The organism is Xanthomonas sp. NCPPB 1638 (assembly GCF_041475635.2).
GTDB lineage: Bacteria > Pseudomonadota > Gammaproteobacteria > Xanthomonadales > Xanthomonadaceae > Xanthomonas > Xanthomonas cucurbitae.
The window spans coordinates 2516459-2572689 of sequence record NZ_CM192984.1; the positions used below are offsets into that span (position 1 = coordinate 2516459).

Annotated in this window: 53 protein-coding genes and 3 pseudogenes (1 of these 56 cut by a window edge); 34 read left to right on the forward strand and 22 right to left on the reverse strand. The window is 62.9% G+C overall.

The features are described 5' to 3' along the window. The 3 genes in view from ACCQ13_RS10900 to ACCQ13_RS10910 are tightly spaced (each overlapping or abutting the next) and all read right to left on the reverse strand, a layout consistent with a single transcriptional unit that may run on beyond the window. A protein-coding gene (locus ACCQ13_RS10900) for a pseudouridine synthase (protein ID WP_104604510.1) crosses the window boundary here: on the reverse strand, positions 1-113 show its 5' portion. It extends 1528 nt beyond the left edge of the window; the window shows 113 of its 1641 coding nt (coding positions 1-113); it begins with the start codon at positions 111-113; its stop codon lies off the left edge, out of view. Beyond that, positions 106-1230, reverse strand: coding sequence for an SMC-Scp complex subunit ScpB (gene scpB / locus ACCQ13_RS10905; RefSeq protein WP_223214319.1), 1125 nt, complete (start codon positions 1228-1230; stop codon positions 106-108). The genes ACCQ13_RS10900 and scpB overlap by 8 nt, the downstream gene beginning before the upstream one ends. Then, positions 1208-2113, reverse strand: coding sequence for a segregation and condensation protein A (locus ACCQ13_RS10910; RefSeq protein ID WP_104604514.1), 906 nt, complete (start codon positions 2111-2113; stop codon positions 1208-1210). The genes scpB and ACCQ13_RS10910 overlap by 23 nt, the downstream gene beginning before the upstream one ends. A 354-nt stretch (positions 2114-2467) precedes the next feature. Between ACCQ13_RS10910 and ACCQ13_RS10915 the strand changes: the two genes are divergently transcribed. From ACCQ13_RS10915 to ACCQ13_RS10955, 9 genes and pseudogenes are all read left to right on the forward strand, one after another. Further along, complete coding sequence (locus tag ACCQ13_RS10915) at positions 2468-2767, forward strand: YciI family protein (RefSeq protein WP_064510766.1); 300 nt, start codon at positions 2468-2470, stop codon at positions 2765-2767. Beyond that, positions 2764-3033 (forward strand): BolA family protein, encoded by a 270-nt coding sequence (locus ACCQ13_RS10920; RefSeq protein WP_104604516.1) that lies wholly within the window; start codon positions 2764-2766, stop codon positions 3031-3033. Before ACCQ13_RS10915 ends, ACCQ13_RS10920 begins: the two co-directional genes overlap by 4 nt. A 554-nt stretch (positions 3034-3587) precedes the next feature. Next, positions 3588-5207, forward strand: coding sequence for a glucoamylase family protein (locus tag ACCQ13_RS10925; protein ID WP_104604518.1), 1620 nt, complete (start codon positions 3588-3590; stop codon positions 5205-5207). A gap of 3 nt (positions 5208-5210) precedes the next feature. Continuing rightward, on the forward strand, positions 5211-6551 hold the full coding sequence (locus ACCQ13_RS10930) for a sugar ABC transporter substrate-binding protein (RefSeq protein ID WP_104604520.1): 1341 nt from the start codon (positions 5211-5213) through the stop codon (positions 6549-6551). Continuing rightward, the gene (locus ACCQ13_RS10935) at positions 6548-7432 is read left to right on the forward strand and encodes a carbohydrate ABC transporter permease (RefSeq protein ID WP_104604522.1); all 885 of its coding nucleotides are present in this window, start codon (positions 6548-6550) and stop codon (positions 7430-7432) included. Before ACCQ13_RS10930 ends, ACCQ13_RS10935 begins: the two co-directional genes overlap by 4 nt. Then, positions 7429-8265, forward strand: coding sequence for a carbohydrate ABC transporter permease (locus ACCQ13_RS10940; RefSeq protein ID WP_104604524.1), 837 nt, complete (start codon positions 7429-7431; stop codon positions 8263-8265). The genes ACCQ13_RS10935 and ACCQ13_RS10940 overlap by 4 nt, the downstream gene beginning before the upstream one ends. 26 nt (positions 8266-8291) lie before the next feature. Next, positions 8292-11426, forward strand: coding sequence for a discoidin domain-containing protein (locus ACCQ13_RS10945; protein ID WP_170067006.1), 3135 nt, complete (start codon positions 8292-8294; stop codon positions 11424-11426). 273 nt (positions 11427-11699) lie between these two features. After that, positions 11700-11927 (forward strand): annotated as a pseudogene (locus tag ACCQ13_RS10950) (hypothetical protein); the annotation flags it as partial. Between the two features lie 145 nt (positions 11928-12072). After that, positions 12073-12153: pseudogene (locus tag ACCQ13_RS10955) on the forward strand (endonuclease/exonuclease/phosphatase family protein); the annotation flags it as partial. Positions 12154-12263: 110 nt separating this feature from the next. On the opposite strand, the gene ACCQ13_RS10960 reads toward ACCQ13_RS10955, so the two are convergent. The 6 genes and pseudogenes from ACCQ13_RS10960 to ykgO all read right to left on the reverse strand — a co-directional run bounded on the left by ACCQ13_RS10960 (position 12264) and on the right by ykgO (position 16653). Beyond that, the gene (locus ACCQ13_RS10960) at positions 12264-13496 is read right to left on the reverse strand and encodes a TraB/GumN family protein (protein WP_372372047.1); all 1233 of its coding nucleotides are present in this window, start codon (positions 13494-13496) and stop codon (positions 12264-12266) included. Beyond that, a pseudogene (locus ACCQ13_RS10965) lies at positions 13477-13636 on the reverse strand (GNAT family N-acetyltransferase); the annotation flags it as partial. The pseudogene ACCQ13_RS10965 and the gene ACCQ13_RS10960, both read right to left, overlap by 20 nt. Before the next feature lie 91 nt (positions 13637-13727). After that, positions 13728-14612, reverse strand: a complete 885-nt coding sequence (locus ACCQ13_RS10970; protein WP_104604532.1) for a carbon-nitrogen hydrolase — start codon at positions 14610-14612, stop codon at positions 13728-13730. Between the two features lie 111 nt (positions 14613-14723). Beyond that, positions 14724-15758, reverse strand: coding sequence for an agmatine deiminase family protein (locus ACCQ13_RS10975; protein ID WP_167526899.1), 1035 nt, complete (start codon positions 15756-15758; stop codon positions 14724-14726). A 207-nt stretch (positions 15759-15965) separates the two neighbouring features. Next, positions 15966-16307 (reverse strand): hypothetical protein, encoded by a 342-nt coding sequence (locus ACCQ13_RS10980; protein ID WP_104604542.1) that lies wholly within the window; start codon positions 16305-16307, stop codon positions 15966-15968. Positions 16308-16527: 220 nt separating this feature from the next. Then, positions 16528-16653, reverse strand: a complete 126-nt coding sequence (gene ykgO, locus ACCQ13_RS10985; protein WP_005913193.1) for a type B 50S ribosomal protein L36 — start codon at positions 16651-16653, stop codon at positions 16528-16530. A gap of 175 nt (positions 16654-16828) precedes the next feature. On the opposite strand from ykgO, the gene cmk reads away from it, so the two are divergent. From cmk to ACCQ13_RS11030, 9 genes are all read left to right on the forward strand, one after another. After that, positions 16829-17512 carry a (d)CMP kinase gene (cmk, locus tag ACCQ13_RS10990; RefSeq protein ID WP_104604544.1) on the forward strand — a complete coding sequence of 228 codons (684 nt, stop codon included), beginning with the start codon at positions 16829-16831 and terminating at the stop codon, positions 17510-17512. 183 nt (positions 17513-17695) lie between these two features. Continuing rightward, positions 17696-19381: a 30S ribosomal protein S1 gene (gene rpsA, locus ACCQ13_RS10995; protein ID WP_029220061.1), complete on the forward strand. Its 1686-nt coding sequence runs from the start codon at positions 17696-17698 to the stop codon at positions 19379-19381. A gap of 88 nt (positions 19382-19469) precedes the next feature. Then, positions 19470-19781: an integration host factor subunit beta gene (locus tag ACCQ13_RS11000; RefSeq protein ID WP_104604546.1), complete on the forward strand. Its 312-nt coding sequence runs from the start codon at positions 19470-19472 to the stop codon at positions 19779-19781. A gap of 67 nt (positions 19782-19848) precedes the next feature. Continuing rightward, positions 19849-20154, forward strand: a complete 306-nt coding sequence (locus ACCQ13_RS11005) for a lipopolysaccharide assembly protein LapA domain-containing protein (RefSeq protein ID WP_104604548.1) — start codon at positions 19849-19851, stop codon at positions 20152-20154. Positions 20155-20160: 6 nt separating this feature from the next. Beyond that, the gene (gene lapB, locus ACCQ13_RS11010) at positions 20161-21339 is read left to right on the forward strand and encodes a lipopolysaccharide assembly protein LapB (RefSeq protein WP_159407186.1); all 1179 of its coding nucleotides are present in this window, start codon (positions 20161-20163) and stop codon (positions 21337-21339) included. Positions 21340-21566: 227 nt separating this feature from the next. Continuing rightward, a complete protein-coding gene (locus ACCQ13_RS11015) occupies positions 21567-22541 on the forward strand; it encodes an MraY family glycosyltransferase (RefSeq protein WP_104604554.1) in 975 nt (324 codons plus the stop codon). Between the two features lie 13 nt (positions 22542-22554). Continuing rightward, positions 22555-24462 carry a polysaccharide biosynthesis protein gene (locus ACCQ13_RS11020; protein WP_372372051.1) on the forward strand — a complete coding sequence of 636 codons (1908 nt, stop codon included), beginning with the start codon at positions 22555-22557 and terminating at the stop codon, positions 24460-24462. Next, a complete protein-coding gene (gene galU / locus ACCQ13_RS11025; protein ID WP_104604556.1) occupies positions 24462-25355 on the forward strand; it encodes a UTP--glucose-1-phosphate uridylyltransferase GalU in 894 nt (297 codons plus the stop codon). Before ACCQ13_RS11020 ends, galU begins: the two co-directional genes overlap by 1 nt. Before the next feature lie 143 nt (positions 25356-25498). After that, entirely contained in the window at positions 25499-27346 is a 1848-nt protein-coding gene (locus tag ACCQ13_RS11030) for a monovalent cation:proton antiporter-2 (CPA2) family protein (protein ID WP_104604558.1), read from the forward strand. An 89-nt stretch (positions 27347-27435) separates the two neighbouring features. Here the strand turns inward: ACCQ13_RS11030 and ACCQ13_RS11035 are convergent, their stop codons facing one another. After that, positions 27436-27765 carry a DUF1244 domain-containing protein gene (locus tag ACCQ13_RS11035; RefSeq protein ID WP_104604560.1) on the reverse strand — a complete coding sequence of 110 codons (330 nt, stop codon included), beginning with the start codon at positions 27763-27765 and terminating at the stop codon, positions 27436-27438. A gap of 49 nt (positions 27766-27814) precedes the next feature. On the opposite strand from ACCQ13_RS11035, the gene folD reads away from it, so the two are divergent. The 7 genes from folD (at position 27815) to repC (ending at position 35848) form a co-directional block, all read left to right on the forward strand. Further along, positions 27815-28726, forward strand: a complete 912-nt coding sequence (gene folD / locus ACCQ13_RS11040) for a bifunctional methylenetetrahydrofolate dehydrogenase/methenyltetrahydrofolate cyclohydrolase FolD (RefSeq protein ID WP_104604562.1) — start codon at positions 27815-27817, stop codon at positions 28724-28726. A 189-nt stretch (positions 28727-28915) separates the two neighbouring features. Then, positions 28916-30373 carry an IMP dehydrogenase gene (gene guaB / locus ACCQ13_RS11045; protein WP_159407187.1) on the forward strand — a complete coding sequence of 486 codons (1458 nt, stop codon included), beginning with the start codon at positions 28916-28918 and terminating at the stop codon, positions 30371-30373. 121 nt (positions 30374-30494) lie between these two features. Beyond that, complete coding sequence (gene guaA / locus ACCQ13_RS11050; RefSeq protein ID WP_104604566.1) at positions 30495-32060, forward strand: glutamine-hydrolyzing GMP synthase; 1566 nt, start codon at positions 30495-30497, stop codon at positions 32058-32060. 308 nt (positions 32061-32368) lie between these two features. After that, positions 32369-33577, forward strand: coding sequence for a tyrosine-type recombinase/integrase (locus ACCQ13_RS11055; RefSeq protein WP_005913208.1), 1209 nt, complete (start codon positions 32369-32371; stop codon positions 33575-33577). 344 nt (positions 33578-33921) lie between these two features. Then, positions 33922-34092, forward strand: coding sequence for a helix-turn-helix transcriptional regulator (locus ACCQ13_RS11060; RefSeq protein ID WP_425480399.1), 171 nt, complete (start codon positions 33922-33924; stop codon positions 34090-34092). 3 nt (positions 34093-34095) lie between these two features. Next, positions 34096-34962 carry a helicase RepA family protein gene (locus tag ACCQ13_RS11065; RefSeq protein ID WP_372372054.1) on the forward strand — a complete coding sequence of 289 codons (867 nt, stop codon included), beginning with the start codon at positions 34096-34098 and terminating at the stop codon, positions 34960-34962. Continuing rightward, the gene (gene repC, locus ACCQ13_RS11070; protein WP_181575804.1) at positions 34949-35848 is read left to right on the forward strand and encodes a replication protein C, IncQ-type; all 900 of its coding nucleotides are present in this window, start codon (positions 34949-34951) and stop codon (positions 35846-35848) included. The genes ACCQ13_RS11065 and repC overlap by 14 nt, the downstream gene beginning before the upstream one ends. A gap of 393 nt (positions 35849-36241) precedes the next feature. Here the strand turns inward: repC and ACCQ13_RS11075 are convergent, their stop codons facing one another. The 7 genes from ACCQ13_RS11075 to ACCQ13_RS11105 all read right to left on the reverse strand — a co-directional run bounded on the left by ACCQ13_RS11075 (position 36242) and on the right by ACCQ13_RS11105 (position 42200). Continuing rightward, positions 36242-36562, reverse strand: coding sequence for a hypothetical protein (locus ACCQ13_RS11075; RefSeq protein WP_010370221.1), 321 nt, complete (start codon positions 36560-36562; stop codon positions 36242-36244). Between the two features lie 5 nt (positions 36563-36567). Beyond that, the gene (gene trbL / locus ACCQ13_RS11080) at positions 36568-38091 is read right to left on the reverse strand and encodes a P-type conjugative transfer protein TrbL (RefSeq protein WP_483887894.1); all 1524 of its coding nucleotides are present in this window, start codon (positions 38089-38091) and stop codon (positions 36568-36570) included. Positions 38092-38283: 192 nt separating this feature from the next. Then, entirely contained in the window at positions 38284-39864 is a 1581-nt protein-coding gene (gene tnpC, locus ACCQ13_RS11085; protein ID WP_159406550.1) for an IS66 family transposase, read from the reverse strand. Between the two features lie 20 nt (positions 39865-39884). Continuing rightward, on the reverse strand, positions 39885-40226 hold the full coding sequence (tnpB, locus tag ACCQ13_RS11090; protein ID WP_104605767.1) for an IS66 family insertion sequence element accessory protein TnpB: 342 nt from the start codon (positions 40224-40226) through the stop codon (positions 39885-39887). Next, a complete protein-coding gene (tnpA, locus tag ACCQ13_RS11095) occupies positions 40220-40519 on the reverse strand; it encodes an IS66 family insertion sequence element accessory protein TnpA (RefSeq protein ID WP_146090374.1) in 300 nt (99 codons plus the stop codon). Before tnpA ends, tnpB begins: the two co-directional genes overlap by 7 nt. A 179-nt stretch (positions 40520-40698) precedes the next feature. Next, positions 40699-41493 carry a P-type conjugative transfer protein TrbJ gene (gene trbJ, locus ACCQ13_RS11100; RefSeq protein WP_372372057.1) on the reverse strand — a complete coding sequence of 265 codons (795 nt, stop codon included), beginning with the start codon at positions 41491-41493 and terminating at the stop codon, positions 40699-40701. A 491-nt stretch (positions 41494-41984) separates the two neighbouring features. Further along, the gene (locus tag ACCQ13_RS11105) at positions 41985-42200 is read right to left on the reverse strand and encodes a TraC family protein (protein ID WP_010370235.1); all 216 of its coding nucleotides are present in this window, start codon (positions 42198-42200) and stop codon (positions 41985-41987) included. 556 nt (positions 42201-42756) lie between these two features. Here ACCQ13_RS11105 and ACCQ13_RS11110 point away from each other — a divergent pair. The 5 genes from ACCQ13_RS11110 to ACCQ13_RS11130 all read left to right on the forward strand — a co-directional run bounded on the left by ACCQ13_RS11110 (position 42757) and on the right by ACCQ13_RS11130 (position 46172). Further along, the gene (locus tag ACCQ13_RS11110; protein WP_010370237.1) at positions 42757-43119 is read left to right on the forward strand and encodes a plasmid mobilization protein; all 363 of its coding nucleotides are present in this window, start codon (positions 42757-42759) and stop codon (positions 43117-43119) included. A 101-nt stretch (positions 43120-43220) separates the two neighbouring features. Next, positions 43221-44216: a PIN domain-containing protein gene (locus ACCQ13_RS11115; protein WP_087910994.1), complete on the forward strand. Its 996-nt coding sequence runs from the start codon at positions 43221-43223 to the stop codon at positions 44214-44216. 80 nt (positions 44217-44296) lie between these two features. Next, positions 44297-44488, forward strand: coding sequence for a hypothetical protein (locus ACCQ13_RS11120; RefSeq protein WP_116360865.1), 192 nt, complete (start codon positions 44297-44299; stop codon positions 44486-44488). Continuing rightward, positions 44485-45183 (forward strand): competence protein CoiA, encoded by a 699-nt coding sequence (locus tag ACCQ13_RS11125; RefSeq protein WP_116360864.1) that lies wholly within the window; start codon positions 44485-44487, stop codon positions 45181-45183. The genes ACCQ13_RS11120 and ACCQ13_RS11125 overlap by 4 nt, the downstream gene beginning before the upstream one ends. Before the next feature lie 314 nt (positions 45184-45497). Continuing rightward, positions 45498-46172: a putative adhesin gene (locus ACCQ13_RS11130; protein WP_159407188.1), complete on the forward strand. Its 675-nt coding sequence runs from the start codon at positions 45498-45500 to the stop codon at positions 46170-46172. Positions 46173-46291: 119 nt separating this feature from the next. Here ACCQ13_RS11130 and ACCQ13_RS11135 read toward each other — a convergent pair whose 3' ends face one another. From ACCQ13_RS11135 to ACCQ13_RS11145, 3 genes are all read right to left on the reverse strand, one after another. Next, positions 46292-46915, reverse strand: coding sequence for a DUF8082 domain-containing protein (locus tag ACCQ13_RS11135; RefSeq protein WP_104604939.1), 624 nt, complete (start codon positions 46913-46915; stop codon positions 46292-46294). Between the two features lie 44 nt (positions 46916-46959). Beyond that, entirely contained in the window at positions 46960-48087 is a 1128-nt protein-coding gene (locus tag ACCQ13_RS11140; protein ID WP_104604941.1) for a Cache 3/Cache 2 fusion domain-containing protein, read from the reverse strand. Positions 48088-48435: 348 nt separating this feature from the next. Then, positions 48436-49770, reverse strand: coding sequence for an Nramp family divalent metal transporter (locus ACCQ13_RS11145; protein ID WP_159407978.1), 1335 nt, complete (start codon positions 49768-49770; stop codon positions 48436-48438). 144 nt (positions 49771-49914) lie between these two features. Here ACCQ13_RS11145 and mntR point away from each other — a divergent pair, with 144 nt between their 5' ends. From mntR to orn, 3 genes are all read left to right on the forward strand, one after another. Beyond that, complete coding sequence (gene mntR, locus ACCQ13_RS11150) at positions 49915-50382, forward strand: manganese-binding transcriptional regulator MntR (RefSeq protein ID WP_159407979.1); 468 nt, start codon at positions 49915-49917, stop codon at positions 50380-50382. Positions 50383-50441: 59 nt separating this feature from the next. Next, positions 50442-50897 (forward strand): tRNA adenosine(34) deaminase TadA, encoded by a 456-nt coding sequence (tadA, locus tag ACCQ13_RS11155; RefSeq protein ID WP_167527005.1) that lies wholly within the window; start codon positions 50442-50444, stop codon positions 50895-50897. Between the two features lie 72 nt (positions 50898-50969). After that, positions 50970-51554 (forward strand): oligoribonuclease, encoded by a 585-nt coding sequence (gene orn / locus ACCQ13_RS11160; protein ID WP_104604949.1) that lies wholly within the window; start codon positions 50970-50972, stop codon positions 51552-51554. 162 nt (positions 51555-51716) lie between these two features. On the opposite strand, the gene ACCQ13_RS11165 is transcribed toward orn, so the two are convergent. After that, on the reverse strand, positions 51717-52685 hold the full coding sequence (locus ACCQ13_RS11165) for a mechanosensitive ion channel family protein (RefSeq protein ID WP_104604951.1): 969 nt from the start codon (positions 52683-52685) through the stop codon (positions 51717-51719). After that, positions 52685-55078, reverse strand: coding sequence for a phosphoenolpyruvate synthase (ppsA, locus tag ACCQ13_RS11170; protein ID WP_159407189.1), 2394 nt, complete (start codon positions 55076-55078; stop codon positions 52685-52687). The genes ACCQ13_RS11165 and ppsA overlap by 1 nt, the downstream gene beginning before the upstream one ends. Positions 55079-55221: 143 nt before the next feature. Here ppsA and ppsR point away from each other — a divergent pair, with 143 nt between their 5' ends. After that, positions 55222-56043, forward strand: coding sequence for a posphoenolpyruvate synthetase regulatory kinase/phosphorylase PpsR (ppsR, locus tag ACCQ13_RS11175; RefSeq protein ID WP_104604955.1), 822 nt, complete (start codon positions 55222-55224; stop codon positions 56041-56043). Positions 56044-56231: the final 188 nt, after the last annotated feature.

Genomic DNA, 56231 nt, shown 5'->3' on the forward strand with positions numbered 1-56231 from the left:
CCGGCCTGGGCCAGCACCTTGTGCAGGCGCTCTTCCAGCTTGGGCGCTTCGGGCGCGCTGTCGCGCTTGAGGGAAAGCTTGTTCAACGACAGCTTGCGGGGGGTGTCACTCATGTGTCTGGCTCCGGCCGACGTGTTCTGGGTCGGCCTCTGGGTCGGAATCGGCTTCGTCAACAGCCACGGTCGTCGTCGCGACGGCGTTGTCTTCGTCTTCGTTCACTGCATCCGCGCGCGTGCCCGGCGCGGTGTCGGGGTCGCCCTCGCGGGCGGCATCGGGGTGTTGCGTGTTCGGGTCCTGCGCCGAGGCGGGCTCGGGGTGCTGCGGTGGGGCGGGGGGCTGGTCGTCGGCGTCACGGCTGCCGGCGTCGTGCTGGTGTTGCTGGATGTCCGCGGCATCATCGGCTGCATCGCTGTGGCGGTCGCCATCTGCCTCGCTGCCGTTATCGGCGGGCGTGGCATTGTCTTCATCGACCGGAGCGGGATTGTTGCCGGTGGACTCAGCTAGCGGGGCGCCCGTGTCTGCCGTCGACGGGGGGGCGCCTGCATCCGTATCACCGGCGTCAGCGGCAGCATCCATCCCGTCCTGGTCGGCCTGCAGCGATGCCGATGCCGGCACTGCGCCATCCAGTTGACCATCGCGGTCCAGCGGCAGCTGCGGCTCCAGCTCGGCGATGTCCTTCAACTCGGACAACGGCGGTAGCTCGTCCAGCCGCTTGAGCCCGAAGTAATCCAGAAAGCCCTTGGTGGTGCCGAACAGGGCCGGCTTGCCGGGCACGTCGCGGTGGCCCACGACGCGGATCCATTCGCGCTCTTCCAGCGCCTGGATGATGTTGCTGCTGACCGCCACGCCGCGCACCTGCTCGATCTCGCCGCGGGTGATCGGTTGGCGGTAGGCGATCAGCGCCAGGGTTTCCAGCGTGGCGCGGGTGTACTTGGTGCGGCGCTCGGTCCACAGGCGGGCGACCCAGCCATGCACCTCGGCCTTGACCTGGAAGCGGAAGCCGGAGGCCACTTCGACCATTTCCACGCCGCGCTCGGCGCAGGCCTCGCGCAGCAATTCCAGTGCGCGCTCGACGCTGCCGGGCGGCGCCGGCTCTTCCTCGGGAAACAGCCCCTGCAGCTGCGCCAGCGTCAGCGGCTGGCTGCTGGCCAGCAGGGCGGCTTCGATGATGCGGGTGATCAGCGCTTGATCCATTCGGTGATCGGCTTCAGATAGGTTCGTTGGCAGCATCGCTGTCATCGAATTCGCTGGAGAATTGCAGCGGCGCATTGGTATTTCCCAACGCCAGCGACTTCACGTAGATCGGCGCTAGCGGCGCGTCCTGCACGATGTCCAGCAACTGCTCCTTGGCCAATTCGAGCAGCGCCAGGAAGGTGACCAGCACGCCGAGCTTGCCTTCTTCGGCCGTGAACAGCGATTCGAAACGGTAGAACTTGCCGTCGTCCAGGCGGCCGAGCACATCGCCCATGCGCTGGCGCACGCTCAGCGCCTCACGCTTGATCGCGTGCCCGGTGAACAGCTCGGCGCGTTTGAGCACGTCGTACAGCGCCATCAGCATTTCTTTCAATTCCACAGGCGGCGGCAGCTTGACCGCAGCGCGCTCGGGCAGATGCGCCTGCACCGGGGCGCTGTCGCGGCCCATGCGGGGCAGGGTGTCCAGGTCCTCGGCGGCCTGCTTGAAGCGCTCGTATTCCTGCAGGCGGCGCACCAGCTCGGCGCGCGGGTCTTGTTCTTCGCCCTCCTGGCTGGGCGGGCGCGGCAACAGCATGCGCGACTTGATCTCGGCCAGGATCGCGGCCATCACCAGGTATTCGGCCGCCAGTTCGAAGCGCAGTTCCTGCATCACGTTGATGTAGTCCACGTACTGCCGGGTGATCTCGGCGACGGGGATGTCCAGGATGTCCAGGTTCTGCCGGCGGATCAGGTACAGCAGCAGGTCCAGCGGACCTTCGAAGGCATCCAGGATGACTTCCAGCGCATCCGGCGGGATGTACAGATCCTGCGGGATCTGCAGCACCGGTTGCCCATGCACCACCGCCAGCGGCATTTCCTGCTGCTGTGGCGGCGCGCTCGTGGCTGGCGGAGTCGCGACGTGCGCGAGTTCGGAATTCATCAGGTCGACATCGGGTCTTACGGTCGCCGGCCGCGGTCTTAAGCCGCGCCTGCAGGGCTTTGCCTTGAGTTATTGCGATCAATGTCGTGCCTGTGCCGGCACGATCCCACAAATCCACATACAACGTCCGCCGCGTGGCATGCGGCGACGGAACAGCGAGGAGGTCGTCTACGCGGGCAGGCTGTGGGCAGCGAATCGGTCGTCGGGGGAGAGCGTTGAGCCTGGGCCGACGGGCCGCTGCGTCCGGTAGCGTGTGCAGTGGTGCCAAGGGTAATGCGTGCGTGGGGGCGGTGTCCAGCGCCGGGCCGGCTAGAATTGCCGGGGTGATCTTCGAAGTCCTGGGTGAGGTGGCGTGTGTGGTACGTAATCGAAGGGTATGACGGCGCCGACGCACTGGCTGCGCGGCAACAGGCGCGACCGGCGCATCTGGCGCGCCTGCAGGCGTTGGCGGCGGCCGGTCGGCTGCTGGTGGCGGGGCCATGCCCGGCCATCGACGCCGAAGATCCGGGGCCGGCTGGCTTCAGCGGCAGCGTGGTGATTGCCGAGTTCGACGCACTCGAAGATGCGCGCGCCTGGGCCGATGCCGATCCGTATGTGGAAGCGGGCGTGTATGTACGCACCGAGGTCCGGCCGTTCCGGCGGGTGCTGCCATGAGCCGGGTCGAGCGGATCCGCGCGGCGTTGCAGATGGCGCTGGCACCCACCGAACTGGAGGTGGTGGACGACAGCCACCGGCACGCCGGCCATGCCGGCGCGCGCGACGGGCGCGGGCATTTCAATGTGCGGGTGGTCAGTGCCGTGTTTGCCGGCAAGCCGCCGCTGGCACGCCATCGGGCGGTGTACGCGGCCGTCGGCGAGATGATGCAGACCGACATCCATGCCTTGTCGATCGAGGCGATTGCGCCGGGTGAGGCGGGGTAACCGGTAAAGCCTTGTCGCGCCCGGGGGCGCTCCTACATAGCGACCCGGCGTCGTAGGAGCGCCCCCGGGCGCGACGGCATTCCCGATCATCTCGGCGGACCACGCTGCGCGGCCCTGTCGACTCCGGTGCCAACCGTGACCGGTATCGCGCTCGGGGTGTGGACACCTGGGGCCTTGCCTGCTGCACTGCAGCACATTAATTCACATCTTCGTCACTTCCAGGTGATTGATCTGCAAGCGTTTTCACCTGTTTGAAGAGAAGGGTTTACGCCTCGCAGTGAAAACGATTACAGTCGCGCCAGTTTCGGCAACCCGGTCGCGGAGCGCGACGCGATCGGGTCAATGACGCGGCCTTCAACGGCGGTCGCTGAAGATTGCGAGGTGCCTCACGCCGATCAAGCCTGGCAACGTCGGTGTGTAGCTTCCGCCTTGCCTTCGGCGTGAACGCGTGCGGTGTTCGACCGTCTCGGCCAGTGCCGGTGCGATCGTCGGCGGCGGCGGGAATAGGATAGGTTTGCGTGCAGGATGTAATCGATTACACACGTGGGGGATGGATGGATAGGGGCAGTGCGTCGCGTTGGTTGACGATTCCACTTTTGCTGGGTGCGCTGGTGCTGGCGTCCTGCAAACAGGCCGAGGAACCCAAGGTGGCCGAGAAGAAGGCGCCGGTGAAAGTGATCCTGATCGAGGCGCAACTGCCGCCCAAGCCGGTCAAGCCGCCGTTGCCGCCACTGTTCTCCGACATCGAACGACGCACCTTCCAGTTCTTCTGGGACACCACCAACGAGGTCAATGGACTCTCGCCGGATCGCTTCCCGTCGCGCCCGTTCGCCAGCATCGCGTCGGTGGGTTTCGCACTGACCGCGTATCCGATCGGCATCGAGAATGGCTGGGTCAGCCGCAACCAGGCGGTGGAGCGCACCCTGACCACCCTCAAATTCTTCCGCGACGCGCCCATGGGGCCGCAGCGGACCGGAAAGGCCGGCTACAAGGGTTTCTACTACCACTTCCTGGACATGCAGCAGGGCAACCGCTACGACAGCTGGGTCGAGCTGTCGAGCGTGGACACCGCGCTGCTGATGATGGGCGTGTTGTTCACCCAGTCGTATTACGACGGCGATGACCCGCGCGAAAAAGAAATCCGCCAGATCGCCGACACCTTGTACAAGCGCGTGGACTGGCGCTGGCTGCAGCAGCGCGCGCCGCTGATTTCGATGGGCTGGTTCCCGGAGAGCGGCTTCATCAACCATGATTGGATGGGCTACAACGAGGCGATGATGCTGTACATCCTGGCGCTGGGTTCGCCCACCCATGGCGTGGACCCGGATGCATGGACCAGCTGGACCCGCACCTACAACAACGACTGGGGCGTGTACCAGGGGCAGGAATACCTGTCCTTCGGCCCGCTGTTCGGGCATCAATACAGCCATGTCTGGATCGACTTCCGCGATATCCAGGACCAGTACATGCGCGAACGCGGCATCGACTACTTCCTCAACAGCCGCCGCGCCACCCTGGCGCAGCGCGACTACGCCATCGACAACCCGATGAAGTGGAAGGACTACGGCGAGAACGTGTGGGGCCTGACCGCCGGCGATGGTCCGCAGAACACCAGCCAGGAATACCGCGGCGAGCAGCGCCAGTTCCGTCACTATTCCTCGCGCGGCGCCGGCCTGCGCGAGAACTTCGACGACGGCACCATCGTGCCATCGGCGGCAATCTCCTCCATCGTGTTCGCCCCGGAAGTAGTGATCCCAGCCGCCGAGGAGATGCACAAGCGCTACGGCGACTTCCTGTATTCCAGCTATGGCTTCCTGGATTCGTTCAACCCCAGCTTCAACTACGACATCCCGCTCAAGACCGGGCGCATGGTGCCAAACCGCGGCTGGGTGGCGGGCGACTATATCGGCATCGACCAAGGGCCGATCCTGACGATGATCGCCAACTACCAGAACGAATTCGTCTGGAACGTGATGAAGAAGAACCCCCATATCCGCAGCGGCCTTGAACGCGCCGGCTTCACCGGCGGCTGGCTCACGCCGGAGGGCGAGCCGCAGCCGCTTCCGCAGAAGGACGAACAGAAGGCTGCCGCGCGGTCGCTGGGAATGGCCGAATCGCGCGCCGCCGCCGCGCAGGCGCAGCAAGATCCCTCGCACCGCCAGAAACCCGAGTAATCCGTGCGCCTTCTGATCCGGTTGATGATGGCCGCCGCCCTGTGTGCAGGAGCGGCGGGATGCGTGCGTTCCGATCAGGCCCAGCAGACCACCGTGCGCTTCTGGGCGATGGGCAAGGAAGCCGAAGTGGTCACCGAACTGGTGGCCGATTTCGAAAAGCGCAATCCCAGCATCCGCGTGGAGGTGCAGAACATTCCGATGACCGCGGCGCATGAAAAATTGCTGACCGCCTTCGCTGCCGATGGCTTGCCGGACGTGTGCCAGCTGGGTAACACCTGGCTACCGGAATTTGCCTTGCTGGACACCCTGGCGCCGCTGCAGCCCTATGTGGCGCGCTCGACGGTGGTAACGCCGGCCGACTACTTCCCCGGCGTGTGGGACACCAATGTGGTGGATGGCACCTTGTACGGGGTGCCGTGGTATGTGGATACGCGGCTGCTGTTCTACCGCAAGGATCTGCTGCGCCAGGCCGGCTACAGCCAGATGCCCAAGACCTGGGCCGAGATGCAGCAGGTGATGGCGGCGATCAAGCGCCACGTTGGGCCGGACCGCTATGCCATCTTGATGCCGCTCAACGAGTTCGAGCAGCAGCTGTCGTTCGCCTTGCAGCAGGACGATCGCCTGCTGCGCGATCACGATAACTACGGCAATTTCCGCAGTGCAGGTTTTCGCAAGGCGTTGGCATTCTACGACGGCATGTACCAGAACGGCTGGGCGCCCAAGGTGTCGGAAACCCAGGTCTCCAACGTCTGGTACGAATTCTTCAACGGTTACTACGCGTTCTATCTGTCCGGCCCCTGGAACGTGCGCGAGTTCAAGCTGCGCCAGCCGCCGGGCATGGAAGGCACGTGGGGCACCGCGCCGTTGCCTGGTCCCGACGGCCCGGGCGCAGGCATCGCCGGCGGCTCCAGCCTGGTGATCTTCAAGTCCTCGCAGCACAAGGACGCCAGCTGGAAGCTGATCGAATACCTGTCGCAGCCGCAGGTGCAGGCGCGCTTCCATGCCATCATCGGCGACCTGCCGCCGCGGCGCAGTACCTGGAAGCTGCCGTCATTGGCCAATGACGAACTGGCCCGTGCGTTCGGCGATCAGCTTGAACGGGTCAAGGCCACCCCCAAGGTGCTGGAATGGGAGCGCATCGTGCAGGAAATGCGCCTGGTGACCGAGCGCGTGGTGCGCGGCGGTCAGTCGCACGAAGCGGCCGTGCAGGAACTGGATCAACGCGTGGACGATATTCTGGCCAAGCGCCGCTGGATTTTTGAACAGGAAGGCGGCCATGTCGGGCCGGCTGCCGTGCCGGCCACGCCGCCGGCCAGCGCACCAGCCCCCGAAGGTGCCCGATGATGCGCCGCAATTCCGTTGCCGGCTGGGTGTTCGCCGCGCCCTCGATCCTGGTGCTGGGCATGTTCTTCGGCGTGCCGGTGCTGGCCGCGCTGGTACTCAGCGTTACCGATTTCGACCTGTACGCACTGGCCAATAGAAGCCATCTGCGCTTCGTCGGGCTGGGCAACTACATCGCGCTGCTGCAGACGCCGCTGTTCTGGAAGTCGTTGTGGAATACAACCTACTTCGTGCTGCTGGGCGTGCCGATGTCCATCGGCGTGTCGCTGGGTGCGGCACTGTTGCTCAATGCCAAGGCATCGCGCTTCAAGGCCTTGTTCCGCACCGCGCTGTTCGCACCGGTGGTGACCACGCTGGTGGCGGTGGCAGTGATCTGGCGCTACCTGTTCCACATCAAGTATGGCCTGGTGAACTTCGGGCTGAGCCATCTCGGCATCGCGCCGATCGACTGGCTGGGCGACCCGCGTTGGGCCATGCCCACCATCATGCTGTTCGCGGTGTGGAAGAACTTCGGCTACAACATGGTGATCTTCCTGGCCGGCCTGCAGGCCATCCCGCAGGACCTGTACGAGGCCGCACGCATCGACGGCGCCTCGCGCTGGAAGCAGTTCCTGCACATCACCTTGCCGATGCTCGGGCCGGTGCTGATGGTGGTCGGGGTGATTACCATCTCCGGCTATTTCCAGTTGTTCGCCGAACCCTACGTGATGACCCGTGGCGACCCGCTGCAGAGCACCGTCAGTGTGCTGTATTTCATGTTCGAGGAAGGCTTCAAGTGGTGGAACCTTGGCCGCGCGTCGGCGGTGGCGTTCCTGCTGTTCCTGATTATCCTGGCGGTGACCACCGTGATGTTGCGCTTCGGCCGCAAGAAGGACCTGATATGAGCCGTGATGTGGGCCAATCGCGCTGGAACGGCGTGCTGATCAACGGTGGGCTGGTGGTGCTGGCGGTCGTCAGCCTGGCGCCGCTGCTGTGGATGCTGTCGGTTTCGTTCATGCCCACCGGCGAGGCCAGCCGGTTTCCGCCGCCGATGCTGCCGTCGGCGTTCACCCTGGCCAATTACCACGAGCTGTTCGCGCGCACCGGCATGGCGCGCAACTTCGCCAACAGCCTGCTGGTGTCCGGATTGATTACGCTCGGCTCGCTGCTCATCAACACCATGGCGGGCTATGCCTTTGCCAAGCTGCAGTTCGTGGGCCGCGAGCGCCTCTTCAAGATCCTGATGGCCGCACTGGTCATCCCGGCCCAGGTGGCGATGCTGCCGCTGTTCCTGCTGATGAAGCAGCTGCATCTGGTCAACAGCATCGGCGGGGTGGTTGTTCCGGCATTGGCTAGCGTGTTCGGCATTTTCCTGGTGCGCCAGTACGCGCGCAGCATCCCGGATGAATTGATCGAGGCCGCGCGCATCGATGGCGCCAGCGAACTGCGCATCTTCTTCCAGATCGTGCTGCCGATGCTCAAGCCGGTGCTGGTCACCTTGACCATCTTCACCTTCATGGGTTCGTGGAACGACTTCATGTGGCCGTTGATCGTGCTGACTGACCAGGAGCAGTACACCTTGCCGGTGGCGCTGGCGGCGCTGTCGCGCGAGCACATCATGGACGTGGAGTTGATGATGGCCGGGGCGGTAGTGACGGTGATTCCCGTGCTGCTATTGTTCCTGGCGCTGCAGCGTTACTACATCCAGGGTCTTCTGTTGGGGAGTGTGAAGGGGTGAAACCGGGGTTGCTGCGATTGCTTGCCATCACCGCCATTGCCGCCGCAGGCGTGGCGCAGGCGCAGGAGCGCGTGCTCGATGGCTTCAACGACATCGGCGCATGGCGGCTGGTGGTGTCCAATCAGGTGAGCGGTTCGCTGCGGCCGGTGGCCACGCCCTCGGGCGGACATGCGCTGTGCCTGGACTACAACTTCAATGGCGTGTCCGGTTATGTGGGCATCCGTCGCAACTTGCCGATCACCTATCCGGACAACTACCGGATGTCCTTCGCGGTGCGCGGCGAGTCGCCGTCCAACGACCTGCAGTTCAAGCTGATCGACGCCAGCGGCGACAATGTGTGGTGGGTCAACCGGCCGGGCTTCACCTTCCCGAAGAACTGGACCACCTTCAACTACCGCAAGCGCAACATCGAGAAAGCCTGGGGCCCGGGTGCGGACAAGCAATTGCGTAGCAGTGCCGACGTGGAGTTCACCATCTACAACAAGGTCGGCGGCCAGGGCACGGTGTGCTTCGACCGCCTGGCCCTCACGCCGCTGCCGCCGGAAGACACCTCGCCACTGAAGGCCGAGGCCATCACCGACACTGCACCTGCCCTGGAGCAACGCCTGGCCGACGGCAAGCCGGACACCTTCTGGCTCAGCGGCGCGGTCAAGCAGCAGACCGTGACCCTGGACCTGGGCAAGGTGCGCGAATTCGGCGGCGCCATCGTGCAATGGGTGCCTGGCCTGCAGGCCTCGCAGTACCAGGTGCGCTCCTCCAGCGACGGACGCAGCTGGCGTGATCTGCGCACCGTCACTGCCGGTGCCGGCGGCACCGATTGGCTGGCCTTGCCCGATACCGAAGCGCGCTACCTGCGTTTGGACCTCAAGGACGGCCCCAACTGGCGCTACGGCATCAAGGAAGTGCAGCTGCAACCGCTGGCATTCGCTGCCACGCCCAACGACTTCATCAAATCGCTGGCGGCGCAATTGCCGCGCGGCAGTTACCCAAGGGGATTTTCCGGCGAACAGCCGTACTGGACCATCCTGGGCCTGGACGGTGGCACCGAGCAGGGCCTGATCGGCGAAGACGGTGCGGTGGAAGTGGGCAAGGGCGGTTTCAGCATCGAACCGTTCGTGGTCACCGGCGGCAGGCTGCTGCACTGGTCCGATGTCAGCAGCGAACAGAGCCTGCAGGACGACTACCTGCCGATTCCCCGCGTCGATTGGCATCACGACCTGATGAACCTGCGTGTCACCGCCTTCGTGCAGGGTACCCCGGAGCAGGCGCAACTGGTCGCGCGCTACCAACTGCATAACACCGGCAAGGACGCGCGCGAATTCACCCTGGCCCTGGCGGTGCGTCCGTTCCAGGTCAATCCGCCGTCGCAGTTCCTCAACACCCTGGGCGGCGTCAGCCGGATCGAACAGCTCACCGTCGATGGCGCCCAGGTCAGCGTCAATGGCAAGCCGCGCGTGTTCGCGGCGCAGCGCCCGGATGCCGGGTTCGCCAGTGCCTTCGACAGTGGCATGGATGTCAGCCATCTCACCGCCGCCACGCTGCCCACCACGACCCAGGTCAAGGACGAAACCGGCCTGGCGTCGGGTGTGCTGCTGTATCGCTGGACGCTGCAACCGGGCCAACGCCGCGAGGTGGCGCTGGTGATCCCGCAGACCGGCACTGCGCAGTTGCCTGCCGACTTCGATGCGGAGGCCGCGCAGCAACAGGTGGCCCAGCAATGGCGCAGCAAGCTCGATCGCGTGCGCATCAGTGTGCCGGCCGAAGGCAAGCCGGTGGTCGATACCTTGCGCACGGCGTTGGCGCATATGTTGATCTCGCGCATCGGCCCGCGTCTGCAGCCGGGCACGCGCTCGTATTCGCGCAGCTGGATCCGCGACGGCGCCATGATCTCCGAAGGGCTGCTGCGGCTGGGCCGCGAAGACGTGGTGCGCGACTATGTCGACTGGTTCGCGCCGTATCAATTCGCCGACGGCATGGTGCCGTGCTGCGTGGACGACCGCGGCAGCGACCCTGTGCCGGAAAACGATAGCCACGGCGAACTGATCTACAACATCGCCGAGTACTACCGCTATACCGGCGACAGGGCGTTCCTGGAAAAGATGTGGCCGCACGTCACTGGCGCCTTCGACTACATGGAAAAACTGCGCGCCAGCGAACGCACCGAAGAGAATTTCATGCGCAACCCAGCCTTCTACGGAATGATGCCGGTGTCGATCAGCCATGAAGGCTATTCGGCTAAGCCGGTGCATTCGTACTGGGACAACTTCTGGGCACTACGCGGCTACAAGGACGCGGCGATGCTGGCTGGCGTGCTCGACAAGCCGGACGATGCGGCCCGCTTCGGCGCGGCGCGCGATGAGTTCAGCGGCGACCTGATCGCCTCGCTGGGCGCGGCGGTACGCCAGCACAACCTGGATTTCCTGCCCGGCTCGGCCGAGCTTGGCGATTTCGATGCGACGTCCACCACCATCGCGCTGACCCCCGGTGGCGAGCAGCAGCGGCTGCCGCAGGAGCTGTTGAACACTACGTTCGAGCGCTACTGGACCGAATTCTCCGACCGCCGCGACGGCAAGCGCGAATGGAAGGACTACACCCCGTACGAATGGCGCAACGTGGCCGCGTTCGTTCGCCTGGGCTGGCGCGAGCGTGCCTGGGACGCCACTACGTTCTTCTTCAAGGATCGCGCGCCGCAGCCGTGGAACCAGTGGGCCGAAGTGGTCTCGCGCACGCCGCGCACACCGTTCTTCGTCGGCGACCTGCCGCATGCCTGGGTGGCGTCGGACTTCGTGCGCTCGGTGCTGGACATGTTCGCCTACACCCGCGAAGCCGACCAGAGCGTGGTGCTCGCCGCCGGCACTCCGACGCGCTGGTTCGAAGGCAAAGGCATCGGCATCGCCGAACTGCGCACGCCTTACGGACGCCTCAACTACACCTTGCAGCGCAGCGAAAAACAGCTGGTGCTGCAGTTGCAGCCCGGCCTGCTGATGCCGCCTGGTGGCGTGGTGTTCGCCTGGCCTTACCAGGGCGAACCCGGCAAGGCCAGCGTCAATGGCGAAACGGTGGAGTGGCGCAACGGCGAGCTGCGCATTCAGCAACTACCGGCCGCCGTGCAGATCGATGTGCCCAGTGCAGTGCGGCGGGCCGAAAAGGCCGCGCAATGATGCTCGCGCCGTGTCCGGCACGGGCAGGGCGGTGGCGACGCGGTGGGCTGCTGGCTGCGACGCTTGTGCTGACGGCGTACTGCGTGGGTGCGCGGGCAGGACGGATAGAGAGAGCCGCCGATCAGGTCTGACCAGGCGAAGGAGGGGCAGCGCCACGCCAATGAGCGGGCAATCGGCGCAGGCCATTGCCTCCACCGCGCCGGCGCGCGAGATGACCCTGGTCACGCTCAACCTGCATCACGACGGGCCGTCGCGCGCATATCGCCAGCGAACAAGGTGCTTGCCAGCCATCAGCGCCTGCTGCAGCCGCTGGACGACTATCGCGTGGCCGTGGACCTGCAGGTGGATCTCGATGGCCAGCTGGTCAACCTGTTCGACACCCCGGATGCCGACGGCCGCTGGGCATCGGATCACTATGGCGTGTGGATACGCCTGCAGCTCACTCCGCGCCGTAGCAATGCCGTAGGAGCGCACCCGGGCGCGATGGGGCGTTACCGGTAACGCCCCATCGCGCCCGGGTGCGCTCCTACGAGAAGCAAGGCTGCAGCGCCACCATGCTCACCCATGCAGGCGGTTGAAAATCTGCACGCCAGCCAGCCACACACCGGCCATGCTGCCGAAGGTGGATCTCGATGGCCAGCTGGTCAACCTGTTCGACACCCCGGATGGCGACGGCCGCTGGGCATCGGATCACTATGGCCTGTGGATGCGCCTGCAGCTCACTCCGCGCCGTCGCAATGCCGTAGGAGCGCACCTGGGCGCGATGGGCGTTGCCGGTAACGCCCCATCGCGCCCGGGTGCGCTCCTACGAGAAGCAAGGCTGCAGCGTCACCATGCTCACCCATGCAGGCGGTTGAAAATCTGCACGCCAGCCAGCCACACGCCGGCCATGCTGCCGAAGTTGGTCAGCAGGAACGTCAGCACCACGCGCGACACGCGATTGCGGTACCAGCCGCGCACGGTCTGCGCGTCGTCGCGCAGGGTCAGGAAGTCGCCATACGCCGGCTTGCGCATATGCACCTCCACCAGCGCGGCAAACGCCCCGGTCGGCACGCTCAGCCGGAAAGGTTTGAACGGTGCCACCACTGCCGCAGTGAGGATGCTCAGCGGGTGGCTGCCGGCCAGCAGGCAGCCCAGTGCCGCCATGCCGCCGGTATACATCGCCCATTGCAACAGCAGGTCGGCGCCCATGCTCAGGCCACCGCGCCAGAAGCCGATCGCGATGCCGGCGATAATGACCGCCAGGATGCCCAACGTGATCCAGGGCACGCGCTTGCGTTGCTGCACGTATTCCAGCGACTCGCGCAGCGGCCCGGGTGCCTCGGTGTCCTGTTCCAGGTGTCGCGCAAGCCCGGCCAGATGGCCGGCGCCCACCACCGCCAGCACTTCGCGCTGACCGCTGTTAGCTTCCTCGCGCAGGCGCGTGGCCATGTAGCGATCGCGCTCGGCGATCACGGTCTCGTACAGCTCGGGGCTTTCGCTGGCGAAATCGCCGAAGCTCGCCTCCAGCATGTCGCCCTGCTTGAGTTTTTCGATTTCTTCCTCGCCCACCTCATCGGCGGCGAACAGGCCACCGAGCAGGCCGCCGGCCAGCTTCATCTTGCCGAAGAAGCCCAGGCGCCCGGACGCGCGCTTGAAGGTCAGGCCCACTTCGCGGTCGATCAGATATACCGGCACCCCTTGCGCGCGTGCCAGGTTGACGGCCTCCTTCAATTCGGCGCCCGGCTCGATGCCCAACTGCTTGGCCAGCCGGCGCTGATACGCCGCCAGCGCCAGATTGGCCGCAAACAGCGCCACGCGTCCCTTGCGGATCACCTGCACCAGGTCCAGGCGCGCCAGCGCATCCGGGTCGCTGAGCGCCTGCAGCCGCTGCGTATCCAGTTCCACAGCCACTGCATCGTAGCGGCCGCTGCCGATCGCCCGTTGCACTGCGGCCACGCTGGCCAGTGACACGTGCGCGGTGCCCAGCAAGGTGTAGCGCACGCCATCGCGCTCGACGATGCGATGTGGCTGGCCGGACAGCGCATCGTCCAGAACGTGGGGGAGCTGCTCAGTCATGGAGGTATTCATCAGAAGGAGGAGGGGGCGCCGGAGCCGAGTGCGCGCTGCATCTGCACGCTGTCCAGCCAGCGACCCTGCGTGCAGCCGACGCCGCTGAATACTGCGACCATGCGGAATCCAAAACGTTCCCGCAACCGGCGCGACGCCCGGGTATTGCATCCGGCGATCTGTTCCGCGTCGAGCGCGGTCATCGCCGGAATGTTCGCCGCATGCGCTACGCACAGCTCGACGGGCATGCGGTCAGTCGATGTAGCGCTTGAGCAGGTCGCCATACGCATCGATACGCCGGTCGCGCAGGAACGGCCAGATGCGGCGCACATGCTCGCTGCGCTGCAGATCGACATCGCAGATCAGCACGGTCGGGTCCTGGCCCGCTTCGGCGATGAACTCGCCCTGTGGTCCCAGCACATGGCTGTTGCCCCAGAACTGGATGCCCGATGCGCCCAGCGGCGAGGGCTCGTGGCCGACGCGGTTGCACGACAGCACCGGCACACCATTGGCGACCGCGTGGCCGCGATGGCTGAGCACCCACGCATCGCGCTGACGCTCCTGCTCGGGCTGCTGGTCGTCCGGATCCCAGCCGATCGCAGTGGGGTAGAGCAGCAGTTCCGCGCCGGCCAGCGCCATCAACCGCGCCGCTTCCGGATACCACTGGTCCCAGCACACCAGCACGCCCAGGCGACCGACCGACGTATCGATTGGCGTGAAGCCCAGATCGCCCGGGGTGAAGTAGAACTTCTCGTAGAAGCCTGGGTCGTCGGGGATATGCATCTTGCGGTACTTGCCGAGCAGGCGGCCGTCTTTTTCGAACACCACCGCCGTGTTGTGATACAGCCCGGCTGCGCGGCGCTCGAACAGCGAAGCGACCAGCACCACGCCATATTGCCGGGCCAGCGCGCTGAGGCGCTCGGTACTGGGGCCGGGAATCGGCTCTGCCAGATCGAATTCCTCCACCGACTCGTGCTGGCAGAAATACGCACCGTTGTGCAACTCCTGCAACAGCACCAGCTTGGCGCCCTGCGCGGCGGCTTCGGCCACGCGCGATGCGATGACGGCCAGGTTGGCCTCGGCGTCGCCGTGGTTGCGCTCCTGGATCAGCGCGACGGAAAGGAGATGGCGGGTCATGGCTACATCCAACTGGGTGAGGCGCTACGGTAGCGCGTCAAGGCGTAACACCGGCCTGCCGGCCGGAACAGGAACGACGCGCCGCACGCACCGCTGCGACGAACGCCACGTCTAGGCGGCTAGCAGGCCGGCGGGCAGCTGCATGGTCAGGCAGTGCAGGCTGCCGTTCTGCCAGATCAGCGCACGGCAAGGCACCGGCACGATCTGGTGCTGCGGGAAGGCGTCGGCCAGCACCGCCTGCGCGGCCGCATCGGCCGGATCGCCATAGGCTGGCATCAACACCGCACCGTTGACGATCAGGAAGTTGGCGTAGGACGCGGCCAGGCGACGGCCCTGGTCGAGAATCGGCTGCGCCCACGGCAGCACGAACAGGCGGTATGGCTGTCCATCGGCTTTGCGCAGGGCGGCCAGTTCGTTGCCCATCGCCTGCAGTTCGGCGTAGTGCGAATCGTCGGGGACATCGCAGCCCTGGTAGACGATCGCATCCGGGCCAGCGAAGCGCGCCAACGTGTCGATGTGCGCATCGGTGTCGTCGCCTTCCAGATAGCCATGGTCCAGCCACAGCACGCGATCCTGCGACAGCCATGCAGCAAGATCGTTGCTCAGCGATTGGCGGCTGCGCTGCGGGTGGCGCTCGTGCAGGCACTTCCAGGTGGTCAGCAAGGTGCCGGCGCCATCGGTTTCGATCGCACCACCTTCCAATGCGAAATCCACCGTCTGCACCTGCGCGGGCACGAACACCTGCGCCGCATCCAGCGAGCTCACCAACCGGTCGTCCAGGCTGGCCTCGAACTTGCCGCCCCAGCCGGTGAAGCGGAAATCCATCAGCCGGAAGCCGGCATCCTGGCGCAGGGTGATCGGGCCTGAATCGCGCAGCCAGGTGTCGTTGTAGGCGGCTACCACGAAGCGCACGCGCATCATGTCCAGCCGCGCCGAACGCAGCCGCGCCTCGGCATAGATCTGCAGATCGTCGTCGGCCACGCAGATCACCACCGGTTCGAAGCGGGCAATCGCCGTCACCAGCGCGATGTAGGTCTCTTCCACATCGGCCAGGCGCTGCGCCCAGTCGGTGCCGGCGTGCGGCCACGCGATCAACACGGCGGATTGAGGTTCCCATTCGGCGGGAAAACGAAGACGGTCGGTCATGCCTGGCAATACTCATCTTGGTGTCCGGGCAGCGGCCCGGCGGTTCATAGATACCCTGCACCCAAGTGCAGGCTCTTGCGATCCTGACGCACGGTCACGCGTCAGGCCTTGGTGCAGATTCGCAGCGGCACATGTCCGGCTGCTGACGGATGCGGCATACCGGCCTGCAGATGCCGGCACGCGCTGGCAACGGTGGCGTGGCTGCGATTACTTGATCGGCGGCTTCGGCCCGATTTCGTTGGCGTCGGCCTGGTTGGCCACCACGTCGATCACCTTGCTTTTTTCGAAGTACACGGTGAATGCCGGATACACCCAGCGATGGATCGTCGGCCACTGGCGCTTCTGGCCGCCACGCGGGTCGAGCTTCTCCTGCGGCGCGCCATAACGGCTTTGCACCTGGCTCATGCTGTCGCCACGCAAGGGCAGGGCGGCGGCAGGTTTCTGCTGTGCACGATCGATCAGTAGCGTGTCGGCCGACGCGGCGGCACTGATCCCCATCAGCGCGATTGTCAGCACGATCGGCGGCATCACAAACAAACGGTTGCGCATGTCATCTACTCCCCAGTGGACAAGATTTCAGATGGTGATTACAGCAAAAAACCGCGACAGGCGGTGATACCGGTCGCGCAGCGCCTGGTGGTGCAGTCCGGCGCTGCGGCGGGTTGCCTGGGCGCTGACGGTCCGGCCGGCTGGCCGGCAGTCGCACGCCGGCCAAGAAAAAACCGCCCGGAGGGCGGCTTTCTCGGGTCTTGCGCGCGGAGCGAAAGGCTCAGCGCTGACGCGCCTTGAAACGCGGGTTCGACTTGCAGATCACGAAGACCTTGCCGCGGCGGCGGACCACCTTGCAGTCGCGGTGACGGGTCTTCGCAGACTTCAGGGAGGACAGGACTTTCATGGCACACCTCGGTGTAAACGGTTGGGTTCGATGGGAAGAGTGCCCACGGTTCGAGGGTGCACTCGCAATGAAGCCGGCGATTCTAACCGGCTTTTCGTCGTGCTTTCAAGTGGTTGCAGCGTGACCGCAGCAAGCGGCGTTACACTGGGCGTTGACGCTCTTTACGGAAACCTGAATGACCGACCTGTCACCCGTCCTTACCATCGATGGTCCTTCCGGTGCCGGCAAGGGCACGGTCAGCCGCATCGTGGCCACCCGACTGGGCTGGCATTACCTCGATTCGGGGGCGCTCTATCGCGCAGTCGGCGTGGCGGCGAGCTGGGCGGACCTGGACGTGTCCGACCCGGCAGCGCTGGTGCGCTGCACGTTCGATACCCGGGTGGAGTTCGACGACGCCGGCGAGGCGGGGCTGCGGGTGCTGGTCAACGGCGTCGATGCCACCAGCGAATTACGCCTGGAAACCACCGGTGCGCTGGCTTCGGCCATTGCCGCCATTCCCGAGGTCCGCGGCGCATTGAAGGAGCGCCAGCGCGCATTCAGGCGGGCGCCCGGGCTGGTTGCCGACGGTCGCGACATGGGCACGGTGATCTTCCCCGATGCCGCCTTCAAGGTCTTCCTGACCGCCAGTGCCGAAGAACGTGCGGGCCGTCGCCATAAGCAGTTGATGGAAAAGGGTGTTTCGGTTATCTTTGACGACCTGCTGCGCGAGATCATGGCCCGAGATGCCAGGGATGCGCAGCGGGTGGTGGCGCCATTGCGGCCGGCCGAAGACGCCGTGCTAATCGATACCAGCGGGATCGGGATCGAGGATGTCGTCCAGCGTGTGGTCGGGCTGTTGTCCTCCCGTACGCCGTCGTAAGCGTTCCGCAAGCGGGCCTGTCCCGCCGACCGTAAGGCGTTCCAAAGCTCCGTCGCGCATCCCGCGTGGCGGTTCTATGACTTCCAATCCGACCCGTTGTCTGGGGTCGACCAACAGGCTGGGCAGTCCGTCTGCGTCGCAATCCGACGACCGGCGCCCGTGTGTTCAACTGAGTAAATCCAAATGACAGAATCTTTTGCTGAACTGTTCGAAGCCAGTCAAGCCAATCTGGCGAAGCTGAAGCCGGGCTCCATCGTCACCGGTACCGTCGTGGAAGTGCGCGGCGACGTGGTGGTGATCAACGCTGGCCTGAAGTCCGAAGGCATCGTGCCGATCGAGCAGTTCCGTAACGACGCTGGCGAGATCGATGTGGGCGTGGGCGACCAGGTCAAGGTTGCGCTGGACTCCATCGAAAACGGCTTCGGCGAGACCGTGTTGTCGCGCGAGAAGGCCAAGCGCGCGATGGTGTGGGACGAGCTGGAAGAAGCGTTGGAAAAGAACGAAACCATCACCGGCCGCATCAGCGGCAAGGTCAAGGGTGGTTTCACCGTGGACATCAAGGATGTTCGCGCGTTCCTGCCTGGTTCGCTGGTGGATGTGCGCCCGGTGCGCGACCCGGCCTACCTGGAAGGCAAGGAGCTTGAGTTCAAGCTGATCAAGCTCGATCGCAAGCGCAACAACGTCGTGGTCTCGCGTCGTGCAGTGGTCGAGAGCGAGCACTCGGAAGAGCGCGAGCAGCTGATGGACAAGCTGCAGGAAGGCGCGATCCTGAAGGGCGTTGTCAAGAACCTGACCGACTACGGCGCGTTCGTGGACCTGGGCGGTATCGACGGCCTGCTGCACATCACCGACATGGCCTGGAAGCGCGTGCGCCATCCGTCCGAAGTCGTCAACGTCGGCGACGAGCTGGACGTGCGCGTGCTGAAGTTCGATCGCGAGCGTAACCGCGTCAGCCTCGGCCTGAAGCAGCTGGGCGAAGATCCGTGGGACAACATCGCCCGTCGTTACCCGGCCAACAGCCGCGTGTTCGGCAAGGTCTCCAACGTCACCGATTACGGCGCGTTCGTCGAGATCGAGCCGGGCGTCGAAGGTTTGGTGCACGTCTCCGAGATGGATTGGACCAACAAGAACGTCAACCCGTCCAAGGTTGTGCAGGTGGGCGACGAAGTCGAAGTGATGGTGCTGGATGTCGACGAGGAGCGTCGCCGCATCTCGTTGGGCATGAAGCAGGTTGCCGCCAATCCGTGGGAAACCTTCGCGGCCACCCACAAGAAGAACGACAAGGTGTCCGGCCAGATCAAATCGATCACCGACTTCGGCATCTTCATCGGTCTGGACGGCGGCATCGATGGTCTGGTGCACCTGTCCGACATCAGCTGGAACACCACCGGCGAAGATGTCGTGCGCAACTACAAGAAGGGCGACACGCTGGAAGCCGTCGTGCTGGCAGTGGACCCGGAACGTGAGCGCATCAGCCTGGGCGTCAAGCAGCTGGAGCAGGACCCGTTCGGTCAGTACATGGCGTCCAACCCGAAGGGCTCGAAGGTCGAAGGCGTGGTGCGTGAAGTGGATGCCAAGGGCGCCACGATCGACCTGGCCGATGGCATCGAGGGCTATGTGGCTGCACGCGACATCGCCAACGAGCGTGTGGACGATGCGACCCAGCACCTGAAGGTCGGCGACAAGATCGAAGCCAAGTTCGTGGGCATGGACCGCAAGGGCCGCACCCTGCAGCTGTCGATCAAGGCCAAGGACGATGCCGAAATGCGCGAGACGCTGGAGGAATACCAGTCCTCCGCTGCGTCGGGCGGCATGACACAGCTGGGCGCGCTGCTGCGTGCGCAGTTGAACAACAACAAGTCCGAGTAAGCGCGTAGCGCCCTACCGAGCGTGATGGATCGGCCCGGGCTTGCCCGGGCCGATTCCGATGTGTCAGTCGAAAAAAGCAAGTCTTCCCATGACCAAGTCCGAATTGATTGAAATCCTGGCGCGACGCCAAGCGCACCTGAAGTCGGACGATGTGGATCTGGCAGTCAAGTCGCTGCTGGAGATGATGGGTCAGGCGCTGTCCGATGGTGACCGGATCGAAATCCGCGGGTTCGGCAGCTTCTCACTGCATTACCGCCCGCCACGTCTGGGCCGCAATCCCAAGACCGGCGAATCGGTTGCATTGCCGGGCAAGCATGTTCCGCATTTCAAACCGGGCAAGGAATTGCGCGAGCGGGTCAGCTCGGTGGTTCCAGTCGATGTGATCGATGCGGCGGACTGAAATCCGTTCTGCCGCTACGTTTATCCTGTCTCGGTTAAGCTAACCTCCTTCCCGACGGAGTCTCGCGATGAAGGTGTTTCGCTTGCTGGTGATGTTGGCGTTTCTGCTGGTGGGCCTGATCGTCGGTGCGGTCAATTCCCAGGACGTCACGCTCGATTTCCTGTTCTCCAGTGTGCATACCACCTCCGGGGTCGCGATTATCGTCGCGCTGCTGGTTGGTGTGTTGATCGGTGCCGGCATGGTGCTGGTCAGCGTGGTCATTCCCCTTTATTCCAGACTGCGTCAGGCCAACAAGGCTGTGGTGGTCAGTCGTGCCGATGCCAGGGCTGTTGCGCCTGCCGCCGTCGAGCCGCGCCCTCTCGATGGACTGTAAGCACGTATGGACTTCCTGACCGAGTGGTTCTGGTTTTTCCTGTTTCTGCCGCTGGCCGCGTTGAGCGGCTGGATCGTCGGTCGGCGCGGTGGCCAGCGCCACGGCGATACCCAGGTCAGCCGCCTGTCCAGTACCTACTTTCGCGGCCTGAATTACCTGCTCAACGAACAGCCGGACAAGGCGATCGAGCTGTTTCTGCATATTGCCGAGCTGGACAAGGAAACCTTCGAGACACAGGTCGCGCTGGGCCATCTGTTTCGCCGTCGTGGTGAAGTCGATCGCGCCATCCGCCTGCATCAGGGCCTGGTGCAGCGCGCCGACCTGACCGATCAACAGCGGGTGCAGGCCTTGCTGGCGCTGGGCGAGGACTACATGAAGTCCGGCCTGCTCGATCGCGCCGAAACCGTGTTCACCGAACTGGCCCAGTTCGATCAGCGTGCGCCGCAGGCGCTGCGGCACCTGATCGGCATCTATCAGGCCGAGCGCGATTGGGAAAAGGCGATCGACAACGCCACTCGCTACGAGGAAGTCACCGGCGAGCCGATGGGCAAGCTGATCTCGCAGTTCGAGTGCGAACTGGCCGACCGCTATCGCGGCCTTGGCAAGCTCGACGAAGCCTTGCTGGCGATCCAGCGTGCCTACCAGGCCGACGGCACATCGGTGCGTGCCGGCATCCTGGAAGGGCGCATCGAAGCCGAGCGTGGACACGACGACGCGGCGGTACGCGCATTCGAGCGTGCTGCACGGCACGATCCGGAATACCTCCCGGAGATCATTCCTGCCCTGATGGCGGCCTATCGGCGGGTTGGCGACATCGCCGGCGCGCGCAACTTCCTGTCGGAGATGACCGAACACTACCGGGGGATTGCGCCGGTGCTGGCGCTGACCCAGTTGATGGAAGCGCAGGACGGCGTGGCCCCGGCATTGGCCTACCTGAGCCGCCAGCTCAAGGACCGGCCGTCGGTGCGCGGCGAGTCGGCACTGATCGACCTGACCCTGGCCGAGGGGAGCAATCCGCTGGGGACCCTGAACGATCTCAAGCACATCACCGATCAGTTGTTGGTACGCAATCCCAGCTATCGGTGTACACGTTGTGGTTTCGGCGCCAAGACGCACCATTGGCAATGCCCGAGTTGCAAGGAGTGGTGCACGGTCAAGCCACTGTTGAACTACGCGGTGGTGTAAGTGGTGGCGATCGTTGCAGAACAGTGGGCTTACCTGATCCCGGCGTGTGGGCGTTGGCGAGCGCGTCGGCTTGGCCGGCGCCTGCCGTCGCAGCACGCTGGCACGCGTCAGTGGCGTGCAGCCGTGCATCGGGGCGCCGACCTGCGCGCCGTAAGCGCCGCCGCGTTTGCCGCCGCTTCGCCGTGCCTGGTGCAGGCGCCGCTGCAGGTCGAGCGCAGGCCGTGCTGATGCCCGAAACATGGCTGTGGTGTGCACTGCATCTGGCCGTCGCGGCGCTGGGCACCTGGCTGCTGCGTGGCTATGCATTGCGCCGGCGTCTGTTCGATCAGCCGGGCGAACGCCGCAGCCATGCCGTTGCCACCCCGCGCGGGGGGGGCATGGCGATCGTGGCGGCCAGCCTGGCAGGATGCGGGGCGGCGTACCTGGTGTGGCCGGCCGCGCGCGGGATCGTGATCTGGTTTGCCGCCGGGTTGGTGCTGGTGGCCGGCGTCGGTTGGTGGGACGATCACCGCCCGTTATCGGCCCGTTTGCGCTTTGCGATTCATCTGGCCGCTTCGACAGCGTTGGGTGTGCTGGTCGCCCGCTGCACCGGCAATGCCTGGGATGGCGTCCTGGCTGCGATGGCTTCGGTGGTACTAATCAATGTCTGGAACTTCATGGACGGCATCAATGGGCTGGCGGCCAGTCAGGCGGCGCTGGCCGCGCTGGCGTTTGCTGCCGTGGTCCCGGCCCCGTGGTCGCTGGCGGGCCTGGCGGTGGCTGCGTCCTGCCTGGGGTTTCTGCCGTTCAATTTTCCGCGCGCGCGTATCTTCCTGGGCGATGGCGGCAGCGGCGCGCTGGGCTACATGCTGGCCGCCCTGCTTGCGCTCAGCGTGGCGAGCGGGCAGGTGGGCTGGTGGATCGGCTGGTTGCCGTTGTCGGCATTTCTTGTAGACGCCGGCTTCACGCTGCTGTCTCGCATGCTCGCGCGGCAACGCTGGTGGGAGCCGCACGCGCAGCATGTCTACCAGCGGCTCGCGCGTCGCTTTGCCAGCCATGTTCCGGTAACCGCCCTTTATTTCGCTTTCAGTCTGGCGGCGGTCAGCCTGTACGTGGTAATTCGTCACGATCCGTTGTGGCTGCAGCTCTGTGCAGCCCTGATCTGGGGCCTCGGCGCCACGGCGGCCTGGCATCTCCTGCGCAATGGCCTGCGCAACTACTGAGTCATGGATTCTTATGATTTCTTGGCGTGACCGTCTGACCAAAGCGTTGCCGCAAGTGGCGGTGGTGACCCACGACCTGCTGATGGTGTGGTTGTGCTGGCAACTGCTGCATGCCGGCCGTTATTCCATGCTGCGCGACGCCCCCGACCTGCCGCTGTGGGATTGGCGCACCGCGGTGGTGCTGGTCGCGCAGGGGCTGGTGTTCTGGAAGATGGGCCTGTATCGGGGACTGTGGCGGTTCGCCTCGGTGCCGGACCTGTGGAACATCTTCAAGTCCAGCTTCCTGGGCCTGGTGGCGATCGTGCTGGCGCTGTCCTACGACCGTCTGGACGGCGTGCCGCTGTCGGTTCTGGTGGTATACCCGTTTGCCTTGTCGGCCTTGCTGGGCACGCCCCGGCTGCTGTATCGCGCGTGGAAGGACTACCAGATCGCGCACTCCGGCGAGGTCGCGCAGCGGGTGCTGATTCTGGGCGCAGGCCGCGCCGCCGAAGGCCTGGTGCGCGATCTGCGTCGCACCGGCGCCTTCGTGCCGGTCGGCTTCCTGGACGACGCAGCCAACCTGCATGGCGCCAAGATCCAGGGCCTCAACGTGCTGGGCGACCTGGAGCAGGCCGCGTCGATCGCCAAGGAAACCGCCGCCAAGTTGCTGGTGATCGCGATTCCGTCGCTGGACGCGGCCGGCATGCAGCGGGTGGTGGCGATCTGCGAAAGCACCGGCCTGCCGTTCCGGATGGTGCCCAAGCTCATCAACGTGCTGGAGGGCCGTTCATTGCCTGGCGAGTTGAAGGAGGTGGCCATCGAGGATCTGCTCAACCGCAAGCCGGTCACGCCGGATTGGCGATTGATCCGCGACTGGCTGACCAACAAGACGGTGATGGTCACCGGTGCCGGCGGTTCGATCGGTTCAGAGGTCTGCCGGCAGTGCGCCCGCCATGGCGCGCGTCGCATCGTGTTGCTGGAAATCGACGAACTGGCCTTGCTCACCATTGATTCGGACCTGCGTCGCCTGTTCCCCGACATCGAGGTCGTCCGGGTGCTGGGCGATTGCGGCGACCCCGCCGTGGTTGCGCACGCCCTGCATACCGCCACCCCGGACGCGGTCTTCCACGCCGCCGCCTACAAGCAGGTGCCGTTGCTGGAAGAACAGCTGCGCGAGGCGGTGCGCAACAACGTGCTGGCCACCGAGAACGTGGCGCGTGCCTGCCAGCGTGCGCGGATCGAGACCTTTGTCTTCATCTCCACCGACAAGGCGGTCGAGCCCGTCAATGTGCTGGGCGCCAGCAAGCGCTACGCAGAGATGATCTGCCAAAGTCTTGACGCACGCGATGCGCCGACGCGCTTCATCACGGTGCGCTTCGGCAATGTGCTCGATTCCGCCGGCAGCGTGGTGCCGTTGTTCCGCGAGCAGATCCGGCAGGGTGGCCCGGTGACGGTGACGCACCCGGAGGTGACGCGCTACTTCATGACCATCCCGGAGGCGTGCCAGCTGGTGATCCAAGCCGCTGCCTCGGCCTCGCACGGGGCGATCTATACGCTTGACATGGGCGAGCCGGTGGCAATCCGCCTGCTGGCCGAACAGATGATTCGCCTTGCCGGCAAGCAGCCCGGCAAGGATGTGGCGATCCTGTACACCGGGTTGCGCCCCGGCGAAAAACTCCACGAGACGCTGTTCTACTCCGACGAAGATTACCGGCCCACCACGCACCCCAAGATCCTGGAGGCGGGCGTGCGCGAGTTCTCGCACGAACAGGTCTTGCAGTTGGTGACGCGTCTGCGCGAGGCGGTTAATCGTTATGACATCAAGGCCATGGAAACTGTGCTGGGCAGCCTGATGCCGGATTTCGCGGCGGCTCGACGGAAAGTCGACGCGGGATCTGATACGGTCGTGCCATTCCCCGCACGTGAGGTCAGAAGACTTTGATGAGCCAGCGTATTCGCAAGGCTGTTTTCCCCGTCGCAGGTCTTGGGACCCGCTTTCTTCCGGCCACCAAGACGGTGCCGAAGGAAATGCTGCCGATCATCGACAAACCATTGATCCAGTACGCCGTCGACGAGGCCATCCAGGCTGGCTGCGATACGCTGATCTTTGTCACCAATCGCTACAAGCACTCCATCGCCGATTACTTCGACAAGGCCTACGAGCTGGAGCACAAGCTTGAGCGTGCCGGCAAGCTGGAGCAGCTGGAGCTGGTGCGCCATGCGTTGCCGAAGGGCGTGCGCGCCATCTTCGTGACCCAGGCCGAAGCGCTGGGTCTAGGCCATGCCGTGCTGTGTGCCAAGCAGGTCGTGGGTGACGAGCCGTTTGCCGTGCTGCTGCCCGATGACCTGATGTGGAATCGTGGCGATGCCGCGCTGACCCAGATGGCCGATGTGGCGGAAGCCTCCGGTGGCAGCGTGATCGCGGTGGAAGATGTGCCCCACGACAAGACGGCCAGCTACGGCATCGTCTCCACCGACGCCTTTGACGGCCGCAAGGGTCGTATCAATGCCATCGTGGAAAAGCCCAAGCCGGAAGTGGCACCGAGCAATCTGGCGGTGGTGGGGCGTTATGTGCTCAGCCCGAAGATCTTCGAGCTGCTGGAGTCCACCGGTGCGGGTGCCGGTGGAGAGATCCAGCTGACCGATGCCATTGCCGAGCTGTTGAAGAAAGAGCAGGTGGATGCATTTCGTTTTGAAGGCCGGCGTTTCGACTGCGGTGCGCATATCGGCCTGATCGAAGCGACGGTGCATTTCGCGCTGGAGCACGAGAAGCACGGTGGGCCGGCCAAGGAGATCCTGCGCAGCGCACTGGCCGCAGCCGACGCACGCGGCTGATCGCCACACTTGGAGTCTGTGACGCGAACGACGCCCTCCGGCGTCGTTCGTCGTTTCGGGGCCGTCGACTGCGGTAGCGGGCGCAGCCGCCTGGCTTGTTGAAAGCAGGGCGTCGCCGCAGGCTTGCCGTTAGAATCCCGGGGATGAGCCAGGCTGCGCATTCCAGTGAACTCATCAATGTCGTGGCCCTGCTGGGCGCGGCGGTGGTGGCCATCCCGCTGTTCCGCCGGCTGGGCCTGGGGTCGGTGCTGGGCTACCTGGCGGCTGGTCTGGCGATCGGCCCGTTCGGATTGGGCCTGTTCGACGACCCGCAGGCCATCCTGCACGTTGCCGAACTGGGCGTGGTGATGTTCCTGTTCGTGATCGGGCTGGAAATGCAGCCCTCGCATCTATGGAGCCTGCGCCGCGAAATCTTCGGGCTGGGCAGCGCGCAGATCTGCGCCTGCGTGCTGGTGCTCACCGGCATCGGCCTGCTGCTGGGCTTCGCGCCGCCGGTGGCCTTCGTGGCCGCGTGCGGTTTCGTGCTGACCTCCACTGCCGTGGTGATGCAACTGCTTACCGAGCGTGGCGATGTCGCATTGCCCTCGGGCCAGAAGATCGTGGCGATCCTGCTGTTCGAGGATCTGCTGATCGTTCCGTTGCTGGCGATCGTCGCCTGGATGGGCGCCAGCGGCGATCCCCAGGCCGCCTCGCACCGTTGGCAGGAGATCGGCATCGGGCTGGCCTGTATCGTCGGCCTGTTGGTCGCTGGCCGCTGGCTGCTCAATCCGCTGTTCCGGATCCTGGCCGCGTCCAGAGCGCGCGAGGTGATGACTGCCGCCGCGTTGCTGGTGGTGCTGGGTGCCGCCCTGTTGATGCAACTGGGCGGGCTCTCGATGGCAATGGGTGCGTTCCTGGCCGGTGTGCTGTTGTCCGAATCCACCTTCCGGCACCAGATCGAGGCGGATATCGAACCGTTCCGCGGCATTTTGCTGGGCCTGTTCTTTCTGGGTGTCGGCATGAGCCTGGATGTGCGCGTGGTTGCCGCCGACTGGCGCCTGATCGTGACCGGCGTGCTGGCACTGATGCTCGGCAAGGCCGTGTGCATCTACGCGGTGGCGCGATTGATGCGCAGCGATCATCGCCAGGCGCTGGATCGCGGTGTGTTGATGGCGCAGGGCGGCGAGTTCGCCTTCGTGTTGTTCGCCGCGGCCGCAGCGTCGGGCGTGATCGATGCGCAGGTCAATGCCAGCCTCACCGCGATCGTGGTGCTGTCGATGGCGTTGACGCCGCTGTGCGTGCTGCTGCAGCGGCGCCTGACACCGGCGGCCGAGGTCTCGCTGGACGGGGTGGAAGCGGCCAGCGGGCAGACCGGCAGCGTCTTGATGATCGGCTTCGGCCGCTTCGGCCAGGTGGCCAGCCAGTCGTTGCTGGCGCGCGACGTGGACGTGACCATCATCGACAACGACATCGAGATGATCCGGAGCGCGGAAACATTCGGCTTCAAGATCTACTACGGCGATGGCACCCGGCTGGACGTACTGCATGCGTCCGGCGCACACAGCGCGCGGGCCATCGCGGTCTGCGTGGACGATCGCGAGGCGGCCAACCGGATCGTCGAGCTGGTCACGCGCGAGTTTCCGCATGCGCGCCTGCTGGTGCGCTCGTTCGATCGCAGGCATTCGCTGCAGTTGATCGCTGCCGGCGTGGACTGCCAGATCCGCGAGACCTTCGAGGCGGCGGTATTGCTTGGCCAGATGGCGCTTGTCGAACTGGGCGTGGACGAGGACGAAGCCAGCACGATCACCCGTGCGATCCGCCGCCGCGACGCCGAGCGCCTGGAGTTGGAAATCGCCGCCGGCACTGTCCGCGCGGGCACCGGATTGATGTACGGCAACATCAACCCGACGGTGCCCAAGCCCACGCCATTCACCCCGCCGCGGCGGGAGAGCCGCTCGCTCAATCGCGACGCGCCAGCGCCGGCGGGCGAGGAGCCCGCATTGCGTGAGTGAGCAGGGAGGGACGCTTGCCGGCGTCCGTTCGCCACCGCCGATCAGTGGCACGGCCGCCACGCCGAACCTGCCGGCCGTGCAATGAACGGTCAGCCGTGGCGGCGTTGCGCCGCGGCGAAGGCCTCGAGCTGCTCCGGGGTGGCTTCCTTCTGATGGTGCTGCTTCCACTGTGCGAACGGCATGCCGTAGACGGCCTCGCGCGCCTGTTCCTTGCTGATCGGCTGCCCCTGCGCCTCGGCAGCCTCGCGGTACCAGTCGCCCAGGCAATTGCGGCAGAAGCCGGCCAGGATCATCAGGTCGATGTTCTGCACATCGGTGCGTTGCTGGTTGAGATGCTGCAACAGCCGGCGGAATGCCGCTGCTTCGATGGCGGTGGTCGCGTCGTTGCTTGAAGTGCTGACGGGAGTGGTGTCGGTCATGACGGAATCGGGGACAATGGACGGCCTTCGACTCTACACCTGACGCCCCATGACCGCTTCTGCGCCAGTTGCCGCCGCTCCGGCCCGCCTTCTCGATGGTCGCCGCATTGCCGAAGACCTGCTCGACGGATTGAAGCGGCGCGTGGATGCGCGCATCGCGGCGGGCAAGAGCCGGCCGGGCCTGGCGGTGGTGCTGGTGGGAGGCGACCCGGCCTCGTCGGTCTACGTGCGCAACAAGCGCCGTGCGGCTGAAAAAGTCGGTATCGAGGCCTTCGACTACGACATGCCGCAAGGCATCAGCGAGGCGGAGCTGGCCGCGCTAATCGACGAACTCAATGCCGACCCAAAGATCCACGGCATCCTGATCCAACTGCCGCTGCCGGGCATTCCCGATGCCAACCGGCTGATCCAGCGCATCGACCCGCGCAAGGACGTGGATGGTTTCCACCCACAGAACGTGGGCCATCTGGCGCTGCGCGAATTCGGCCTGCGTCCGTGCACGCCGCGCGGCATCGTGACCCTGCTCGGCCATACCGACCAGCCGGTGCGCGGCCGCAATGCCACCATCGTGGGCGTGAGCAACCATGTGGGCCGGCCGATGGGGCTGGAGTTGTTGATCGCCGGATGCACGGTGACCAGCTGCCACAAGTTCACCCCGGTCGATGTGCTGGAGGCCAGCGTGCGCAATGCCGACATCCTGGTGGTGGCGGTCGGCCGGCCCGGCCTGATTCCAGGCGAATGGGTCAAGCCGGGCGCGGTGGTGATCGATGTCGGCATCAATCGCCTGGAAGACGGGCGCCTGGTCGGCGACGTCGGCTTCGATGCCGCCATGCAGCGCGCGGCCTGGATCACGCCCGTGCCGGGCGGGGTAGGGCCAATGACCGTGGCCACGTTGATGCAGAACACCATCGAGGCCGCTGATGCGGCCGGGATTGGGGAGTCGGGATTGGGGATTCGTTAAAAGCAACGGCCAAGCGCATGCGTCGGCCGATCCGGAGTGGGGCCGGGATCGGCGGGCCATCGGCATCTAGACAAACAGGCAAACGGCGGGGCGGTGCAAGGCTGCGCTGTTGCGAATCCCTGATTCCGACTCCCCAATCCCGGCCCCAATACGTTAAAATATCGCGCTTCCCCACACTCGGGTCCGCCGATGCTACGCATCCAGGCTGAAGCTCTTACCTACGACGACGTCTCGCTTGTCCCCGCCCATTCGATCGTCCTGCCCAAGGATGTCAGCCTGGAAACCCGGCTGACCCGCGACCTGCGCCTGAAATTGCCGATCCTGTCGGCGGCCATGGATACGGTGACCGAACACCGCCTGGCCGTGGCCATGGCCCAGCTCGGCGGCATCGGCATCATCCACAAGAACCTGACCCCTGCGCAGCAGGCGGCCGAAGTGGCCAAGGTCAAGAAGTTCGAATCCGGTGTCATCACCGAGCCGTTCACGGTACGCCCGGACACCACCATCGGCGAGGTGCTGGCACTGACGCGTGCGCGCAACATCTCCGGCGTGCCGGTGGTGGATGGCAGCGGGCTGGTTGGCATCGTGACCAGCCGCGACATGCGCTTCGAGAAGAAGCTCGACGATCCGGTCCGCCACATCATGACCAAGAAGGATCGCCTCATCACCGTGCGCGAAGGCGCCAGCGATGAGGAAGTGCTGGAGCTGCTGCACCGCAACCGCATCGAAAAGATCCTGGTGGTCAACGACGGCTTCGAGCTGCGCGGGCTCATCACCGTCAAGGACATCCAGAAGAAGACCGACAACCCCAACGCCGCGAAGGACGCGGCAACGCGGTTGCTGGTGGGCGCAGCGGTAGGCGTCGGTGGCGATACCGAGCAGCGCATCGAACTGCTGGCCGCTGCCGGCGTGGACGTGGTCATCGTCGATACCGCGCACGGCCATTCGCAGGGCGTGATCGACCGCGTGGCCTGGGTCAAGAAGACCTACCCGCAGCTGCAGGTGATCGGTGGCAACATCGTCACCGGCGACGCCGCGTTGGCCTTGATGGACGCTGGTGCCGACGCGGTCAAGGTCGGCGTGGGCCCGGGCTCGATCTGCACCACGCGCGTGGTGGCAGGTGTGGGCGTGCCGCAGATCACTGCGGTGGACATGGTGGCCGAAGCATTGCAGGACCGCATCCCGCTGATCGCCGATGGCGGTATCCGCTACTCCGGCGACATCGGTAAGGCGCTTGTCGCTGGCGCCTCCACGGTGATGGTCGGTGGCCTGCTGGCCGGTACCGAAGAAGCACCCGGCGAAGTGGAACTGTTCCAGGGCCGCAGCTACAAGAGCTACCGCGGCATGGGCAGCCTGGGTGCGATGGAGAAGGGGTCCAAGGACCGTTATTTCCAGGACGCCTCCGATGCCGACAAGCTGGTGCCCGAAGGCATCGAAGGGCGCGTGCCGTATCGCGGCCCGGTCGGCGGCATCATCCACCAGCTCATCGGTGGCCTGCGCGCGACCATGGGCTACGTGGGCTGCGCCACCATCGAAGACATGCGCACCAAGCCCAAGTTCGTCAAGATCACCGGCGCTGGCCAGCGCGAAAGCCACGTGCACGACGTGCAGATCACCAAAGAGCCGCCGAACTATCGCGCTGGATGATCGGGAATGGGGAATCGCGAATCGGGAATCGTAAGAGCCCGCCGCTTCCTCGTCCGATAGCAGCTGGCGCCGCGTTTGCTGTTGCGATTCCCCAATCCCGATTCTCGATTCCCGGCTCTCAATGACCAACATCCATACCGACAAGATCCTCATCCTCGATTTCGGCGCGCAGTACACGCAGCTGATTGCGCGGCGCATTCGCGAGCTGGGCGTGTATTGCGAGATCTGGGCCTGGGATCATGATCCGTCCGAGATCGCCGGCTTCGGTGCCAAGGGCATCATCCTGTCTGGTGGGCCGGAATCGACCACCTTGCCGGGCGCACCCGCCGCGCCGCAGGAAGTGTTCGGCAGCGGCTTGCCGGTGTTCGGCATCTGCTACGGCATGCAGACCCTGGCCGCGCAGCTGGGCGGGGCGACCGAAGCGGCCGACCAGCGCGAATTCGGTCATGCCGAAGTGGACGTGGTGGCCGCCGATGCCTTGTTTTCCGGCCTGACCGATCATGCCGGCACCTCGCGATTGAACGTGTGGATGAGCCATGGCGATCATGTTTCGCAGGTGCCGCCGGGCTTCACCATCACTGCGGTCACCGATCGCATTCCGGTGGCGGCGATGTCCAACGAGGACAAGCGCTGGTACGGCGTGCAGTTCCACCCGGAGGTCACGCACACGCTGCAGGGCCAGACCTTGCTGCGCCGCTTCGTGGTGGATGTCTGCGGATGCCAGACCTTGTGGACCGCCGCCAACATCATCGACGACCAGATCGCGCGCGTGCGTGCGCAGGTGGGCGACGACGAGGTGATTCTGGGGCTGTCCGGTGGCGTGGATTCGTCGGTGGTCGCCGCATTGCTGCACAAGGCGATCGGCGACAAGCTGACCTGCGTGTTCGTCGACACCGGCCTGCTGCGTTGGCAGGAAGGCGACCAGGTGATGGCGATGTTCGCCGAGCACATGGGCGTCAAGGTCATTCGCGTCAATGCGGCCGACCGCTATTTCAGCGCCTTGCAGGGCGTCAGCGACCCCGAAGCCAAGCGCAAGATCATCGGCAACCTGTTCGTGGAGATCTTCGATGAAGAATCCAACAAGCTGGCCAATGCCAAGTGGTTGGCGCAGGGCACGATCTACCCGGACGTGATCGAGTCGGCCGGCAGCAAGACCGGCAAGGCGCATGTCATCAAGAGCCACCACAACGTCGGTGGCCTGCCCGAACACATGAAGCTGGGCCTGGTCGAGCCGCTGCGCGAACTGTTCAAGGACGAAGTGCGTCGCCTTGGCGTCGAACTCGGCCTGCCGCGCAGCATGGTCTACCGCCATCCGTTCCCGGGCCCGGGCCTGGGCGTGCGTATCCTGGGCGAAGTGAAGCGTGAGTACGCCGAACTGCTGGCCAAGGCCGATGCGATCTTCATCGACGAACTGCGCAAGGCCGACCTGTACGACACCACCAGCCAGGCGTTTGCGGTGTTCCTGCCAGTGAAGTCGGTCGGCGTGGTCGGCGATGCACGCGCCTACGAATGGGTGATCGCGCTGCGCGCGGTGGAAACCATCGACTTCATGACCGCGCACTGGGCGCACCTGCCGTACGACTTTCTCGGCACGGTCAGCAACCGCATCATCAACGAACTGCGCGGCGTCTCGCGCGTGGTCTACGACATCTCCGGCAAGCCGCCTGCGACGATCGAGTGGGAATGATCCCGCGTCCGGCATAGACCAGCACCAAAGAGCATTAAAACACCCCTAAGCCCGCGTAAATGCGGGCTTTTTCCGTTATTGGCGTGGCACTGTCTGGCAAATTTTCGCATCGCCAAGCACCCAGTTTCTATGGCATGGTAGATGGTACGATTTTAACCTGATGCCATGTTCGGTGCTCGATACCATGCCGCCTCTGATTGAGTGTTCATGGTATTGAATAGACTTAACTCATTGTCCTTAAAGGTTTTTTTGCGAGGATTTGTGGGATTTTTGAGCATGGTATTTTTAAGAGGAAACCCAACCCGACCATGCTGACTGATACCAAGCTGCGCAACCTCAAGCCAAAGGACAAGCTCTATAAAGTGAATGACCGTGACGGCCTCTACGTGGCCATCACGCCTGCGGGTTCGATTTCATTCCGGTACAACTACTCAATCCACGGCAGGCAGGAGACCATCACCTTCGGCCGTTACGGCGTCGGAGGGATCACGCTGGCGGAAGCTCGCGAACGGCTGGGCGAAGCCAAGAAGATGATCGCCGCAGGGAAATCTCCAGCCAAGGAGAAGGCGCGGGACAAAGCCCGCGTCAAGGATGCTGAGACATTCGGCGCTTGGGCCGAAAAGTGGTTGCGCGGCTACCAGATGGCCGAGTCCACCCGGGATATGCGCCGCTCGGTCTACGAGCGCGAGCTAAAGCCCAAATTTGGTAACCACAAGTTAGCCGAGATTACCCACGAAGACCTGCGAGCGCTGACCGATGCCATCGTGGAGAGAGGCGCACCGGCAACGGCAGTGCATACAAGAGAGATTGTCTTGCAGGTCTACCGCTGGGCTATCGAACGCGGCCAGAAGGTCGAGAACCCGGCCGATTTGGTGCGTCCCACGACCATCGCAAAGTTCGAGCCGCGAGATCGAGCGCTGACACCCGATGAAATCGGCTTGATGTACCAGTACATGGAACGCATTGGCACTACGCCTTCCATCCGAGCAGCCGCCAAGCTGCTGTTGCTGACGATGGTGCGCAAGAGCGAGCTGACCAACGCAACGTGGAGCGAAATAAATTTCACTGAGGCACTCTGGACGATCCCCAAGGAGCGGATGAAGCGTCGCAATTCCCATTTGGTGTTCCTATCTAAGCAGGCGCTGGACATTTTCATTGCCCTGAAAACCTTCGCGGGCGGCTCGGAGTACGTGCTGCCATCTCGCTATGACTCGGACTTGCCGATGAGCAGCGCCACGCTCAATCAGGTGCTAACGCTGACCTATCGTCTGGCTCAGAAGGAAGGGCTGTCTCTTGGCAAGTTCGGCCCGCACGACTTGCGGCGCACAGCCAGCACACTGCTGCATGAGGCGGGCTATAACACTGACTGGATCGAGAAGTGCCTTGCGCACGAACAGAAGGGTGTTCGAGCCGTCTACAACAAGGCCGAGTACCGCGATCAGCGCCGGGCAATGCTCCAGGACTGGGCGGACATGATTGATGAGTGGACGATCAGGAAGCCCCGCCTCAAGGACTGATTCGGAGCCTTGAGACCTGAATTTTTGTCGCGAAATGCCCACTCCGGTGGGCTTTTTTTTGTCCCGAAATAGACTTTTTTGGGACGCTTTTTCTCTCCTAAATCTCCTTAAAAAACTTTCGGAAAAACAAGCGATTGGGTGATTATCGCTGTCCCGAAACTACACGTTTGCGAGACGACTAACTCATTGATTTTCAAGGAAAAATTAGGCCAATAGTGCTGGAACTTACCGGCATTGTGTAGCAATAATTAAACCTCGGACGATGAGAAAACGAGGTATTCGGTATGGAAAGACAATTAAGGAAATCGAGTAAAGTTCTCATAAGCAAGAAGCAACTACTGGAGATGATTCCACTGTGCGAGCGCACGATCTACAACTTTGAAAAGCAGGGAAAATTCCCTCTGCGCATCGCACTTAGCAGTCGAAAGGTCGTGTGGGATTTAGCCGAGGTCGAGGCATGGATTGATGCATGCAAACATTCCGGCTCGGCCCCTCGTCCCGGAATGGGGGCCTGAATTGTGGCGATTGACTTACGGGCAGCGTTCGAGAACGAACCGCCCGCACTAGACTTTATTTGGCCGGGCTTTCTTGCTGGGACGGTAGGCGCGTTGGTGGCTCCCGGAGCCACGGGTAAGAGCTTCTGGGCGCTGGAAGCGGCAATGGCCATCGCGTGCAGCGCTGCCGGTGGCGATCTTGTAGGCCTTGCCCCCGCGTGCACTGGCCGCGTGGTCTATTTCGCTGGAGAAGACCCGGAAGTCGCACTGGTGCGCCGTATTCATGCCATCGGTCAGCACCTGAATCAGCAGGCCCGTGAAAACATCGCCGAGAACCTGACAATCAAGCCAGTCATGGGTACGTTCATGAACGTCTTAGATGACGCTCAACGCGCTGCCCTAATCAAATTCTGTTCCGGCGCTCGACTGATCGTACTAGATACACTGAGCCGGATTCATGACCGCGACGAGAACAGCAATGGCGACATGGCCAAGCTTGTCGCCACGCTGGAGCACATTGCAGCGCGTACCGGAGCCTCTGTTCTTTACCTGCATCACGTTAGCAAAGGTAGCGCTCGTGAGGGGCAAACGGATCAACAACAGGCCGCAAGAGGCGCATCTGCCCTAATCGACAATGCCCGCTGGTGCGGCTTCGTCGCAAAGATGACCGAGGACGAGGCCAAGAGCCTAAGCGACCGCGCCTATGACCGTCAGCCCATCGGCAAAGACCGGCGCGGCTTCTTTGTTCGTTTTGGTGTTAGCAAGCAGAATTACGACGCTACTCCGCATGACCAATGGTATCAACGCCGCGACGGCGGCGTTTTGCTGCCGGTGGAGCTATTGGACGCCAAGCAGGACAGCGGAAAGGGGCGTCAGCGTGAGCAAGCATGACTTGACTCACGCCCGGCACGACCCGGTGCATTGTCTAGCACCCGGCCTGTTCCGTAGCCTCAAACGTGGCGAACGAAAGCATAGCAAGCTTGACGTTGCATATGACTACGGCAATGGCAAGCGTATCGAGTTTAGTGGGCCGGAACCGCTTGGGGCTGACGATCTCCGCATCCTGCAAGGATTGGTAGCAATGGCTGGGCCTTCTGGCCTTATGCTTTCTCCCGATCCTCAGACAGAAGCCGGTAGGCAGCTCCGGCTATTTCTCGAACCCAAATGGGAAGCCGTCCAGCAGAATGCGATGGTGGTCAAGGGGAGCTATCGGTCGCTAGCCCGTGAGGTTGGCTATGCGGATATCGACAATACTAGGCCAGTACGCGATTGCATTGAGAGGCTCTGGAAAGTCTCTATCATTGCGCAAAACGATAGGAAGCGGCAGGGCTTCCGTTTGCTGTCCGAGTACGCAAGTGATGAGCAGGACGGCAAGCTGTACGTGGCATTGAACCCCCTTATTGCTCGCGCAATCATGGGCGGGCAGCACATCCGCATAGATATGGCCGAAGTTAGGAAACTACGGACCGACCCCGCCCGCTTGATTCACCAACGACTGTGCGGCTGGATTGACCTCGGTAAGTCGGGGCGGATACAGCTAGACACGCTATGCGGCTATGTTTGGCCGGACGAACCGACGAACCCGAATACCGTCAAAAAACGCCGACAGACAGCACGCAAGGCGCTGGCCGAGCTTGCTGCCGTGGGTTGGAGGGTAGGCGAGTATGCTAAGGGCAAATGGGAAATCGGGCGACCCAAGGCAGCCGACTGTAACGCTGCTGCCCCCTGTTTAACGGCACCCCACCCCCTGTTTAACAGTACCCAATCCCCTGTTTAACAGTACCCGGCCGGTTTCTGAAATCCCCGCAACGGCGGGCCTTTACGGGCCCTTCGCAAATTCCATCCAAGATTCTCTAAGAATCTCCAGCATGCGCGCTAAGCGCCGCGCCTTGTTGGCGCAGCTCATCGCTTGCTGGTCTTGGTCGGCCTACGGCCGTTGGGCACCAAAAAGGGAAGTGGGTAGTGCGGCGGGGCTGGTTGAAATTGTTCGAAGGCCGAAGAGGCTCCAGTAGCGCGTGTAGGGGCATGTCGATGTACCCCTAGAATCGCTCAGAACGCAGCGTCGGGCTTTACAGAGGGTGATGGACGGAGTGAGACAAGTCCGTGCGTATTACTAATGGCAAAGCCCCACGCCAGCACTGAGGCGGGGTTGCGTGGGGCTGGTCAGCGATCACCGCTTGCCGGGACTATCTTGTTTCTGTGCTTCCTGCGCTGCCTGGATGGCCATCAATGCTTGCTGATTCAGCGATGCGTTATTCTTGCTGCCCAGCAAAGGCAGGCGATTCATAGCCTGTGCCCCGGCAAACATGTGATAGGAGGCCGACAAGGCGAGCGGGCTTACTCGAAGCTGCAAGGCCGTGTACTGGCGATCCAACCTATCGAGTTGCGGCCCGTAGCCCTTGCTACGTAGCCATCGACCGAGCGCCCACATACCAATTGCGAACGTCGATGCAAATACTACGAATCCAGCGAACATAAGTACGGCCATCATGGTTATTACTCCAAGTTATCGTTGTTTGAGGCAGTGCCGGGCACATTGAGCGAGGCTAGGCGACTTGTAGCGGCGCTTGCGTCCGAGACTGGACGGATGATGTTAGATTCCGTTTGTGCGGTTTCCCCGCTATCGGCTGGAACGGTCGAGTTGGCGTCAGGCGCAGATGGCGGACCTCCTGCACCAAGAGACAGAGAGTGTGCATTCTCCATTCCCGGCACTGCCATCGAGGTCATCACGCCGAGCGCCTTTGCGCTAGCGTTGGCCGCTTGGGAAAGGGCGTTACCAGAGCCAACAAGTCCAGCTTTCGGTGTCCCTTGCTGGTTTTTGTCGTCGTTGCCCTGTGCGTCCCTCCCAGCCTGCCTGGTCGCCTGCTGCACGCCACTGCTAGGCTGCTGCGGAGCCGCGCCCGACGATTGAGGGGCGGCACTGCCACCCACGCGGGCACCGGCCGACGAAGCGCTCTGGGCGGCCGCTTGGCCGCCCGTACTCGCAGCGCCGCTAGTTGCCGCTGCTGCTGGCGTACCACCACCGGCAAAACTGGAATTGATCGCAGAAGCCAGACCACCGCCGCTAATCCCACCTGCACCAGCTACCCCTGCACCAGTGGCGCCGCTAGTACCCGCAGCGCCAAGAGCACCGGCAGCAGCTGGAGTGGCCGCCCCTGCCGTGGCGATGGTGGCAACCGCCGCCGCCGCCCCGGCTGCCCCGGCCACAGCCATCCCACCAATGGCCGAGCCACCGCCCATGGAAGTGCCGCTAATCATGCCGCCGATCAGGTCAGGAATAGTCTTGGTCAGATAGCAGCACACTAAGGCTAAGCCGACCATCGTCATCAATGACGCTTCATCATTTGTATAGGCTGCTAACCATTGCTTAGCAGACTGTACAACTAGGCCGACAATCAAGGTCAATACAAATAGCTTGGCACCAATCGCAACGGTGAAACGCATTGGCGCAATTGCAAAGTCCCGCGTCCATTGCGAGCCACCAAAGCCTAAGAACAGCACGGACGCGTTGATGATTACGTAGGACTCTACGAGCGTTACAAACATAAATGCAGCGATGAAGGCGAAACACGCCAACACAAGGATTGCGCATACAGCGATCAGAAGTCCCTTAGCTGGAGAAAATACCGAAATGCCCTTTACCATTGTGCGGCCAAAATCCAGCGCAACGGCAAGCATATCGCCGGGTTCTAATGCGCGCCCGAGGCCGCTCGCCGATGCTGCTGCATCGCGGAAGCTTTCGACAATGGCCGTCGACCACTCTACTGAGTACTTCATGACTGCAAGAAAGAAGCCGATCACCAGCACGAAGCGCAGAAGTTCGCCGACAATCTCACCGAAGTCGGCTTGCTTCATGACCAGAGGCATGAACGTCCAAATAAACTGAATCGAGGCCAGCAGCCAGAACAGTCGGATCGCATACTCATAGAGCTTCGCTGACCACTGGTGCGACTGTTGTAGAACTAGGTCGAGTAGGCCTTGAACCGATGTATCGGCATGTGAAAGGTCGGTTGCGGCCATAGCATCTCCGGCCACGAACAGACTTGCGAAGGCGAGAAAGAACAATAGGCGATCCATAGCTAGTACCCCTTCACGCCGCCACGAGTGTTCGGGCGCGCCTCAAATGACGCATCAGCGTCACGCTTTTGCATTTGTTGCTCTGCCACCGCAGTACATTCGTAAGCGTCCGCCAACCTCACCTACCCCGAAACCTCACTCCGTGCGCAACGGCAGCAATTGATCGATGTCCCGATCCAAGGTCGTCGGCAGCCGCGCCAGGGTGTCATGCAGCCAGGCATGCGGTTCGATACCGTTGGCCTTGGCGGTGGCCAGTAGGCTCATGATCGCCGCCGCGCGCCTGCCCGCCTGCGCTGAGCCGGCAAACAGCCAATTCTTGCGTCCCAGCGCCACCGGACGAATCGCGTTTTCGATCAGGTTGTTGTCGATCGGGTAACGTCCGTCCTGGACATAACGCGTCAGCGCGTCCCATCGCTTGAGCGTATAGGCCAGTGCACGCGCGGTGCCGCTGTTGCCCATCACCGTCTGCTGCAACTCCAACAACCAGCAGTTCAGCCGCGATAGCACCGGCACGGCGTGTTCTTGTCGGTAAGCCAGACGCTCATCGGGCTTCAGCGCGCTGGCTGCCGCTTCGATGGTGTAAAGCACGCCGATGCGCGCGATCGCTTCAGCCGCAATCGCGCTGCCGCTGGCCGCATGCTGCTCATGCCACTTGCGCCGGGCGTGGGCCCAACACCCCAGCTCCGTGACACCCTGCGCAAAGCTGGCTTTATAGCCGCTGTAGTCGTCCACCATCAGTGCGCCGCGCCACTTCCCAAGGAAATCGCGTGCGTGCTGGCCGCTGCGGCTGGTCTGGAACTGGAATACCACCATCGGTGGATCGGCGCCCGGGTGGTGGGCGGTGGCATACGCAAACAGATACGCACGCTTGGAGGAGCCTGCTGTTGGATCCAGCAGCTGCACCGGGGTTTCATCGGCATGCAGCACCGATTGCTGCTGCATCCGCACCGCCAGGCGGTCGGCCAACGGTTGCAGCGCCACGCCGATGGCGCCGATCCACTCGGCCATCGTGCTACGCGACAAGGCAACGCCGCTGCGTGCATAAATGGCTTCCTGCCGATACAGCGGCAAGTGATCGACATACTTTGCGACAGCGACCTGGGCCAGCAGGCTGGCATCGGCCTGGCCGCGCTCGATGATCGCCGCCGCCACCGGCTCGGCGACGATCAGCTCACAGCGACGGCAGCAATACTGCGGGTACACATCGCGCTTGACGTAGAACTCCAGCGGCTTGCAGGCCAGACGCTCGCTGACATGCTCGCCGATGGCCACCAGCGCGCTGTTGCACTGCGGGCAGTTGCAGTTGGCCGGCTCGTGCCGAGTTTCTACACGCTCAAGATGCTCGGGTAACGGCTTGCGCCCGGCGTTTGCTGCACGCCGACGCTTCTGGGTCACCGCTGCGGTCTCGCCCTCGGCCTGGAGCGCGGCCAACTGCGCTTCCACTGCGGCGATATCGGCGGCCATGGTGTCTTCGAACAGCTGGCGCTGGTCCGGGTCCATGCGCTCGGTCTTGGCCGAGAATTGCAGCCGGCGCAGGCGGGCGATCTCGGCGGTGAGCGCGGCGATCTGCGCATCGCGCAGGGTGATGGTGCGTTCGCGCGTATCGATCAACGCCTGCTGGCGTTCAATGGTGGTCTGCGCGGTCGCAAGCAAGGCGCGTGCAGCCTGGCGCAGCGCATGTGGATCATCAATCGTATCGAGGGCGGACAGGTCCATGTCCGCCACGATGCCATGGGTTACAGCTGCCGCACACCTGCCATTGGTGCAATGGACAATCGCTGCCAGTCCACGCCTGCACACAGCCAGGCCCACTGCTCAGCGCTCAAGGTCCACGCGGTATCGCCCACACGCGGCCAGATGAAGTGTCCCTGATGCAGCCGGCGCGCGCACAGCCAGACACCATGACGATCAACGCACAGCACCTTGAGGCGGCTACGCGCGCGATTGACGACGACGTAGGCCTCGCCCTCGGCCACGGGGCGATCCAGCAGTGACTGCATCTGCAGCAAGAGCCGGTCCATGCCACAGCGCAGATCCACCGGGGCGGTGACAAGATGCCACGCCGACACGCTCAGCATGCACCAAGCTCGCGCAGCAGACGCGCAAGCCAGCCCGGATCACCGGCCGCCACGCTGAGGCTGATGCCACCGGCGAGACGGATCTCCACGCTGGTCGTGGGAACGGCGGGGGTGATGTGCAGCGGTAGTGTGGCTGGAAGTGCTGCAGGCGCTGCGGACGCTGCAAGTTTGCCGCGCCAGTAGGTGAAGCTGCTCAACGAGACACTGTGCTCGCGGCACCACGCCGATGGCGTGGCGCCGCTGGCGGACCAGGCAGCAATGCGGTGGGACCAATCATCGTGCTTTGAAGACATCGGGGAGATCCGTTGGGAAGAACGCGATATCCCAACGGGCTGCTGGCTGCTTGTATAGGTGAGGTTGGCGGACGCTTACGTACATTCACCGTTGCTTTTAATCATTACGGTAACCATGTAACCGGCCAGGGCGGAGCCGGCGCACATCAACGCAATGATCCATTTTGAAATAGTCATTCTCAGTACTCCTTAACGCCGCCGCGTGTGTTTTTGCGGGCTTCAAACTGCTGTTCGGTGGCTTCGCTCGCAGCCTTCCGGTCGCCTTGCTGAGCCATGTAATTGCCCTGCATGTTGATTTGCGTGGCCAGCAGGTCGCGCAGCTTTTGCAATTGCTGCACGTTTTGCCCGGCAATTTCATTGCCCGCCTGAATCGCCTGCATACGACCAACGGCCGACTGCGAACGAGCCACCATGCGGTCTAGCTGGGCATCCTCGGACTCGAAGGTGCTGGTATTGAAGTTCGCCGCTTCCATCGCTGTTTTTACGTTGTCGCGGCCCTGTTGCGACCACTTTTGATAGCGATCCTGCGCCGAGGCCTCTGCCGAATTAGCTGCTTGATTTAGGTAGTATTCGAAGCCCGGAAAAACTGTGTTGAACTGCGAATCCATGTTCTGGATTTGGCGGCCCAACGCCTGCGAGCGGTTGTAGATGTTGACGACGCTTTTCAAGTCAGACGCGATGCTGCTGAACATTGAATCGGGCAACCCTGTGCCTTGCGTGACCATATTTTGGTATTGCTGAATCTGCGTTTGCAATTGCTCGGCGGTGTTCAGCGCTGTGTTGACCTGCTCGGCGTACTCGAACATCTGTTGATAGAACGTCGAGCAGTTAGAGCAGTAGATGGCGTAAGCCGGTACAGGTGTCATGTAGAGACCTACGCCGAAGCCTGTAGTTGCCATTGCCACAGCTAGTGCCGCACCTCGGCGAAATATCCGGGCGGTAAAAGCTGACGTACTTTGCGATTCTTTTTCCATATCGAATACCTCGTTTCGTCGTCGTCCGAGGTTCGATTATTGCCGCATTTCCCGATGACCTCTAGGGTTTGTGGCTTCTTTTTCCAATAGAAACAGAGGCTTACTGTTCCCGCAAACGTCGTATTTCGGGACGAAAGTAGACGCTTAAGTACCTGTTTTAAAGTATGTTCTTAGAAGAGTTTTGAGGGGGAGGATAGTGTCCCGAAAACGTCTGTTTCGGGACAAAAAAATGCCAACCGAAGTGGGCTTTTGACAGGGCTGCGTGCGGTGTCAGTGAGCCGCGTAGTAAGGATTCTGAACGCGATAGAGGCAACGTTCCGTTTCAGGGATGTGCAGCGTCTCCAAGTGCCACTCTTCAAGTGAAGAAGCGAGCCGGGCGGCAATGCGCTGAGCCTCCACAACGTACCTATTAGATTGGCTGCTAGCTTGACCTAGGCAGGCTTGCAGTTCATTGAGTTGATCAGCCAGAGCACTTATGCGGTGAGTTGTCTTCATGGTCTATTCCCCTTGCTTATCCTTTCAACGATTCTGTCGAATTCTTCCCGGATCTGATCGTCCGTAAGCTCCAGATTAACTAATCCCGATTTTATTGCAATTCTCCCGATTCTTTCTGCTGCTTCATTGTCGAGTTTTGCAAGCCTCGCCTTAGCCATCTCTAGCTCAGAAAAAGCATCAGATCGGCGCTCAGAAAGAGTTTTCCTAGCCATTTTTCGTACTCCTTTTTGGTGCCAATTAGGCCCTGCTCAGTTGTTGGAACACGGGCATTCTAGCGACCACAGGAATTCTTGACTATGTGAGGATCGGAGACGCTATAACCGAATCGTCGGAGCGGTATGTTGGCTTCAGGTCATGGCGTTCTCTTCCCTGCTTGCTCCGTCCATTTAAATTTTTTCGGCCAAGTGAATTCAAGGCAATTTTAGGCAACTTTAGGCAATTCACTCCTGAATTAAGGCAGCGCTAGGCAACTTAAGTAAACCGAACGAAATTCAAGGAAATTAAAAGCAACATGCCTTATCGAAGCGGCTATCAGAGTTAAATTTCTTTGAGTTGCGCTCAGACAGACGGCAAGATGTGTGTTGTGGGTCCACAGGCTACGCCTGTTCCCCCCAACACCGCCCCTTACTCACCTGCGGTTCGACGGCATCTTGCTCTGCGAGGCCCACCGTCGCTGCCGCGACCGAACATCAAAAGCCCGATGCGGCACCAAAGGAAAGGCGCGCTGCTGCGCCACCTGGCTGTCGCTGCGGCAAGAGCGAGAGACGAATGGCAGAGAAGAAAAAAACGACTTACGGCACCCGGCCCCGGAACGAATACATCAAGGTATTCGTGACCGAGGACGAACGCGCCGAGCTGGTAGACCGTGCCGCGCAAGCGGGCATGTCTCAGTCGGCGTTCCTGCGCGCCGTTGGATTGAATGAGCCGATCCGCTCGGTTGTTGACCTGCAAGCCGTGGCCGACTTGGGCAAGGTCAATGGCGACCTTGGCCGAGTCGCTGGCTTGCTGAAACTTTGGCTTGCAGAGAAGCGCGGCCAAGGTGCGCGGCCGGTCGATGTAGAAGCGATGATGAACGACTTTCGCAAGTTGCAGGGCGAAGTCCTCGCTATTATGGCGCGAGTCATCAAGTAATGACGTGAGTGATAACTAGGAATCGTCAAGGTTATTTAAAAAAATCGGCTTGGTCGTTTTGCGCGCCGGTGAATATTTGGAGAAATATATTGCACCTAATAATGCTCGATACCTGCGTTTGGCTTGATATTTCATCTCAGAAAGCGGAATTGCCTATGCTTGCTGCCCTTGAGCAATTGGTACAGGATGGTAGTATCAGAATACTTCTTCCAGATTTGATACGTGTAGAGTACGAGCGAAATAAAGATAGGGTCATTGAGGCTACACGCAAGCGACTTGCAAATGAGTTTCGGGTAGTTAAATCTGCTGTTGAGTCTTTTGGTGGCCAAGGAAAAGATGCTGCGCTAAAAGCCTTGGATGATGTTAATCATCGGCTTCCAATACTTTCGGAGGCGACTCAGGGCACGGTAAATCGCGTTCTAAAGCTTTTCGAAACTGCCCACAAAATTGCGGTCTCCGATAACGCTAAAATAAAGGCAGCAGAGAGGGCGATCGCGAAGAAAGCGCCGTTTCATAAGCAGAAAAACAGTGTTGCCGACGCGGTATTAGCCGAGTTGTTTCTAGAGTTTAAAGTAGCACGCGCGAACGAGTATGAAACGTTCAGGTTCGTTACACATAATGTCACAGATTTTTCCGGAAAAGATCATAGGCAGCCACACGAAGACTTTGCAGATATTTTCGATGGAAGCGCATCCATATTCTTTAACTCTACGAACTCTGCGATTGAAGATCTCCTCGATCTGGAAGAGTTTCACTATGAGAATAGCTTTGCCTGGGAGGATGAAACTCGCGGGCTTCAGGAAATAATGTCAGCGATGGACGAGTTGTTCGATAAGGTTTGGTACAACCGTCACATGAACATGATTTATCACTTAGATAATGGTGATATAGAGGTTGTTCCCGCTGGAACCAATCGCTACGGCAATGATGTGATCCACGAAGATATCCTGAGCCAAGCAAAAGTAGCAGCTCAGCGGGTCAGAGAAAAGTATGAGGATACTGGGCCTTGGAGCGACTTTGAATGGGGTATGCTCAATGGGAAGCTTTCTGCCCTGCGATGGGTACTAGGTGACGAGTGGGATATGCTCGACACGTAAATTATGGCGAACGAATAAACATCTATCATTGTGGTAAGGGCAATGCCGAGACCAAGACGTGGCCAGGAGAACTCTATCAAATGAAAGACAGATCACATCTACAGGCGATGGCCGAGTACTTTCGGGCTGATCCGGCTTATGCAGCGGAGTTGCTTGCCGATGTTCGTTCCGGCGGCGATCAGGACGAGTTAGCTATTTTGATGCGGCAAATGGACGAGGCCTTCATGATCGACCACAAGCTTCCCGGCTCCGCGTCCGAGGAACAGTCATGACACAGGCAGCTTGGACACATGACGGCAAGCCGGTAGATGCAGCCTCCATCTCCTCCGACGAGTGGGAGAGGCTGAAACAGGCCGCCCGGCTAGGTGATTTTGTGATGCCATGTTGCAAAGCGCCAGCGGTACTCAAGACAAGCATCAATGGTCTGCCGTTCTTCGCACACCTGTCAGACGAGTGCAGCACAGCGCCCGAGACGAAATGGCATAAGTCGGGCAAGGCCGCAGTGATGGCCGCCTTAACTGGCATGGGTATTGAAAATCGAGACGAGGTTCCCGGCCGATCACCGAGCGGCGAGAAGTGGGAAGCTGACGTGCTCTTTTCAGTCTCAGGCCGCACAATTGCCATTGAGCTACAACGCTCCTACCAACATCTACGCGAATTCACTCGCCGCCAAGAGCGATACGCTGCATCAGGAGTAGAGTGCTACTGGCTGGTTCGCAAAGAGACCTTTCTGACCCTAGGCAAAGCGACGTCTCGCCTGCTTTTGAAGCGTGATTTCGGCAGTGTTTTCCCGTCTGGCGGCATCGGCACTGGCATGCTGCCTGAGCTTCCTGTGGCCATGCTAGACACAGAAGGTGAGTTGCTTGTCCAATTTGGCGGTTTCAAGGCTGCAACGATCCCTCTGTGGCTGGGGGGCATCATTGATCGGGCCTTCAAGTATCGAGGGGGCTCTTGGAATCTTGGCTAACTCAAGCATGCTGCAATGGTATTTTTAATGGTATTATTCTCTCGGTCTTTCATAAGTCATTGATTTTAAATGATTTTTAATTGCTCTAGATAATAGAGTGGGAGTGACATCCGGTCCTTTGTGGGCCATCGTCAGGCCCTGGTCGTCGTGGGTCGGCCAGGGGGCAGTGTCATGATCCGCTTCCAGTAGTCTTAGTTGCTGTGAAGCGTTCGTGGAGTGCGGGATTGCGATCCCATCGGGCTGCTGGGTGAGACGATCTGCCGGGTGCCTGCGTGGAATTGGAGCTAGCCTCGGATCTACTCCTGACGTTGTAGATGGTGATGAAAGAGCGCGCGCACGATGGTAAGGCTCCAGTCGAGCTGGGCGAAAAGCTCTATTTCTTCAAGAGTTCCACCCCAGGGGTGGATCAGTGCCTGATCTGGGGGCACGCCGGATTGCTGTGGGGGCATGGGCAATACATGATTCCCAGTGGCATCAGACTCTATTTCTTCAGTGCGCCAGGCGAGAGGGTGAAATCTGAGCCTGGAAGAATGATTCGCAGTGGTTGGATGCAGGACAGTGACACGAACAACAAGGTGCATGTGCCCGAGCGTCATCCGTCGTCGTTGGTACCCGATTACATTCTGACAAAAGCCATCGGTAGCGGCTTTTCGGGCACGCGAACGGTCGCAGGAAGGGTCGAGAAGTCGAAATACGGCTACGACTCCATCAGGAAGGATATGGGCTACAACGCGATCGCGCAGAAGTCGGCTCCGCCCCCGGATTATCCCTTCGACGAAGCAAAGCCGGGGGATTGGTCGCCCCATGTTGTCAGCGTGCGACGACGGTGGAAGGAGGGAAAATCCGTGCAGTTGAGCGAGGTCATCACAGCGGTGTGCGCCCACGACGACAGCGTGCGCAGGTTCTACTTCGGCGGGTGCCGGGGCGATGCCAGCGGCAGCTACTTGATGTCGGCGTTTGTGAAAGCTGGTATCGCGTTCATTGCGTAGCGTCCCCAATGGCTGGCAGGACCTAGCGCGCAATCGTCAGGGCGTGCAGCCGCCGCAGTGCACAGGCGACGCCTGGCGACGCGTGCGGCCTTGCGATTGCGCAACGCGCGGGGCCGCCGTCAGCGCAGCTTGGCCAGCGCGGCGCGCGCGTCGGTCATGAAGCGCTGGCCTTCCTGCGGCGTGGCCAGGTTGGCGCTCAGCTGGCTGAGCACCTGTTCGATATCGCTGGACGCTTCCCAGGCTTCGTCGCACAGCATGCCGGCGATGGGGCCGAGATAGTTCAGCGCGACTTTTTCCAGTGCATCGCGAACGCGCGCGTCCTGAGCGCCGGCGCCGCCATTGGTTGACGGCGCAGGGGCGGGTGATGCCGCAGGCGCAGGCGCCGGAACTGGGGCGGACGCAACCGGCGCGCGGGCTTGTGTCGGCGCCCCGCCCAGATCCTGTTCAAAACCGCCCATCAACCACTGACGCGAGTCTTCGCCCAGTAGCGAGGGCTTGCCCAGGCCGGCGCCGGGATCGGCCTGGAAGCGCGCCTTCGCGGCACCGACCATGGTGAGGCGTTGCACCGCCTCGTCGTTGCGCAGCATGCGAAAGACCACTTCCTCGATCTGACCGGCGTTGATGCGGACGATGCAGGAATGGTTTTCTTCGGTGACGACGAAGAGGAAGCCGGACGCCTTCTTCAATGCCAGCGCCCTGAGTTCGCGCAGGACCTCGATCAGCGGACGGAATTCATTGGACATGGCGTCTTCCTAGCATCGTCTGGTACGGAGGCGTCTGCAGCAGCTCAGCGTTTGCTGAGCCGCTCCATGGCCAGGCGGACACTGTTGGACAGGCGCGAGATGGCGCGTGCCAGCGTGCCGATTTCGTCCTTGAGATTGACCTCGGTGATGGTGTGGTTCCACTTGCCCAGGCTGAGTTCTTCGGCCACGGTGGTCAGGTGCTGGATGGGGCGCAGCACGCGGCTCCAGATCAAGGCCCACTGCAGGCCGAGCAGCAGGGCGCAGACCAGCAGGCCGATGCCGGCGATCCACAACGACTGACGCACGATCACGCCGTTGACGTCGCTCTTGGGATACGCCGACACCAGGGTGAAGCCCCAGTCCGGCACGTCCTGCTTGGTCACCACCCAGTCGTCCGGGGTTTCCTTGACGATGCGCTCGATGGTGGCGGTGTCGGTGGTGGCACCGGTGGTCGACTGGAAGCGCAGCTTGTTGGTGCTGTCGAACACGGCGATGAAGCCTGAGTCGAGCACGCGGCGGCTGCTGACCACGTTTTCCAGTGCTTGGGTGTCGGCCTTGTAGCCCACGTACCAGGCGCCGATGACACGCTTGTCATTGCCGGCGACGATTGGCTCGTAGCCGGTCACGTAGGGGTTGCCCAGGATGTCGACCACGCCATAGAAGCTTTCGCCGCTGCGCAGCTTGGCGGACGCCTGGCCGGCAGGGTCGAGCACGGTGCCGATGGCGCGGCTGCCGTCGTCCTTCTTGACGTTGGTGGAGATGCGCACGAAGTCCTCGCCGGTACGCGAAAACAGCGTGGCGGTGCCTTCGTGAATCGAGGTGACGTCGTCGAGCATGGTGAAGACGTTGGCCTGCGAGCGCTGGCCCAGCAACAGATCGTTGGCATTGCGGTTGGCAACACGCACCTCGTTGCCCAGGCTCGGCGCACCCTGTGCATTGGCATCCCTGCGCAGCTGGCGCATGGAGGAGTGCACGCGGTCCAGCATCATCGAGCGGGTGACTGCGAACAAGGTCTGCAAGGACACCGACTGGCGCTCGATGGATTCGCCGGTTTCGAACCTGACCCGATTGGCTTCGGTAATGGCCAGAATGACCGTCAGCGCCAACACCACGACCAGCACCAGAGCCAGCACCGGCAACAGCAGGCGCACCCGCAAAGAGTGACGAAGCATCGCAATTCCCCTGAACGCGTTTATATGATTGAGTCGAGTGCCGCCGCAGTGCGGCGATCAGCGTAGCTTTTATCGGCGGCGGCCGACGATGCTGAAGCTGTCCCCATAGCCTTCAGCTGGGGATACGATAGCCCAAGTCGATGGGGTTGGGGGAGCGTGCGCGGGCGTTATGCTCGCCATCGCGCAAGTGGAGTGGGGGTGGTAGACCCGCCGGAAGCAACCGCACTGGTAGCGGCAAGGAGCGCAGATGCTGCCCAAGCCATCGTGCTGAGCCATGGTTCGATACTGCGCAAGCTCGTCGATGCACCTGTTCGGATTGCTTCTGCGTGATGTCGACGCACGATCGGCTCAGCCGAGCGCGATGTCGCATAGGAGTTTCAAGTTCAGGCACACGATGATCGCGGCAATCAGCCAGGCCAGCCGGACCAGCCAGGCCGGTGCCACCAGTGCGCGCATCAGCTGCCGGTCGGAGACGAAGCGCACCAGTGGGATCACCGCAAACGGCAACTGCATCGACAGCACCACCTGGCTCAGTACCAACAGCCGCGCCGTGCCGGCCTCGCCATACAACCAGGTCACCACCAGCACCGGCACGATGGCGATACTGCGGGTGACCAGGCGGCGTAGCCAGGGTGCGAGGCGCAGTTGCAGGAAACCTTCCATCACGATCTGCCCGGCCAGGGTCGCGGTCACGGTGGAATTGACGCCGGAGGCGAGCAGGGCGACCGCGAACAAGGTCGAGGCCAGGCCTACGCCCAGCATCGGCGCGAGCAGGGCATGCGCCTGCTCGATCTCCTGTACGTCGGTGCGTCCTTGCGCATGGAACACTGCCGCGGCCAGGATCAGGATGGCCGCGTTGATGAACAACGCGAACATCAGCGCCACTGTGCTGTCCGTAACCGCCCAGCGCAAGGCCGAGCGGCGCCCCGCATCTGTGCGCGGATACGCACGCGTCTGCACGATCGAGGAATGCAGATACAGGTTATGCGGCATCACCGTCGCGCCGATGATGCCGATCGCCAGATACAGCGCCTGCGGGTCGGTCACCACCTGTGCGTGCGGGATGAAGCCGCCCAGCACCGCCGCGATCGGTGGCGCGGCCAGTGCGATCTGGATGCCGAAGCAGACGAAGATGATGAGCAGCAAGGCCATCACGAAGGCTTCCAGCGCGCGGAAGCCACGGTGCATCAGCAGCAACACCAGCACCACATCCACGGCCGTGATGATCGCGCCCAGAGTCAGCGGGATGCCGAACAGCAGCTTCAGTGCGATCGCGGTGCCGATCACCTCGGCCAGGTCGCAGGCGATGATCGCCAGCTCGCACAGTCCCCAGAGCGCCAGGTTGGCCGCGCGTGGGTAGCGCGCCCGGCACGCCTGTGCCAGGTCCAGCCCGGTGGCGATGCCCAGCCGCGCCGACAGGCTCTGCAACACGATCGCCATGAGGTTGGAGAGCAGGATCACCGACAGCAACAGGTAGCCGAACTGCGAGCCGCCGGCCAGGTCGGTGGCCCAGTTGCCCGGGTCCATATAGCCCACCGACACCATGTAGCCCGGGCCCAGAAAGGCCAGCAGGCGGAACCACCAGTGGCCTTTGTGGGGCACGGCGACGCTGGCGTGGTGATCGCCAAGGCCGCCACCGCTCTGGGCGGGTGGCGGTGCAGGAGCGAGCTTGTCGGCGAGCATAGGAAGGCGGACGGGAGCGGATCGAACGGATGATATAGCAATTGCTATTCTCTTGAGCATTGGCGAATCCAATCGTAATGCGTGATCGCGTGCCTCACACTAGGGGCCTGGGCAGCGATGCCGGACGCAATGACGAGGACAAGGGTGGGCAAGAGCGAGAAGACGATGGCAGCTGCGCCGTCCCTGATCGATGCGCAGGTGCATATGGAGAGCTTCCGCCAGGTGCGCGAAGCGCGCCGCGCCGAGCTGGTCGAGGACTACGTGGAGCTGATCTCCGATCTGCTGGTCGACGGTGGCGAGGCACGCCAGGTCGATATCGCCGCGCGCCTGGGCGTGGCGCAGCCCACCGTGGCCAAGATGCTCAAGCGGCTGGTGCGCGATGGCTGGGTGGTGCAGCGCCCTTACCGTGGCGTGTTCCTGACCCCGGCCGGCGAGGCGCTGGCCGCTTCCAGCCGGCAGCGGCACCAGATCGTCGAGCGCTTTCTGCTGGCGCTGGGCATCGACCAGGCCACCGCACGTCGCGATGCCGAAGGGATCGAGCACCATGTCAGCGAGGCCACGGTGGCTGCCTTCGCCGCGTTCCTGGATCGCCAGGCCGGCGGAGCGGCGTGAGCGTGTCGCCCGATTGCAGCATCGACGATGCGCCGCAGCTGCGGCTGGACCGGCAGTGGATGCAGCATGCCTTGCAGCTAGCCGAGCGTGCCGAGCGTGACTTTGACGAGATCCCGGTTGGCGCGGTGCTGATCGATGCCCAGGGCCAGGTACTGGGCGAGGGCTGGAATTTCAACATCGCCAGCCACGACCCCAGCGCGCATGCCGAGATCGTGGCGATGCGCGAAGCCGGGCGCCGGCTGACCAATCACCGCCTGCTCGGCTGCACGCTGTACGTCACCCTGGAGCCGTGTGCGATGTGCGCCATGGCGATGATCCATGCGCGCATCGCGCGAGTGGTGTTCGCTGCCAGCGACCCCAAGACCGGTGCCTGCGGCAGCGTGTTCGACCTGCTGGCCGACCCGCGCCACAACCACCGCGTGCAGGTGGCCGGCGGGGTCCTTGCGGCCGAGGCGAGCCTGCGGCTGACCAATTACTTTCGGGCAAAGCGCGGCAAGCCGCCGCTGCTGCCGTGAGCCACATGGGCGCGGTATGATGCGCGCCCTTTCCAGCACCCGGCCGGCGACGGCCATCCACAGGACGGCGATATGGCAGACACCCTTGCAGGCAACGACCGACTGATCTGGATCGATCTGGAAATGACCGGCCTGGACACCGACCAGGACTCGATCATCGAGATCGCCACCATCGTGACCGATGCGCAGTTGAACGTGCTTGCCGAAGGGCCGGAACTGGCCATCGCCCATCCGCTGGAAACGCTGGAGGCGATGGACGAGTGGAACCGCAACCAGCATCGCCGTTCGGGCTTGTGGCAGCGCGTTCTGGACAGCCAGGTCACCCACGCACAGGCCGAGGCGCAGACCGTGGCGTTCTTGAACGAGTGGATCCGCGCCGGCGCTTCGCCGATGTGCGGCAACTCGATCTGCCAGGATCGCCGCTTCCTGCACCGCCAGATGTCGCGCCTGGAGCGCTACTTCCACTACCGCAACCTGGACGTGTCCACCATCAAGGAACTGGCGCGGCGCTGGGCACCGGCCGTGGCCAATGGCTTTGCCAAGAGTTCGGCGCATACCGCGCTGAGCGACGTGCGCGATTCCATCGCCGAGCTGCGCCACTACCGGCAGTTCATGGGGGCACTGGGTGGCGATACCGCCGCCGAGTTGGAAGGCTGAGCGTCACGATCACTGTCGGTGATCTCACGCGGGCGATCGCCGTACTGAGCCATCTGGGAACATCGGGCAGGGCGCAAGCCTGCGACTCGCCCCGGATCAGGGCTGACGAACAGAAAAGGCCGCATCCTTCGATGCGGCCTTTTGTCTCTCAGCTTGTCAACCTCACCGTGCCAGCGATGGCCCCTTGGCGAGGTCGCCATCGTCGGTGATGCCTTTGATCAGCAGATCGGAGATCGGCTTGCCGTCGGCATCGTGGTGATACACGTGCAGGTCGCGCTGCGGATAGGGGATATGCAGCCCGTTCTCCAGCAACTGATGGCGAATCTGCTCCAGCGTGGTGCTCTTGGCCGCGCCGAAGTCCGCATTGGTGGAATAGGCGAACAGCATCAGGTCGACCGTGCTCTCGCCCAGATTGGTCACCTGCACGAATGGCGCGGGCGAGTCCAGTACGTGAGGGTTGTCCTTGGCAATCTGCAGCAACAACTGCTGGGCTTTCTTCAGGTCGTCGTCGTAGCCCACGCCCACCGTCACGTCCAGCCGGCGGTTGGGCAGGGTGCTGTAGTTGATGATGGGCGCCGTGGAAATGGTGCTGTTGGGCAGGGTAATCATGCGATCGTCGAAGGCCCGCAGCCGGGTCTGGAAGATCCGGATCTCATCGACAATGCCTTCCTGCCCGGCAATCACCACATGGTCGCCATCGCGCATCGGCCGCAACACGATCAGCATGACCCCGGCAGCGATGTTGGACAGCGAGTCCTTCAACGCCAGGCCGACCGCCAGACCTGCCGCGCCCAGTACCGCGATCAACGACGTCGGCGGTACGCCGATCTTGCTGAGGGTGCTGACAAATACCAGTACCAGCAGTAACGCGTACGCGACGTTGCGCAGGAAGTTGGTCAGCGTGATTTCGACACGGGCGCGCGTCAGTGCACGATGCAGCCACTGGCTGAGCTGCTTGGCCAGCCACATGCCCACCACCAGGATGACCAGCGCAACCCCCCAGTCCAGCAGGATTTGCGCCCAGTCCACCTTGTCCCAGCCAGTGGGCGCCTGGGGGGCGACCACCACGGTCTTGGTCGTGGCCGCCGCTGCTCCCGCAGCGGCGGCCATCATTGCACCCAACACTCCCATCAGCTCTCGCTCTTGAGCTTGGCCAGGCGCAGCCAGGTATCGACCACGGTGTCAGGATTCAGCGACACCGATTCGATGCCTTCCTGCATCAACCACTCAGCCAGTTCCGGGTGATCCGAAGGCCCCTGACCGCAAATGCCCACGTACTTGCCCTTGGCGCGCGCCGACTTGATCGCCATCGATAGCAGCTTCTTCACCGCCGGGTTTCTCTCGTCGAACAGATGCGCCACGATCGACGAGTCGCGGTCCAGGCCCAGGGTGAGCTGGGTCAGGTCGTTGGAGCCGATCGAGAAACCGTCGAAGATGTCCAGGAACTCATCGGCCAGCAGCGCGTTGGACGGCAGCTCGCACATCATGATGATCTTCAGGCCCGGCTTTCCATCAGCACCGGCGCCTTGCTTGAGCCCGTTCTGCTCCAGCACCTCGATCACCTTGCGGCCTTCTTCCAGCGTGCGCACGAACGGAATCATCACCCAGAGGTTGTCCAGGCCCATCTCGTTGCGCACCTTCAGCACCGCCTTGCACTCCAGCGCAAAGGCCTTGGTGAAGGACGGATCGACATAACGGCTGGCGCCGCGGAAGCCGATCATCGGGTTCTCTTCATGCGGCTCGTAACGCGAGCCGCCGATCAGGTTGGCGTATTCGTTGGACTTGAAGTCCGACAGGCGCACGATCACCGTGTTCGGTGCCACCGATGCCGTCAGCGTGGCGATGCCTTCGGCCAGGCGATTGACGTAGAAGCTCACCGGGTCGCCGTAGCCGGCGATCTTGGCGTCGATCTTCCTGCGCACGTCCGCGTCCTGCTTGTCGTATTCCAGCAGCGCATTCGGATGGATGCCGATATGCGCGGCGATGATCATCTCCAGGCGCGCCAGGCCAATGCCGGCGTTGGGCAACTGGCCGAAGTCGAAGGCCCGCTCCGGGTTGGCCACGTTCATCATGATCTTGAGCGGGGCAGGCGGCATGTTGCCCAGATCGGTGGTGGTGCGCTCGAACGGCAGCAGGCCGTCGTAGATGAAGCCGGTGTCGCCCTCGGCGCAGCTCACGGTGACCTGCTGTCCATCGCTGATGATGTCGGTGGCATTGCCCGAGCCGACCACGGCCGGCACGCCCAACTCGCGCGCGATGATCGCGGCGTGGCAGGTGCGGCCACCGCGATTGGTGACAATGGCCGAGGCGCGCTTCATCACCGGCTCCCAGTCGGGGTCGGTCATGTCGGCGATCAGCACGTCGCCGGCCTGCACGCGGCTCATGTCGTCCAGCGAGCGCACCACGCGTGCCACGCCGCTGCCGATCTTTGCGCCCACTGCGCGGCCTTCGACCAGGATCTTGGCGTCCTTGGCATCCAGCGAGAAGCGCTCGATCTGGGTGGCGTGGCTGCGCGACTTCACCGTCTCCGGGCGCGCCTGCACAATGAACAGCTTGCCGCTGACCCCGTCCTTGGCCCACTCGATATCCATCGGGCGGCCATAATGCTTTTCGATCACCAGGGCCTGCTTGGAAAGCTCCTGCACGTCTTCATCGCTGATCGAGAAGGTGCCGCGCAGCTCCGCCGGGGTGTCTTCGATGCGCACGCGTTCACCGGGCACATCCGAATACACCATGCGAATGGCCTTGCTACCCAGTGAGCGGCGCAGGATCGCCGGATTGCCCGCAGTCAAGGTGGGTTTGTAGACGTAGAACTCGTCCGGGTTGACCGCGCCTTGCACGACCATTTCGCCCAGGCCAAAGCTGGAGGTGACGAACACCACGTCGCGGAAGCCGGATTCGGTGTCCAGCGTGAACAGCACGCCCGACGAACCCACGCCCGAGCGCACCATCAACTGCACGCCGGCCGACAGGAACACGTCCTCGTGCTTGAAGCCGTGGTGCACGCGGTAGGCGATCGCACGGTCGTTGTAGAGGCTGGCGAACACTTCCTTGACTTTGTGCACGACGTCGTCGGCGCCGGTCACGTTGAGGAAGGTCTCCTGCTGGCCCGCGAACGATGCGTCGGGCAGGTCCTCGGCGGTGGCGGAGGAGCGCACTGCCACGGCCACGTCGCCGCCGCCGTTTTCGGCGCAGAGTTTTTCGTAGGCGGTGCGGATGTCGCGGTCCAGCTCCGGCTGCAGCGGGGCATCGATCACCCAGCCGCGAATTTCCTTGCCGGCGACAGTGAGGGCATTGACGTCCTCCACATCCAGCGTTTCGAGCTTGTCGAAGATGCGCTTGGACAGGTCGTTGTGGGCAATGAAGTCCTTGAATGCCTCGGCAGTGGTCGCATATCCACCGGGTACCGAAACGCCCAACCCGGCCAAGTTGCCGATCATCTCGCCGAGCGAGGAATTTTTACCGCCTACGCGGGCCAGATCGACCAAGCGTAGCTCATGCAACCACAGGATATTCTCGTTCAAGCGCGATGCTCCGTATGGCCATCGCCCGAGCGGGCTTGGATGGCCGCGTCCGTAGGAAGAAGCCGCTATGATGCAGCGCACAGCGGAATCTGCACAAGCATGAACCCGTAAGTTTTGGACACCAGTTCAAAGAGGTGGTCTTGATGTCAACAATCCGGCCGGTCTTTTACGTCTCCGATGGAACCGGTATCACCGCTGAAACGATTGGGCATAGCCTGCTCACCCAGTTCAGCGGATTCAACTTCGTCACCGACCGCATGTCGTTCATCGATGATGCAGAAAAGGCGCGCGATGCCGCGATGCGGGTGCGCGCCGCCGGCGAGCGGTATCAGGTGCGCCCGGTGGTGGTCAATTCGTGCGTGGATCCACAATTGAGCATGATCCTGGCCGAGAGCGGTGCGCTGATGCTGGACGTGTTCGCGCCCTTCATCGAGCCGCTGGAGCGCGAGCTCAATGCGCCACGGCATTCGCGCGTGGGGCGCGCGCACGGCATGGTGGACTTCGAAACCTATCATCGGCGCATCAACGCGATGAACTTCGCGCTGAGCCACGACGACGGGATTGCGCTCAATTACGACGAGGCCGACGTGATCCTGGTGGCGGTGTCGCGCGCCGGCAAGACGCCGACCTGCATCTACCTGGCCTTGCATTACGGCATCCGCGCCGCCAACTATCCGTTGACCGATGAAGACCTGGACAACGAGCAGCTGCCGCCGCGGCTGCGCAATTACCGCAGCAAGCTGTTCGGCCTGACCATCGATCCGGAACGTCTGCAGCAGATCCGTCAGGAGCGGCGCGCCAATTCGCGTTACAGCGCCGCCGAGACCTGTCGGCGTGAAGTGGCCATCGCCGAGCGCATGTTCCAGATGGAACGTATCCCCTCGCTCAGCACCACCAACACCTCGATCGAGGAAATCTCCAGCAAGGTGTTGTCCACCTTGGGGCTGCAGCGGGAGATGTTTTGAGGCCGGGATTGGTGGGGCCGGATTCGGGATTGGGCAAGCAAGCGGCGCGTTCGCACTCCGGATGCCGCCGCGATTCGTCGGACGGCTTGCTGGCAGCCCGGGGGAAATCGATCGGGCGGGGCAGTACTCCGCCAAGGTAGGCCTGTCGTCGGGCCCTCGTCAATGCTGCCCGTGCGGCAGCGCAGCGT

Excerpts from the sequence above, each read along its gene's own strand:
- scpB (WP_223214319.1), bottom strand. The coding sequence starts at position 1,230 with ATGCTGCCAACGAACCTATCTGAAGCCGATCACCGAATGGATCAAGCG.
- ACCQ13_RS10910 (WP_104604514.1), bottom strand. The coding sequence starts at position 2,113 with ATGAATTCCGAACTCGCGCACGTCGCGACTCCGCCAGCCACGAGCGCG.
- ACCQ13_RS10920 (WP_104604516.1), top strand. The coding sequence starts at position 2,764 with ATGAGCCGGGTCGAGCGGATCCGCGCGGCGTTGCAGATGGCGCTGGCA.
- ACCQ13_RS10925 (WP_104604518.1), top strand. The coding sequence starts at position 3,588 with ATGGATAGGGGCAGTGCGTCGCGTTGGTTGACGATTCCACTTTTGCTG.
- ACCQ13_RS10935 (WP_104604522.1), top strand. The coding sequence starts at position 6,548 with ATGATGCGCCGCAATTCCGTTGCCGGCTGGGTGTTCGCCGCGCCCTCG.
- ACCQ13_RS10940 (WP_104604524.1), top strand. The coding sequence starts at position 7,429 with ATGAGCCGTGATGTGGGCCAATCGCGCTGGAACGGCGTGCTGATCAAC.
- ACCQ13_RS10960 (WP_372372047.1), bottom strand. The coding sequence starts at position 13,496 with ATGAATACCTCCATGACTGAGCAGCTCCCCCACGTTCTGGACGATGCG.
- ACCQ13_RS10970 (WP_104604532.1), bottom strand. The coding sequence starts at position 14,612 with ATGACCCGCCATCTCCTTTCCGTCGCGCTGATCCAGGAGCGCAACCAC.
- ACCQ13_RS10975 (WP_167526899.1), bottom strand. The coding sequence starts at position 15,758 with ATGACCGACCGTCTTCGTTTTCCCGCCGAATGGGAACCTCAATCCGCC.
- ACCQ13_RS10980 (WP_104604542.1), bottom strand. The coding sequence starts at position 16,307 with ATGCGCAACCGTTTGTTTGTGATGCCGCCGATCGTGCTGACAATCGCG.
- ykgO (WP_005913193.1), bottom strand. The coding sequence starts at position 16,653 with ATGAAAGTCCTGTCCTCCCTGAAGTCTGCGAAGACCCGTCACCGCGAC.
- cmk (WP_104604544.1), top strand. The coding sequence starts at position 16,829 with ATGACCGACCTGTCACCCGTCCTTACCATCGATGGTCCTTCCGGTGCC.
- rpsA (WP_029220061.1), top strand. The coding sequence starts at position 17,696 with ATGACAGAATCTTTTGCTGAACTGTTCGAAGCCAGTCAAGCCAATCTG.
- ACCQ13_RS11000 (WP_104604546.1), top strand. The coding sequence starts at position 19,470 with ATGACCAAGTCCGAATTGATTGAAATCCTGGCGCGACGCCAAGCGCAC.
- ACCQ13_RS11005 (WP_104604548.1), top strand. The coding sequence starts at position 19,849 with ATGAAGGTGTTTCGCTTGCTGGTGATGTTGGCGTTTCTGCTGGTGGGC.
- lapB (WP_159407186.1), top strand. The coding sequence starts at position 20,161 with ATGGACTTCCTGACCGAGTGGTTCTGGTTTTTCCTGTTTCTGCCGCTG.
- ACCQ13_RS11015 (WP_104604554.1), top strand. The coding sequence starts at position 21,567 with ATGCCCGAAACATGGCTGTGGTGTGCACTGCATCTGGCCGTCGCGGCG.
- ACCQ13_RS11020 (WP_372372051.1), top strand. The coding sequence starts at position 22,555 with ATGATTTCTTGGCGTGACCGTCTGACCAAAGCGTTGCCGCAAGTGGCG.
- galU (WP_104604556.1), top strand. The coding sequence starts at position 24,462 with ATGAGCCAGCGTATTCGCAAGGCTGTTTTCCCCGTCGCAGGTCTTGGG.
- ACCQ13_RS11030 (WP_104604558.1), top strand. The coding sequence starts at position 25,499 with ATGAGCCAGGCTGCGCATTCCAGTGAACTCATCAATGTCGTGGCCCTG.
- ACCQ13_RS11035 (WP_104604560.1), bottom strand. The coding sequence starts at position 27,765 with ATGACCGACACCACTCCCGTCAGCACTTCAAGCAACGACGCGACCACC.
- folD (WP_104604562.1), top strand. The coding sequence starts at position 27,815 with ATGACCGCTTCTGCGCCAGTTGCCGCCGCTCCGGCCCGCCTTCTCGAT.
- guaB (WP_159407187.1), top strand. The coding sequence starts at position 28,916 with ATGCTACGCATCCAGGCTGAAGCTCTTACCTACGACGACGTCTCGCTT.
- guaA (WP_104604566.1), top strand. The coding sequence starts at position 30,495 with ATGACCAACATCCATACCGACAAGATCCTCATCCTCGATTTCGGCGCG.
- ACCQ13_RS11055 (WP_005913208.1), top strand. The coding sequence starts at position 32,369 with ATGCTGACTGATACCAAGCTGCGCAACCTCAAGCCAAAGGACAAGCTC.
- ACCQ13_RS11060 (WP_425480399.1), top strand. The coding sequence starts at position 33,922 with ATGATTCCACTGTGCGAGCGCACGATCTACAACTTTGAAAAGCAGGGA.
- ACCQ13_RS11075 (WP_010370221.1), bottom strand. The coding sequence starts at position 36,562 with ATGATGGCCGTACTTATGTTCGCTGGATTCGTAGTATTTGCATCGACG.
- trbL (WP_483887894.1), bottom strand. The coding sequence starts at position 38,091 with ATGGCCGCAACCGACCTTTCACATGCCGATACATCGGTTCAAGGCCTA.
- tnpC (WP_159406550.1), bottom strand. The coding sequence starts at position 39,864 with ATGGACCTGTCCGCCCTCGATACGATTGATGATCCACATGCGCTGCGC.
- tnpB (WP_104605767.1), bottom strand. The coding sequence starts at position 40,226 with ATGCTGAGCGTGTCGGCGTGGCATCTTGTCACCGCCCCGGTGGATCTG.
- tnpA (WP_146090374.1), bottom strand. The coding sequence starts at position 40,519 with ATGTCTTCAAAGCACGATGATTGGTCCCACCGCATTGCTGCCTGGTCC.
- trbJ (WP_372372057.1), bottom strand. The coding sequence starts at position 41,493 with ATGGAAAAAGAATCGCAAAGTACGTCAGCTTTTACCGCCCGGATATTT.
- ACCQ13_RS11105 (WP_010370235.1), bottom strand. The coding sequence starts at position 42,200 with ATGGCTAGGAAAACTCTTTCTGAGCGCCGATCTGATGCTTTTTCTGAG.
- ACCQ13_RS11110 (WP_010370237.1), top strand. The coding sequence starts at position 42,757 with ATGGCAGAGAAGAAAAAAACGACTTACGGCACCCGGCCCCGGAACGAA.
- ACCQ13_RS11115 (WP_087910994.1), top strand. The coding sequence starts at position 43,221 with ATGCTCGATACCTGCGTTTGGCTTGATATTTCATCTCAGAAAGCGGAA.
- ACCQ13_RS11120 (WP_116360865.1), top strand. The coding sequence starts at position 44,297 with ATGAAAGACAGATCACATCTACAGGCGATGGCCGAGTACTTTCGGGCT.
- ACCQ13_RS11125 (WP_116360864.1), top strand. The coding sequence starts at position 44,485 with ATGACACAGGCAGCTTGGACACATGACGGCAAGCCGGTAGATGCAGCC.
- ACCQ13_RS11130 (WP_159407188.1), top strand. The coding sequence starts at position 45,498 with ATGGTGATGAAAGAGCGCGCGCACGATGGTAAGGCTCCAGTCGAGCTG.
- ACCQ13_RS11135 (WP_104604939.1), bottom strand. The coding sequence starts at position 46,915 with ATGTCCAATGAATTCCGTCCGCTGATCGAGGTCCTGCGCGAACTCAGG.
- ACCQ13_RS11140 (WP_104604941.1), bottom strand. The coding sequence starts at position 48,087 with ATGCTTCGTCACTCTTTGCGGGTGCGCCTGCTGTTGCCGGTGCTGGCT.
- ACCQ13_RS11145 (WP_159407978.1), bottom strand. The coding sequence starts at position 49,770 with ATGCTCGCCGACAAGCTCGCTCCTGCACCGCCACCCGCCCAGAGCGGT.
- tadA (WP_167527005.1), top strand. The coding sequence starts at position 50,442 with ATGCAGCATGCCTTGCAGCTAGCCGAGCGTGCCGAGCGTGACTTTGAC.
- orn (WP_104604949.1), top strand. The coding sequence starts at position 50,970 with ATGGCAGACACCCTTGCAGGCAACGACCGACTGATCTGGATCGATCTG.
- ACCQ13_RS11165 (WP_104604951.1), bottom strand. The coding sequence starts at position 52,685 with ATGGGAGTGTTGGGTGCAATGATGGCCGCCGCTGCGGGAGCAGCGGCG.
- ppsR (WP_104604955.1), top strand. The coding sequence starts at position 55,222 with ATGTCAACAATCCGGCCGGTCTTTTACGTCTCCGATGGAACCGGTATC.